At 37.4% G+C, this 57,671-nt stretch carries 55 protein-coding genes and 1 other annotated feature (2 of these 56 only partly in view); of the genes, 37 read left to right on the top strand and 18 right to left on the bottom strand.

All coding sequences use genetic code 11. The features are described from left to right. Positions 1-697, top strand: the 3' portion of a protein-coding gene (locus tag RE409_RS22290; protein WP_201186480.1) for a sulfite exporter TauE/SafE family protein. The gene continues 29 nt to the left of window position 1, outside the view; only the last 697 of its 726 coding nucleotides appear in the window; its start codon lies beyond the left edge, outside the window; it ends in the stop codon at positions 695-697. Positions 698-847: 150 nt separating this feature from the next. Beyond that, the gene (locus tag RE409_RS22285; protein WP_309558069.1) at positions 848-1,525 is read left to right on the top strand and encodes a hypothetical protein; all 678 of its coding nucleotides are present in this window, start codon (positions 848-850) and stop codon (positions 1,523-1,525) included. 279 nt (positions 1,526-1,804) lie between these two features. Here RE409_RS22285 and RE409_RS22280 read toward each other — a convergent pair whose 3' ends face one another. Then, entirely contained in the window at positions 1,805-2,716 is a 912-nt protein-coding gene (locus tag RE409_RS22280) for a TetR/AcrR family transcriptional regulator (RefSeq protein ID WP_309558068.1), read from the bottom strand. A gap of 257 nt (positions 2,717-2,973) precedes the next feature. Between RE409_RS22280 and RE409_RS22275 the strand changes: the two genes are divergently transcribed. Beyond that, positions 2,974-4,422, top strand: coding sequence for a DHA2 family efflux MFS transporter permease subunit (locus tag RE409_RS22275; RefSeq protein ID WP_309559303.1), 1,449 nt, complete (start codon positions 2,974-2,976; stop codon positions 4,420-4,422). Between the two features lie 182 nt (positions 4,423-4,604). Here RE409_RS22275 and RE409_RS22270 read toward each other — a convergent pair whose 3' ends face one another. Beyond that, positions 4,605-6,608: a YhgE/Pip domain-containing protein gene (locus RE409_RS22270; RefSeq protein WP_201223240.1), complete on the bottom strand. Its 2,004-nt coding sequence runs from the start codon at positions 6,606-6,608 to the stop codon at positions 4,605-4,607. A 123-nt stretch (positions 6,609-6,731) separates the two neighbouring features. Here RE409_RS22270 and RE409_RS22265 point away from each other — a divergent pair, with 123 nt between their 5' ends. The 6 genes from RE409_RS22265 (at position 6,732) to RE409_RS22240 (ending at position 12,632) form a co-directional block, all read left to right on the top strand. Further along, positions 6,732-7,634: a LysR family transcriptional regulator gene (locus tag RE409_RS22265; protein ID WP_057219855.1), complete on the top strand. Its 903-nt coding sequence runs from the start codon at positions 6,732-6,734 to the stop codon at positions 7,632-7,634. Positions 7,635-7,986: 352 nt separating this feature from the next. Next, entirely contained in the window at positions 7,987-8,979 is a 993-nt protein-coding gene (locus RE409_RS22260; protein WP_309558067.1) for an ABC transporter substrate-binding protein, read from the top strand. A gap of 22 nt (positions 8,980-9,001) precedes the next feature. After that, positions 9,002-10,009, top strand: a complete 1,008-nt coding sequence (locus tag RE409_RS22255) for a FecCD family ABC transporter permease (RefSeq protein WP_201250485.1) — start codon at positions 9,002-9,004, stop codon at positions 10,007-10,009. After that, positions 10,002-11,033 carry a FecCD family ABC transporter permease gene (locus RE409_RS22250; protein ID WP_201250486.1) on the top strand — a complete coding sequence of 344 codons (1,032 nt, stop codon included), beginning with the start codon at positions 10,002-10,004 and terminating at the stop codon, positions 11,031-11,033. Before RE409_RS22255 ends, RE409_RS22250 begins: the two co-directional genes overlap by 8 nt. 9 nt (positions 11,034-11,042) lie before the next feature. Continuing rightward, positions 11,043-11,840, top strand: a complete 798-nt coding sequence (locus tag RE409_RS22245) for an ABC transporter ATP-binding protein (protein WP_201250487.1) — start codon at positions 11,043-11,045, stop codon at positions 11,838-11,840. 3 nt (positions 11,841-11,843) lie between these two features. Then, complete coding sequence (locus RE409_RS22240) at positions 11,844-12,632, top strand: alpha/beta hydrolase (RefSeq protein ID WP_242485384.1); 789 nt, start codon at positions 11,844-11,846, stop codon at positions 12,630-12,632. Between the two features lie 490 nt (positions 12,633-13,122). Here the strand turns inward: RE409_RS22240 and RE409_RS22235 are convergent, their stop codons facing one another. Then, positions 13,123-13,665 carry an ATP-binding protein gene (locus RE409_RS22235; RefSeq protein ID WP_309558066.1) on the bottom strand — a complete coding sequence of 181 codons (543 nt, stop codon included), beginning with the start codon at positions 13,663-13,665 and terminating at the stop codon, positions 13,123-13,125. 253 nt (positions 13,666-13,918) lie between these two features. Between RE409_RS22235 and RE409_RS22230 the strand changes: the two genes are divergently transcribed. The 4 genes from RE409_RS22230 (at position 13,919) to RE409_RS22215 (ending at position 19,943) form a co-directional block, all read left to right on the top strand. Continuing rightward, positions 13,919-15,265 (top strand): 3' terminal RNA ribose 2'-O-methyltransferase Hen1, encoded by a 1,347-nt coding sequence (locus RE409_RS22230; RefSeq protein WP_201250489.1) that lies wholly within the window; start codon positions 13,919-13,921, stop codon positions 15,263-15,265. A gap of 2 nt (positions 15,266-15,267) precedes the next feature. Further along, positions 15,268-17,859: a polynucleotide kinase-phosphatase gene (locus RE409_RS22225; RefSeq protein ID WP_201223246.1), complete on the top strand. Its 2,592-nt coding sequence runs from the start codon at positions 15,268-15,270 to the stop codon at positions 17,857-17,859. A gap of 196 nt (positions 17,860-18,055) precedes the next feature. Then, positions 18,056-18,754, top strand: coding sequence for a polysaccharide deacetylase family protein (locus RE409_RS22220; RefSeq protein ID WP_201223248.1), 699 nt, complete (start codon positions 18,056-18,058; stop codon positions 18,752-18,754). Between the two features lie 1,057 nt (positions 18,755-19,811). Beyond that, positions 19,812-19,943: a hypothetical protein gene (locus RE409_RS22215; RefSeq protein ID WP_274608350.1), complete on the top strand. Its 132-nt coding sequence runs from the start codon at positions 19,812-19,814 to the stop codon at positions 19,941-19,943. 98 nt (positions 19,944-20,041) lie between these two features. Here RE409_RS22215 and RE409_RS22210 read toward each other — a convergent pair whose 3' ends face one another. Then, the gene (locus RE409_RS22210) at positions 20,042-20,488 is read right to left on the bottom strand and encodes a hypothetical protein (RefSeq protein WP_201223250.1); all 447 of its coding nucleotides are present in this window, start codon (positions 20,486-20,488) and stop codon (positions 20,042-20,044) included. Between the two features lie 268 nt (positions 20,489-20,756). Here RE409_RS22210 and RE409_RS22205 point away from each other — a divergent pair, with 268 nt between their 5' ends. Both RE409_RS22205 and RE409_RS22200 read left to right on the top strand, forming a co-directional pair. Further along, entirely contained in the window at positions 20,757-22,190 is a 1,434-nt protein-coding gene (locus RE409_RS22205; protein WP_201223252.1) for a phospholipase D-like domain-containing protein, read from the top strand. A gap of 453 nt (positions 22,191-22,643) precedes the next feature. After that, positions 22,644-23,495, top strand: a complete 852-nt coding sequence (locus tag RE409_RS22200) for an MBL fold metallo-hydrolase (protein WP_201186456.1) — start codon at positions 22,644-22,646, stop codon at positions 23,493-23,495. A 207-nt stretch (positions 23,496-23,702) separates the two neighbouring features. Here the strand turns inward: RE409_RS22200 and RE409_RS22195 are convergent, their stop codons facing one another. The 5 genes from RE409_RS22195 to kynU all read right to left on the bottom strand — a co-directional run bounded on the left by RE409_RS22195 (position 23,703) and on the right by kynU (position 29,194). Then, positions 23,703-24,335: a LysE family translocator gene (locus tag RE409_RS22195; protein ID WP_201186453.1), complete on the bottom strand. Its 633-nt coding sequence runs from the start codon at positions 24,333-24,335 to the stop codon at positions 23,703-23,705. 376 nt (positions 24,336-24,711) lie between these two features. Further along, entirely contained in the window at positions 24,712-25,338 is a 627-nt protein-coding gene (gene kynB / locus RE409_RS22190; protein ID WP_201186452.1) for an arylformamidase, read from the bottom strand. Positions 25,339-25,414: 76 nt separating this feature from the next. Continuing rightward, positions 25,415-26,260, bottom strand: a complete 846-nt coding sequence (gene kynA, locus RE409_RS22185) for a tryptophan 2,3-dioxygenase (RefSeq protein WP_201188021.1) — start codon at positions 26,258-26,260, stop codon at positions 25,415-25,417. Between the two features lie 75 nt (positions 26,261-26,335). Next, positions 26,336-27,757, bottom strand: coding sequence for an amino acid permease (locus tag RE409_RS22180; protein WP_201186451.1), 1,422 nt, complete (start codon positions 27,755-27,757; stop codon positions 26,336-26,338). A 150-nt stretch (positions 27,758-27,907) separates the two neighbouring features. After that, the gene (kynU, locus tag RE409_RS22175) at positions 27,908-29,194 is read right to left on the bottom strand and encodes a kynureninase (protein ID WP_309558064.1); all 1,287 of its coding nucleotides are present in this window, start codon (positions 29,192-29,194) and stop codon (positions 27,908-27,910) included. A gap of 167 nt (positions 29,195-29,361) precedes the next feature. Between kynU and RE409_RS22170 the strand changes: the two genes are divergently transcribed. The 6 genes from RE409_RS22170 to RE409_RS22145 all read left to right on the top strand — a co-directional run bounded on the left by RE409_RS22170 (position 29,362) and on the right by RE409_RS22145 (position 34,235). After that, complete coding sequence (locus RE409_RS22170) at positions 29,362-29,976, top strand: TetR/AcrR family transcriptional regulator (RefSeq protein ID WP_098175631.1); 615 nt, start codon at positions 29,362-29,364, stop codon at positions 29,974-29,976. Between the two features lie 674 nt (positions 29,977-30,650). Then, positions 30,651-30,995, top strand: a complete 345-nt coding sequence (locus tag RE409_RS22165; RefSeq protein WP_053347522.1) for a lmo0954 family membrane protein — start codon at positions 30,651-30,653, stop codon at positions 30,993-30,995. Between the two features lie 19 nt (positions 30,996-31,014). Further along, the gene (locus RE409_RS22160; RefSeq protein ID WP_201223258.1) at positions 31,015-31,650 is read left to right on the top strand and encodes a PspA/IM30 family protein; all 636 of its coding nucleotides are present in this window, start codon (positions 31,015-31,017) and stop codon (positions 31,648-31,650) included. A gap of 161 nt (positions 31,651-31,811) precedes the next feature. Continuing rightward, positions 31,812-32,558 carry a cell wall-active antibiotics response protein LiaF gene (gene liaF / locus RE409_RS22155; RefSeq protein ID WP_201253887.1) on the top strand — a complete coding sequence of 249 codons (747 nt, stop codon included), beginning with the start codon at positions 31,812-31,814 and terminating at the stop codon, positions 32,556-32,558. Beyond that, positions 32,555-33,601, top strand: a complete 1,047-nt coding sequence (locus tag RE409_RS22150; RefSeq protein ID WP_053347519.1) for a sensor histidine kinase — start codon at positions 32,555-32,557, stop codon at positions 33,599-33,601. The genes liaF and RE409_RS22150 overlap by 4 nt, the downstream gene beginning before the upstream one ends. After that, a complete protein-coding gene (locus tag RE409_RS22145; RefSeq protein WP_098175634.1) occupies positions 33,594-34,235 on the top strand; it encodes a response regulator transcription factor in 642 nt (213 codons plus the stop codon). Before RE409_RS22150 ends, RE409_RS22145 begins: the two co-directional genes overlap by 8 nt. Before the next feature lie 195 nt (positions 34,236-34,430). Here RE409_RS22145 and RE409_RS22140 read toward each other — a convergent pair whose 3' ends face one another. Next, positions 34,431-35,594 (bottom strand): MFS transporter, encoded by a 1,164-nt coding sequence (locus tag RE409_RS22140; protein WP_201223260.1) that lies wholly within the window; start codon positions 35,592-35,594, stop codon positions 34,431-34,433. 595 nt (positions 35,595-36,189) lie between these two features. Then, positions 36,190-37,095 carry a helix-turn-helix domain-containing protein gene (locus tag RE409_RS22135; RefSeq protein WP_201186439.1) on the bottom strand — a complete coding sequence of 302 codons (906 nt, stop codon included), beginning with the start codon at positions 37,093-37,095 and terminating at the stop codon, positions 36,190-36,192. A 168-nt stretch (positions 37,096-37,263) separates the two neighbouring features. Between RE409_RS22135 and RE409_RS22130 the strand changes: the two genes are divergently transcribed. The 14 genes from RE409_RS22130 to RE409_RS22065 all read left to right on the top strand — a co-directional run bounded on the left by RE409_RS22130 (position 37,264) and on the right by RE409_RS22065 (position 49,358). After that, positions 37,264-37,401, top strand: a complete 138-nt coding sequence (locus RE409_RS22130) for a hypothetical protein (RefSeq protein WP_201186437.1) — start codon at positions 37,264-37,266, stop codon at positions 37,399-37,401. 81 nt (positions 37,402-37,482) lie between these two features. Then, entirely contained in the window at positions 37,483-38,874 is a 1,392-nt protein-coding gene (locus RE409_RS22125; protein WP_309558063.1) for an MFS transporter, read from the top strand. Positions 38,875-38,945: 71 nt separating this feature from the next. Beyond that, the gene (locus tag RE409_RS22120) at positions 38,946-39,080 is read left to right on the top strand and encodes a hypothetical protein (RefSeq protein ID WP_274607075.1); all 135 of its coding nucleotides are present in this window, start codon (positions 38,946-38,948) and stop codon (positions 39,078-39,080) included. Positions 39,081-39,135: 55 nt separating this feature from the next. Beyond that, positions 39,136-39,270 (top strand): hypothetical protein, encoded by a 135-nt coding sequence (locus RE409_RS22115; RefSeq protein ID WP_274607075.1) that lies wholly within the window; start codon positions 39,136-39,138, stop codon positions 39,268-39,270. A 55-nt stretch (positions 39,271-39,325) separates the two neighbouring features. Further along, entirely contained in the window at positions 39,326-39,460 is a 135-nt protein-coding gene (locus tag RE409_RS22110) for a hypothetical protein (RefSeq protein WP_274607074.1), read from the top strand. Positions 39,461-39,515: 55 nt separating this feature from the next. Beyond that, a complete protein-coding gene (locus RE409_RS22105; protein WP_274607074.1) occupies positions 39,516-39,650 on the top strand; it encodes a hypothetical protein in 135 nt (44 codons plus the stop codon). 95 nt (positions 39,651-39,745) lie between these two features. After that, entirely contained in the window at positions 39,746-41,632 is a 1,887-nt protein-coding gene (locus RE409_RS22100) for a B12-binding domain-containing radical SAM protein (protein ID WP_201186435.1), read from the top strand. 25 nt (positions 41,633-41,657) lie between these two features. Beyond that, positions 41,658-42,623: a multinuclear nonheme iron-dependent oxidase gene (locus RE409_RS22095; RefSeq protein WP_201186434.1), complete on the top strand. Its 966-nt coding sequence runs from the start codon at positions 41,658-41,660 to the stop codon at positions 42,621-42,623. Then, a complete protein-coding gene (locus RE409_RS22090; protein ID WP_201186433.1) occupies positions 42,608-43,402 on the top strand; it encodes a hypothetical protein in 795 nt (264 codons plus the stop codon). Before RE409_RS22095 ends, RE409_RS22090 begins: the two co-directional genes overlap by 16 nt. Beyond that, entirely contained in the window at positions 43,392-44,630 is a 1,239-nt protein-coding gene (locus RE409_RS22085) for a peptide arginase family protein (protein WP_201186432.1), read from the top strand. Before RE409_RS22090 ends, RE409_RS22085 begins: the two co-directional genes overlap by 11 nt. Continuing rightward, positions 44,627-45,700 (top strand): TldD/PmbA family protein, encoded by a 1,074-nt coding sequence (locus RE409_RS22080; RefSeq protein WP_201223261.1) that lies wholly within the window; start codon positions 44,627-44,629, stop codon positions 45,698-45,700. The genes RE409_RS22085 and RE409_RS22080 overlap by 4 nt, the downstream gene beginning before the upstream one ends. A 13-nt stretch (positions 45,701-45,713) precedes the next feature. Next, a complete protein-coding gene (locus RE409_RS22075; protein WP_309558062.1) occupies positions 45,714-46,409 on the top strand; it encodes a cupin-like domain-containing protein in 696 nt (231 codons plus the stop codon). A gap of 331 nt (positions 46,410-46,740) precedes the next feature. Further along, positions 46,741-46,976, top strand: a binding site (T-box leader). A 58-nt stretch (positions 46,977-47,034) separates the two neighbouring features. Further along, entirely contained in the window at positions 47,035-48,384 is a 1,350-nt protein-coding gene (locus RE409_RS22070; protein ID WP_053347511.1) for an amino acid permease, read from the top strand. Positions 48,385-48,680: 296 nt separating this feature from the next. Further along, the gene (locus tag RE409_RS22065) at positions 48,681-49,358 is read left to right on the top strand and encodes a phosphatase PAP2 family protein (protein ID WP_201186427.1); all 678 of its coding nucleotides are present in this window, start codon (positions 48,681-48,683) and stop codon (positions 49,356-49,358) included. A 177-nt stretch (positions 49,359-49,535) separates the two neighbouring features. Here RE409_RS22065 and RE409_RS22060 read toward each other — a convergent pair whose 3' ends face one another. From RE409_RS22060 to RE409_RS22050, 3 genes are all read right to left on the bottom strand, one after another. Then, complete coding sequence (locus RE409_RS22060; RefSeq protein WP_053347509.1) at positions 49,536-50,924, bottom strand: L-cystine transporter; 1,389 nt, start codon at positions 50,922-50,924, stop codon at positions 49,536-49,538. A gap of 236 nt (positions 50,925-51,160) precedes the next feature. Continuing rightward, positions 51,161-52,300, bottom strand: coding sequence for a DUF4179 domain-containing protein (locus tag RE409_RS22055; RefSeq protein ID WP_309558061.1), 1,140 nt, complete (start codon positions 52,298-52,300; stop codon positions 51,161-51,163). Continuing rightward, positions 52,297-52,863 (bottom strand): sigma-70 family RNA polymerase sigma factor, encoded by a 567-nt coding sequence (locus RE409_RS22050; protein ID WP_201223263.1) that lies wholly within the window; start codon positions 52,861-52,863, stop codon positions 52,297-52,299. Before RE409_RS22050 ends, RE409_RS22055 begins: the two co-directional genes overlap by 4 nt. A gap of 204 nt (positions 52,864-53,067) precedes the next feature. Between RE409_RS22050 and RE409_RS22045 the strand changes: the two genes are divergently transcribed. After that, a complete protein-coding gene (locus RE409_RS22045) occupies positions 53,068-53,574 on the top strand; it encodes a GNAT family N-acetyltransferase (protein ID WP_201186424.1) in 507 nt (168 codons plus the stop codon). A gap of 158 nt (positions 53,575-53,732) precedes the next feature. Then, positions 53,733-54,191 (top strand): VOC family protein, encoded by a 459-nt coding sequence (locus RE409_RS22040; RefSeq protein WP_201253882.1) that lies wholly within the window; start codon positions 53,733-53,735, stop codon positions 54,189-54,191. Positions 54,192-54,270: 79 nt separating this feature from the next. Here RE409_RS22040 and RE409_RS22035 read toward each other — a convergent pair whose 3' ends face one another. From RE409_RS22035 to RE409_RS22020, 4 genes are all read right to left on the bottom strand, one after another. Then, the gene (locus RE409_RS22035; RefSeq protein WP_201186422.1) at positions 54,271-55,143 is read right to left on the bottom strand and encodes a DMT family transporter; all 873 of its coding nucleotides are present in this window, start codon (positions 55,141-55,143) and stop codon (positions 54,271-54,273) included. Positions 55,144-55,524: 381 nt separating this feature from the next. Next, positions 55,525-56,205, bottom strand: coding sequence for a copper homeostasis protein CutC (locus RE409_RS22030; protein WP_309558060.1), 681 nt, complete (start codon positions 56,203-56,205; stop codon positions 55,525-55,527). Positions 56,206-56,474: 269 nt separating this feature from the next. Beyond that, positions 56,475-56,855, bottom strand: coding sequence for a VOC family protein (locus tag RE409_RS22025; protein WP_201186421.1), 381 nt, complete (start codon positions 56,853-56,855; stop codon positions 56,475-56,477). Between the two features lie 118 nt (positions 56,856-56,973). After that, positions 56,974-57,671 carry the 3' portion of an MFS transporter gene (locus tag RE409_RS22020; protein WP_309558059.1) on the bottom strand. The gene runs 535 nt beyond the window's last position, so only the last 698 of its 1,233 coding nucleotides appear in the window; its start codon lies beyond the right edge, outside the window — the gene reads right to left on this strand; its stop codon occupies positions 56,974-56,976.

Here is a 57,671-nt window from a genome sequence, read left to right as displayed (position 1 = left end):
TGTATTGGTGGCTTCTATACTGCAATCAAGTACAGGTTTTGGTTTTTCCATAATGGCGACACCTTTCTTACTAATGTTATTCCAACCGCAAGAAGCCATACAAATAAATATTATTTTATCTTTAGTTATTTCAATATCATTAATTTTGAAGATACGAAATGACATTGATTTTATATTATTAAAAAGATTTATTTTCGGAAGTATAGTTGGCGTACCCTTGGGTGTTCTAATCTTTGTTTCAATTAACATTAATGCTTTAAAATTAGGGGTTAGCATACTACTTTTAATATTAACATTGTTACTGATAGGCAATTTTAGGGTTAAACCAACACAATTTAGGGATTTCATAGTTGGCGGGATATCAGGTGTTTTAACGACAAGTATCGGTATGCCTGGCCCTCCGTTATTGCTTTACTTTACAGGAACTGATACTGAAAAAGGAAAGTTAAGAGCAACTACCTTAGCATTTTATCTCTTTATTTATTTCATCAGTCTCATAACCCAAATAATCTTTACTGGAACCAACAAAGTAATATGGGAATCAAGTCTTTATGCAATTCCAATTGTATTTCTGGGTTTGTATATAGGTCAAATTATTTTCAAACGGCTAAACCAAAGGGTATTTAGAATATTTACATATATCCTTTTAATTTTTACAGGGATTTATCTTTTATTGGAAAGTTTAAAAGCGTTATAGAAGTAGGCGTCCTTATTTTTATTCTAAATTTCATCTGGTAGAGTGATCGACACTTTTTTATACATATGAGTTTGACAGGGGTTTCCGATGTATAACAGCGAATATAATTAAGCGTAGTTTGTTCAGAGGAAGATAAAGAGGAGGGGTAAGTTGACATCAAAACAAGAATTAGCTGTAATGAACAATGTTGTCTGGTGCGGAATTATAAGTAAACTTCATGGATGTCGAATTAGGAGTGGAAATAACCTCTGGGGTTTGGATAAAAAAGCTCCGACCTATTATCCCGATGTCATTACATTGAGTAATGATGTATGTAACGATGAATTCTTTAATTTTATAGAGGACTCACAAGCAGAGTTTATTAAAGACAGTTTTTCATCCTTAAAACTAGGAGATAACTTCGAACTTTTATATGAAGCCAGTTGGATTTACCATAAACCTGCAATTGTTGAAGATATTGAAAAGGCAGCATACAGGAGAATCATCTCAGAAGAGGAACTTCAGTGCTGGACATCGGTTTCCGGTTTAAACGGCATTCTGTTACCGGATATCTTATTTCAGCCTGATGTTGTTGTATATGCAAAAGAAGGAGATGAAATAACTGCTGGTTTTATTGCTAATGTCAGTGGAGACACGATTGGCGTATCAAATGTTTTTTCCTCTGGAAATGCTGCTGCATCCATATGGAGAGATATTGTTCATGTAATCAGTCAAAATCATGTAGGCAAGCATTTAGTCGGTTATGAGCAGGATGAAAATCTTAGTGCAGCAGTGGCAGCGGGGTGGGAAAATGTTGGGTATCTGAGTGTATGGAGAAAACGGAATTAATAGCAAGTGGGTTACAGATGATGAAAACTGGTTTTAGTGATATCCACAACTGACCATTTTCCTTCACATGAATGCACAATTTCTGCACATGCAAAACACCTCCGATTTTTCGACCGTGGCCAGGAATAATTCGACCTTCAGAGAGATAATTCGTCCGTCGTTACAAATAAATCGACTTTCCATCATTTCATAAATTAGAAAAAACAGTATGTGTTCAATAACATACTGTTTTTTCTTTGTCTTTAGTTTTTAGGTTAGCCCATTCATTTTCATCAGACTTTATATTTCTTGTTCTAATTGGCTCAAGCAGAAGTTGATATTTTCTTCGAAATTTTCAACATATTGCTGGGCAATTGTTGCGTATTGGGTTTTTAAGGTGTTCAGCAAACTTTCTATCAAAAATTGGCGTGGTTTGCTGGATTGCGTTATCTCTTCATGGATGAAATCAATCAGTTCAATTGCTTTGGCTCGATCTTCGCTGCAAGGTAGAGCTTTGTTTGTTGCTTTTTTCAATGCCAAGGTGGATTGCAGCAGATCATTGTGGCTGGTATGAAGATTGCACCTGAAATTAGGAATCCATGTATCAATTAGCTCTGGGTCAAGAACCTGCTCTCCGCTTTCAGCTACCTCATTGACTATATGGACGATTCGGTTCATGCAGTAACGGATGACTTTTATTTCCGGAGAACTGATAGTTTTGGCTTTATAATTAAAATGATTCAAGTGGGTCGTCATCCCAAGAAAGAGAATGGCGCTATCTAACAGATACGGTTTTTTGCTTTCCCCAAATATATCGAGGAATCGACTATACACCCAGCGTATGCTTAATAATTGGATTCGGTTGATGAATTGTTTTAATTCATCGTCGTTAGACACACGCACTTCTTCAATCAGGATAAGTAATTTACTTTGTTTGTTTACCATCATATGCAGTTCCAACTGCTTAATAAAAATTTCAATATCGGCTAAATCTTGACCAATTAATAGTTCTTCACGGGCTTGGCGAAGCTTCTTATGGTAGGAACGGAATATAGCTATAAATAATTCACCCTTCGAAGGGAAATAATTATAAAATGTACCCTTAGAAATGCCGCTGCCGTCTAAAATGTCCTGGATGGACGTGGCTTGATATCCTTTTTCAATAAACAGCTTATGAGCTGTTTCGATGACATTCTGTCTTCGATTATTCATCAAATCACCTAATTTCCATTATACTGCCTGTATAAATGTAATCGTACTCTATTTTCTATTACAGTACAAACCCTTATTTAAACAGTAAATTTTTATTGCAAAAATTGAACTAGAGGTATATTATAGATTTTATGCAGATTGGATTATACCAGTCGTACAATAAAATGAACTATTAGTTTGAATGGAGGAATAGATAAAAAGTGAGTACTGCTCAAATTACTGAAAAAAAGGGCTCATATGGTATCCTGATTATTTTAATGGTCGCGGCATTTATATCCATACTGAATTCGACCCTTTTGAATATTGCACTACCATCAATTAAAACAGACCTTGGAATTGAGACGTCTACGGTCCAATGGCTGACAACAGGATACATGCTGGTGAACGGAATCATGATTCCTACAACCGCCTTCTTAATAAGAAAATATTCGGTGCGTAATCTGTTCTTGACAGCCATGCTGTTATTTTCAATCGGGACGATTGTTGCAGGTGTAGCACACGTATTCCCGCTGTTATTAGGCGCGCGGATGGTTCAGGCTGCTGGTTCGGCGATTATGATGCCATTATTAATGAACGTTCTTTTAACTGCCTTCCCTGTTGAAAAACGCGGCTCGGCGATGGGATTGTTTGGTTTAGTCATGATGTTTGCTCCTGCTATCGGGCCGACGCTTTCAGGCTGGATTATCGAACACTATGATTGGAGAATGCTTTTCCACTTTATTACTCCTCTTGCTTTACTTATACTAATTTTTGGTTTCTTTAAACTTAAAGACAAGAAAGAAAAAGTTGATATCAAAATTGATATTCTATCTGTCATTTTATCAAGCTTAGGCTTTGGCGGCCTGTTGTATGGATTTAGCTCAGCAGGCAGCAAGGGCTGGGATAGCCCTTTGGTATACGGAACATTAATTGTTGGTGCCGTTTCACTGGTCCTTTTCATTACACGCCAGCTTAAAATGGAAACACCGATGCTTGAATTCAAGATTTTTAAACATCCAATGTTTGCTTTATCTGCAAGCATTTCGATCGTACTAAATATGGCAATGTTTTCAGCGATGATCTTAATGCCGTTGTACACTCAAACGGTCCGAGGCATTTCCCCGTTCGATTCGGGATTATTGATGCTCCCAGGTGCTCTTTTAATGGCAATTATGTCACCAATAACCGGTAAACTCTTTGATAAGTTCGGAGCACGTATTCTTGCTTCTCTTGGTTTGCTTATCACAGTGATTACGACGTATTTCTTCAGTAAGCTGACAATGGATACATCATATACACACATAGTACTATTGTTTTCAATCCGGTCATTCGGGTTGTCGATGGCAATGATGCCTATCATGACAAATGGTTTAAACTCGCTCCCAGCCCGTATGAACCCACATGGTACAGCGATGAATAATACACTGAACCAAGTTTCCGGAGCAATCGGTACAGCATTGCTTGTTACGGTCATGTCTAACCGGTCAGCTTCGACTGGTGAGGATCTTATGACTAAAGCGATGAGCAAATTAACAGGTCAGCCTACTACTGAGATGATGAATCAAATGCAGGCCCAAATCGGGACGCAGGCCATGTTGGATGGAATTAACTTTTCCTTCTTTGTGTCTACCTTTATCGCAGCTGTGGCGCTGATTTTGGCATTATTCATTAAGCGTGCATGGCCGGCAAAAGATAAGCCAGCTGAAAAAGCTGATCAGACCGCTTAATCACAAGTAATGTCTGAATGACTAAATGGTGCAGTTAATAATTTTAGAATAGGTTATAGATTAAAGCATGGTCATAGCGGTTTTCTTTTCGGAATATGCTTGTGATCATGCTTTTTTTGCAAGTAAAAGCGGAGAGATAAAAAAGCAGTGCCATTTCTAATCGAATGGCACTGCTTTTTAGGTTATGACGCTATATCTTCTGAATTCACCTTTGCATGCTGGATATGACTCGTAATCCAGCCAATTACTGCTGCAGAAACGAGATAGGCGAGTAAAATCCAAATCTGGGTCTGTAAGTTTGACCAGCCGCCTAATGAAATGACTTCTTGTAGCTCCTGAAGGGAATGAGCCATAGGTAAAAATTGACCGATTTGTGTTAATAGCGACATTCCAAGTTCACCCGGGAATGTTCCACCGCAAGTAGCTAATTGAAATACAAGAAGGGTCACGGCTGCGAATTTGCCGACGACTCCGAATACGGTTACCAGCATAAGTATGAAAGTCATGAAGGTAAATGAAACGATGATGCTTGATAGAATAAATACAGGAACGCTAGCTACATGTAAATGGAATCCAAGGAGCACAACTGCATCCACGAGAAGTGCCTGAATCAAGCCGATTACATAAACTAGCCCTAATTTATTCGTAAAATGAACGGTTCCGGTAACCTTGAGATTCTGTCTGCGGCCTAGCGGCAGGATATTGGAAGCCATAATGCCGCCTACATAAAAGGCTAGAGACAGAAAGTAAGGAGCGATTCCGGTTCCATAGTTTGGAACTTCCGAAAGATTGGATTGGACCAATTGTACAGGTTCAGAGAACATCGAAGTGGTAGAATCGCTGTACTGAATGCTTGCTGTTTTATCCGCGGCGTCATTAAGTTTGGAAGATAACTTGTTTGAGCCCGTTTCTAGTGAAGCAAGTCCTTCCTGAAGTTCCGTTGATCCACTGGCTAGTTGACTGCTTCCGCCAGCAAGTGAAGTGATTCCGGTGTTTAGAGTGGAAAAGCCACTTGTCCATTTTGTAAATCCGTTTGTGAATTGGCTTGCTCCCTCGTTTAATTGCTTAGCACCTGAGGTAGCCTGCGCCATTTTATCACCAAACGTTTTCATACCAGCTTGCAGGGCGACTTGACCATCTGCCACTTTTTCCGCTCCTTGTCCCAGTTGTTTTTGCCCAGCGGTTAAAGTAGTGGCCGCATTGGATAATCCATCAGATAAGGCAAGGATTTGCTTGAAGTTTTGATCTTGCTTTGCTTCGGGATGACTTTGGGCATATGCATCCAATTGCTTCTTAAGGGTACTTGCTGTACTTTCCGCCTGTTCCTGTCCTTGAACCAATTTTGAATTGCCAGCTGACAAGTCTTTAACTCCCTTGCTCACCTTGTTCATACCATTTTCTAATGTTTGTTGTCCATCTGTTAGCTGTTTCATGCCGGTATACAAGGTCTGGGAACCTGATGTTAGACCTTCCGCACCAGTAGATAAGTCTTCTTGTCCGTCCGAAAGCTGGGTGCTTCCTGTACGTAACTTCTGGGCACCATCATTTAGTCTCTGAATTCCATCTGTTAATTTCTCACTGCCGCTTTTCGCATCGACAGTTCCTTGATGAAGCTCCTCGGCTCCATTTCCGGCGTCTGCTAAGCCTTTAGAAACATCTTGGAATTTGGAAAGGATGCCTTCTGAATAGCCTTTCGTGATGCTGGCATTGATTTTGGTGGTCATTTTTTCAACTGCAGTTGTACTAATTTGTGAGGCAACAAAGTTTTTACCCGGATTAATTTTATATAAAAGTTTAGCGGCTTCCGGTTTTTCATCCATTAAAGTGGTGACATTTTCAGAAAAATCATCTGGAATCGTGACAACCATATAGTAGGTACCCTCTTTAAGCCCTGTATCTGCCGCCTTTGCCGATACAAAGTGAAAGTCCAATTCTTTCTGCTTCTTCAATTGTTTAACAAAGTCATCTCCTGCCTCGATTGGCTTATCGTCCATTTCGGATCCTGTATCGAGGTTGACCACTGCAACAGGTAGCTGATCCAACTTACCGTAAGGATTCCAATACCCTGCTAAAAAGAAACCTGAGTAAATCAATGGAACGACTAAAAGAAAAATCAAGGCGATTCTTCCGTGTTTATGTTTCCACATTGCTTTTATGTCTTGAAGTACGAGTTGTAATCCTTTCATTAATGAGCCTGCCCTTTCTAACTAAATGAGATTATTTCATCATAAGGGCTTTTTTAAATACTGTATAATACATAATTAGTTATATAATAATAGATTTGAATCTATACGAAACGAGTGATAAAAATGGAAATATTACAGCTGCAGTATTTTCAAACCGTAGCACGCCTAGAACATATGACGAAGGCTGCGGAGCAACTTCAAATTGCTCAGCCGTCTCTCAGTAAAACCATTTCTCGTCTTGAAGAAGATTTGGGAGTGGCGTTGTTCGATCGGGAACATCGGAAAATAAGGTTGAATGCGGCCGGAAGGATATTCTTGAACCGTGTCGAACGAGCTTTTGCAGAATTAAATGAAGGAAGGCGCGAGATTGTGGAATTAGCGGACCAGGATCAAAAGAATATTACGTTGGCTGTTACCATTCCAAGAGTGCTGCCTGATTTGCTGGGGACATTTTTATCAGAATATCCAGATGTTCGTTTTCAACAATTTCTTAAATCTGTATCTTCCATGAAACAATTGCTTATTGAAGGGGAGATTGATTATTGCATTTCGTCCGTTCCGATTGAAGGCCCCGATATTAAGTGGGAACCGCTGATAACGGAAGAAATATTTTTGATTGTGCCTCCCGATCATCGACTAGCAGGGAGGGAGTGCATTCATCTTAATGAAGTGAAAGACGAAGCGTTCATTAGCATGAACACAGGTTTTGGATTCCGCAACTTAACGGATCAATTTTGCCAAGAAGCTGGATTTATTCAGAATATTGCATTTGAAGGTGATGAGCCGGCTGTTATCTCAGACCTTGTCAGAAGGGGCTTAGGTGTCGCTTTTGTATCAGAGTTAACTTGGCTGCACCAAACCGGGTCGCTGTCACATAAAATTCGAATAACAGAACCTGCTTGCCAAAGGACGATTGGATTGGGATGGTCGGAAAAGCGATACTTTACACCAGTTGCTAAGCAATTTCGCTTATTTGTCATGGATTATTTTTCTACTATCTCTAAGGAGCTTAAGGATTCACTGTAGATGAACACTAGCCTCTATATAGTTGATTATTTTTAGAGAAACTACATGTTAAGTGAAAAGAGAAGGTAGAAGGTGGTTTGCAAAGCTAAGTAATTTACACACAAACAAACAAAAAAGAAGTGAAGATGTCATAACCTGATTGCATCTTCACTTCTTTTTGTTGTGACTTTTTATAATTTTATTACATGAAACAACGCCTTTAATACTTTTAGTTAAGTATTAGAATATTTATTTTTTCAAAATATAATTGCGGAACGGTCATCTTTAGATTATCATTGATATTGATAATCATTATCAATAAAAAGTTAGTTAGGCCTAATTCTATCATTTTATTAAGGAGAGAGATTTTACAATGACGAAGAAAAAGTATGGATTGATTGGGGCATCAACACTTTTAGCTTTAAGTTTGGCGGCATGTGGTGAACAAGAAGAGGATGCAGCTACAACTTCGGTTAAAACAGAGGAGACTGCAGGTGCAGAGAAATCAGGACAAGGAGAAGATGCTACTGAACAAACAATTACATATCTTGGGGAAGATTATGTTTTACCAGCAGAAGTAAATAATATCGTTGCAGCAAGTCTTGAATCGATGGAGGATGCAGCGATTTTAGGTGTGAAGCCTGCCGGGGTATTAGCTATTGCAGATGCAATTCCAACTTATTTAGCAACTGACTTAGATGGTGCAGCATTAGTAGGGGATAAATTTGCCCCGAATAATGAAGCAATTTTAGCATTAGATCCGGATGTTATTTTAGGCTCATCTAAATTCACTGAGGATGTTTCGGAACAATTAAACAAAATAGAGACGATGATTCCATACTCTCATATTTCTACTAATTGGAAGGAGAATTTGCAGTTATTAGGTCAATTAACAGGGAAAGAATCAGAAGCGGATACCATCATTGCCGACTATGATACAAAGGCTGCTGAGGCGAAAGAGAAGATTGGGGAATCATTGAAAGATAAAACGATCTTAGTGCTGCGTATTCGTGCAGGAAGTGTTTGTGTATACCCAGCAGATGTATATTTAAATCCAGTTATTTATGAAGACTTAGGTGCAACAGTTCCAGAAATTATTACGCAAACAAAGGCACAGGCAGAGCTATCATTAGAAGCTTTAGCCGATATTAATCCAGATTATGTTTTCGTACAGTTTGATAAAAGTGAAAATACTGACAATCTAACTGCTCTTGATGATTTATTAGATAATCCAATTTTCAAAAACATCGAAGCAGTTAAAAACGATCAAGTATTTGTGAATGCAATTGACCCATTAGCACAAGGTGGAACAGCTTGGTCAAAAGTGAAATTCTTAGACGCTGCAATTGAAAACTTACTGAATTAAAAATAAGGTGCGATGAATTGAAATGAACAAAACAAATTGGATAGCTTCTATTATTCTTATAACTTCTCCACTGTTCATCGTACTGGCAATTGTTTTATCCGTCTTATATGGTGCAAAGGATATTGATGCATTAACTGTTTGGCATGCGATTACACAATTCGATAAGGGTAATGTTGACCACAATATTATCATAACATCGCGATTACCACGTGTAATCGCTGCTTTATGTGTTGGAGCATTTTTAGCTATTTCGGGTGCTGTGATGCAAGGTGTTACACGCAATTATCTTGCTGACCCATCGATAATGGGTGTAAATGACGGATCGGCATTTGTTATTACGCTGGCAATGGTATTTTTTCCTGGTCTACCGAATTATCAAATGATTTTATTATCAATGGTTGGTTCTGCTATTGGAGCAGGTTTAGTTTTCGGATTTGCTTCCCTTTTAAAAGACGGTTTCTCACCAGTTAGGCTAGCGATTATTGGAACAATTATTGGGACATTTTTAAGTAGTGTTGCCACAGCTGTTGCGATGTATTTTCAAGTTTCGCAAAGCGTCAGCGTCTGGTATAACGCGAAAATACATACTGTGAATCCTGAAATGTTATGGCTTTCCATTCCTTTTGGTATATTGGGGCTTTTACTTGCTCTATGCATTGCTAAGTCAGTGACGATTTCCTCGTTAGGTGATGATATTGCAGTTGGTTTAGGGCAGCGAACAAAATGGGTGAAAATAATCAGTATGTTATCTGTTGTATGTTTGACTGGAACGGCGGTTGCACTAGTCGGGAAAATTGCTTTTGTTGGTTTAGTCATTCCACATCTTACACGTTTTATCGTCGGTATGGACTACCGTTTTGTTATCCCATGTTCGGCAGTAATAGGTGCCACCTTTCTAGCATTATGTGATGTAATCAGTCGATTTATTAATTTCCCGTTTGAAACGCCTATTGGTGTAGTAACAGTTATTATTGGTGTCCCTTTCTTTCTTTATTTAATTCGAACAAGAGGGGGAGAACGTCATGGGTAAAGGGGAATTAGGTCGTTTCATCACAACGATGTTCGTTTTTATAGGATTAACATGTATTGCCTTTTACTTTCATATTACCAACGGAGCATTTGATATGTCCGTAATGGATATTATAAAAACAATTCTTCGGATAGATATAAATGAAAAATATGATTTAGTTATTTTCGAATTTCGTTTGCCTCGTATTGTCATTGCAGCATTGGTAGGGATTGGACTAGGTATAGCAGGTACTGTAATGCAAGGCGTAACGAGAAATGACTTAGCAGATCCAGGTATTTTAGGGATTAATGCAGGTGCTGGGGCAGCGATCGTTATTTTTATGTTCTTCTTTCAAATATCTTATAGTAATGGATTAGGAGATAGCTGGTTTTCTATTTTGATAATGCCACTTTTTGGCTTTGTTGGCGGGGCTGCAGCGGCGGGATTAATTTATCTTTTTTCATGGAGAAATGGCGTTTTAGATATGCAAAGACTCATTTTAACAGGGATTGCTATAAGCAGTGGTTTTGGTGCATTGTCACTATATATTTCACTGAAAATGAAAGCTCAGGATTATGAAATGGCGGCAGTTTGGAGCGCAGGTAGTATTTATAGTGCCAACTGGTCATTTGTTATTTCTATCATACCGTGGATTGCGATTTTGGGATTTGTAATATATAAAAAAAGTCACTTGCTCAATTATTTTCAATTAGAGGAATCTAGTGTAAAAAGCTTAGGGATAAGAGTCGAAAAAGAAAAATCCATTTTGCTGTTAAGCAGTATTGGAATTGTAAGTGCTTGTGTATCGGTATCAGGAAGTATTGGTTTTATCGGATTAATAGCACCGCATATTGCCAAAAGATTAGTCGGAATTAACCACCGCTATGTAGTTCCGACAAGTGCAGCTGTTGGCATGTTTTTACTTGTTTTTTCAGATTTTTTTGCAAAAACATTATTTGAGCCATCAGAGCTGCCTGTTGGAATTGTTGTATCCATTATTGGTATTCCGTACTTTTTATATTTATTAGCGAGATCTAGAGTATAGGAGGTCCCAATGACAAACGCTGTATTACGTGTAGAACAATTATGTTCTGGTTATGAGAAGCAAACCGTTTTCAAGAATTTGAGTACATCGATACAAGAAGGTAAAATTACTACCATTATCGGGCCAAATGGATGTGGGAAATCTACGCTATTAAAAACGGTGGGAAGAATCCTAAAACAAAAAAGTGGTAAAGTATTTTTGCAGGAACAAGATATGCAAGCAATCTCAACAAAAGAAATTGCCAAGCAGTTAGCACTGCTATCACAAAACCCTGAAGCTCCACCGCAATTAAAAGTGGAAGAGCTTATATCATATGGCCGTTTTCCGCACCGAAAAAGAGCAGGCACTCTTTCGAAAAGAGATTTAGAAGTCATTGAATGGGCGATGAAGATAACGAAGACGAGTGAATTTCGGTCAAGAGAAATCAATCAATTGTCAGGTGGACAACGACAGAAAGTTTGGCTTGCGATGGCTTTAGCACAAGAAACAGACATTTTGCTACTCGATGAGCCAACAACTTATTTAGATATGTCCCATCAGCTTGAAGTGCTGAAAATTGTGGATAAACTTAATAAAAAACATCATTGTACAGTCGTGATGGTTCTTCATGACATAAATCATGCAGCTCGGTTTTCAGATGAGCTTATTGCCATGAAGGATGGGGAAATTATTACTGTTGGAACACCGAAAGAGATTTTAACACAAGAAGTAATGAAACAAGTATTCCAGATTGATGCGAAAATTATGATCGATGAGGAAAATGGCTCACCAGTTTGCTATGGATATGAAACATTAATGGAGGAATGAGAGTTGGCTGATAAAATTCAGTTAGACGAAACAGAACTTTGGCAAATAGAATCAAAAATAATGGAATATACGTATGACGTGAAAGTATCTCTACCGAAAGTAGCCCCACCAGAAAAAGGATTTCCTGTTTATTATCTGTTGGATGGTCATGCGTATTTTCAATTTGGACGTGATGTTGTAAAGCTACAATCGAGAAATGCACCGAAAACATTTATTTCACCGGCCATCGTTATAGGGATTGGCCATCATGGAGTAAATGAAGAGGTAAACGAGCGAAGATTTTATGAATTCACTCCTCCAGCAGCACAATATATTTACCCAGAGCGACTAAAAGGAAGAGATATTGGGATACATGGTGGTGCTGAAAGATTTCTTGCTTTTTTGGAACAAGAATTAATGCCAGTAGTTACACAAAAATACCAAGTGGACGTAGAAAAACAGGCGTTATTTGGCCATTCGTTAGGAGGCTTGTTTGTACTTTGGACCTTATTTAAACGTCCAGACCTTTTTCAATATTATTTAGCATCGAGCCCTTCGATCTGGTGGAATGACCACGAGCTATTCACGTATGCAGAGCAATATTATAAGAACGCTGTAACACATGAGAATAGGAAGCTGTTAATCACTGTTGGAAGTGAAGAGACATTTATGGTGGATGATGCAAATCAATTATTTATTAGTTTGCAATCGATGGAACAATTAGAAGTAAAACTGTATATAGCACCGGAGGAAAATCACGCTTCAGTAGTGCCAACGATAATGAGTAGAGCATTTCGATATATCAATACGTAAGGAGGGGGCTATGGATACTATTAAGAGTTTATATGTATATCGGTGACGGATCCATTCGTTATAGGATTCTTTCTTCCTTACATATTTTCATATAGTATCAAATTTTTAGTCTCAGCCACAGTAAAGTGAATAAAGGCATTATGAAAAATAAAAATCCCCCTCTGTTAAGTAGATGGGGATTATTTGTTCAATTACAAGGATGATAGGCCGAATTATCCTGCTCAACGGTCGAATTATCTTTCTGAAGGACGAATAAATGGCGCAAAGGCCGAATTATCCTGCAACGGTCGGATTATCTTTCTGAAGGACGAATAAATGGCGCAAAGGCCGAATTATCCTGCCCAACGGTCGAATTATCTTTCTGAAGGACGAATAAATGGCGCAAAGGCCGAATTATCCTCAACGGTCGAATTATCTTTCTGAAGGACGAATAAATGGCGCAAAGGCCGAATTATCCTGCAACGGTCGGATTATCTTTCTGAAGGACGAATTAATTCATTCGCAGATTTTGCACATACTCTAAAACAATTTCCACCCGTTCTTGAACTGTATAATCTCCTTCAATCCTTAATAAAGGACAAGTTAAGCCTGACATCCATTGTTCATGTGAATGCTTGCTCCTTACTTCCATTCCAGCCTCGTCATATAGGGAGGCCCACTCTAAAAAGTTATTATATTGATCGAAATGGCTGCCTCCAACTAAAATTTCCTTGCCATACCTTTGTGCCTCTCTTTTCTGCAGCATTTCTATTCTTATATTTTTTGGAATCCATAAAAATATAACTAAATCAAAATAACCTATAAATTCATCACCCCACCCGCATAACGAACCCGATAGTATCCAATCATCATAAGTTAATAAATCTTTTCGGAGTATTTGTTTTCTTTCTTTTACTTCTCTTTTTTCACTAAACTTATGCAGCCAGTAATAATCATCTGTATCAAAATGAACTGTCGATATGGAGTTTGATAATGCTTTTCCGAGAGTTGTAGTTCCTGAACCTGAAGCACCGATAATATGTATTTTTTTCATTCTTTTCTCTTCAACTCCGAATCTTTTTTATGATAGGTAATAAATATTCCATTATATAATAAAAGATTCCTTCCTCATGACCAGAGCCTATTTTTACATGCTTCTAAAAGATGCTCCCTATCAGAGTATAATGTCGTAGTTGAAGCTGATAAGTCTTCATTATGTGGTAATATTAGTTGTTATAATAGGAAATTAAGAAAGACTTTTACTTTAGCTTTTTTAATGAATGAAGTGTTTGAAAGGAGTGTTCCAAATGCAGTTAACGATTCAGGCTTCAGGCGACAATGTACAAGCTATATCTTATTTATTGTCTAAGAACCCGAGTAATTTATATGAGAGAAATCATAAAGGCCATTTAGTGCGCCTTTTTTATAGCAAGTTTACAGAAACAGAACTGGAAGCGACGATTTTTGTTACACCTGACCCGATCGAATTGGTAAAAGGCAATTCCAATTCCTATGACATTACTCATTACATAAATGATCGGGAGTTTGCGGTAAGCAGCATTTTTTGTTCATTGATTAGGTCTGCACTGGGGACAGCTTTGAACGGTCAGCCGAAGGAAGAGCATACAGAGTGGGTGAATCATCCGTTTTCGTTTCAGTTCGAGTTTGGCCCTGTGGTTTCTTCTCTTTCTGATAACCAATTAAAGGATTTATTTGAGCCGATTGGTTATGAAGTGATGATTACCCGTCCGGAAATTGAGTACTCTTTCCAAATTAAAGATAAAAGCTCGGCAAGATCCATTTCTTTAAAAGGAATGAAAACACTACAAGACGGGTTAAGGCATTTGTTTGTATTGATTCCGGTCATCGATAACTATAAGCACTACTACATTGATGAAAAAGAAATTGAAAAGCTTGAGAGATATGGAGACGGGTGGCTGAAGGATCATCCGATGCGAGATTATATCTATCGCCAATCACTTAGATTTAAGGAAGTATACAGCATCGTCGAGAACAGGAAACCTGAAGAGAAGAAGGAAGAAAAAGAAAGCAAGGTTCGGCTGAATGATCTTCGCTATGAAAAAATCGTTGATACAGTCAGTCAAATGAATCCAAGAAGCATCGTGGACTTCGGCTCTGGTGAAGGGAAACTTTCAGTACGCCTTGGTTTTGTAGAAGGGATAAAAGAAATCCTGGCTGTTGAGCCGTCCCAAACTGCTGCCATTAAAGCCTTAGGACGATTCGAGAAAGTGAAAAATAAAGAGAAATTTGTGGTTCCTGAAACACTATGGGGCTCACTCTTCTACTATGATGAAAGATTAAAGAACAAGGATGTCATTATCTTGTGCGAAGTCATCGAGCATATCGACGAGTACCGTCTGCCTAAGGTGCTGGATACGATATTACATGACTATCAACCGAATGCCCTGATTATTACAACGCCAAACCGTGAATATAACGAGGTATACGATATGGAGGATGTTCTTCGACACAACGATCATCGTTTTGAGTGGACAAGAGCTGAATTTCGTCAGTGGTGTACAGAGCGAAATCACTCTGATATCTATAGCCTTAAATTTGAAGGAATTGGTGAAGAGCATGATACATATGGTTATCCGACACAAATGTGTGTGTTCGAAAGAAAGGAGGACTAACTATGCAAATCGTATTGCCCCATGCAGGAATTGTCTTGCTGATTGGACCATCCAATAGCGGTAAGTCAACATGGTTAAAAAGCATGATTGAAAAAGAAGAGATTCTGCCTTCAGAGGTCGTTAGTTCAGATGCCTTTCGGGTATTGGTGAGTGATATTGAATTTATTGATTGGCGGGGCAGACCAAAGGATGAAGCGGACAATCTGATGGATGAATACCAGTCCATTTCAGGCGAAGCATTTTCCATGATGGATTCCGTCATTGAAGCAAGATGCCGATTAAATAAATTAACCTTTATTGATGCGACCAATCTTCACCCAGATGATCGGAAAAGATATATCTCTTTAGCTCAAAAAAATAATGTCCCAATCCTATCGATTGTTCTGGATATACCTGAAGAGGATCTGCTTGTCAGAGATGAACAAAGAGAACATCCACGCGGAAAAAGACGTATTAAACAGCAATACCAGACGTTCAAAAGGGAAAAGCGCGTCCTAAAAAAAGAAGGGTATTCGTCTCTTTACACGTTAAAGGGAACAGAAGATATTCAGGTAAGCAGACGTACAAATCCAATTGAAAAAGACATCCAGAATGGGATCGACATCATTGGGGATATTCATGGCTGCTATAAGGAAATGATCCTCGTCCTTGAAAAACTAGGCTATCAAAAAAATGAGGAAGGCCTCTATCTTCACCCCGAAGGTCGGAAGTTTGTTTCCATTGGGGATGTCATGAGCAGAGGACCAGAGTCACTTAAAACGATGCTCTTTTTCTATGAACATGTTCAAAAGGACGTTGCCTATATGATTGACAGCAATCACGGCTGGAAAATTGCTAGATGGCTAGATGGAAGAGACGTAACATTAAATCATGGCGATGAAAAAGTGGAAGAAGAATTTAAAGCGTACGAAGAGGAGTTTGGAAGCGAAAAAGCAGAGGAAACGAAACAGACACTTAAAGAATTCCTCCTTCAAGCTCCTTCCCATTATGTATTTACCAAGAATGATGTACAGTCTTTAGTTTGTGTTCATGCCGGAATCAAAGATGCTTTCATCGGAAAGCAGTCTGAAGCTGTTCGTGACTTCTGCCGTTACGGTGATACGAATGGATTTGATGAAAAAGGAAAGCCAGTGCGTAAAGATTGGTATATTTCTCATAAGCAAAGCTCGCTGATTGTCTGGGGACATGATCCGAAGCCACAACCGCTGCTAATTAACAATACCATCAACATCGATCAAGGTGTTGTCTTTGGCGGAGCATTAACAGCTTTACGCTATCCGGAGGGAGAATTCATTTCGGTACAAGCGAGTCAAGATTTTTCAGGAGCCGATGACAATCCCCTAAGAGAATGGGAGAAAAACCGTTTGAATCCGCCGAATATTGGCAAGTTCATCAATGGGTATTCAGTATTGACAGAAAAAATGGGTGAGATTAAAATTCATCAGGATATTGTAAAGCCTGCGATTGATACGGTATCACATTTCACGATACCGATTGAACAATTAATCTATATCCCGCCTACAATGAGTCCAACACCAAGTCCCTCCTCTTTGGAAAATTATTTAGAGCATCCCAAAGAGGCAATCGATTATTACAGAAGCCATGGGATTCAAACCATGATTGCTGAAAAGAAACATATGGGGAGCCGGGCGATTCTTTTTCTATTTAAAGATACTGAAGCCGCTAAGAAGCATACAGGTATCGAATCTTTGGGAGTTATTTATACCAGAACGGGCAGACGTTTCTTTGACGTCGCGACGGAGGAAGAACTGGTCTTGAAAATCAATCAAGATTTGCATGAAAGCGGCTATTTTGAAAAGTACGATACGGACTATGTGCTCCTGGACGCTGAAATCATGCCCTGGAACCTGAAGGCAAAAGAGCTCATCAGCAGCCAATATGCCCACGTTTCTGAAAATGCGATTCTTGATCGAACGATGCTGAAGGAAAAAATAGCGGAAGCAGCTCGTGAGAATATGGAGTTAAAAGGATGGTTGGAAGAGTATGAGCAAAAACTTGAAAATGCCTATACTTTTAAAGAAGTCTTTCAAAAGTATTGCTGGGAGATTGAAGATATAAATTCTATACAAATCGCTCCATTCCACGTGCTTGCTCATAGCAATGAAACCTTTTTTGATCAGCCACATACATGGCATATGGAGATGAACAGGGAGTTTGCAATCCGTTCTAGTTTATTTATAGAAACGGAATACAAACTAATCACGAGTGAAGCAAGTGAAGAAGATGTCATTAAATGGTGGCAGGATATCACAAGCGAAGGCCATGAAGGCATTGTAATCAAGCCGGAATTCTACATTTCAAGAAATAAAGGCAAGCTATTGCAGCCCGCAATTAAAGTAAGGGGAAGAAAGTACCTTAACATTATTTATGGAATGGACTACTTGCTACCGAAAAATCTTGAGCGGCTGAAAAGCAGGAATACAGGCAAAAAGCAAAAACTAGCGCTGAGAGAATTTTCGCTGGGAATCGAAGGCATTCAAAGATATGTAAAAGGTGAATCGATAGAGAGAGTCCATGAATGTGTTCTAGGAACATTGGCCATGGAATCGGATCCTGTGGATCCCAGATTGTGATAGGTAAGTGGAAGTATGTTTTTCAGGTTCTTCGTTACTTAAGGAGTACTTGAGTTTAAAAAGAGGGGTTGCTGCGGCAACCTTTTTCTTTTTGAACTAAAGAAGGTTAGATATTAAAAATAGCTGTTTAAGTGGGGGGAACGGTTTTTGTTATAATAAATAATTAAAAAAACTTTTAGAAAGAAAGGTTGTATTTATGAAAAAGAAATTAATATTTATTGGAATCGGAATACTGTTAGTTTTTATTCTATTATTTAGTACATATAAATTAATGAATTCTAGAACACACCAATTATTCGGAGGGTTAACAGCAAAAGTCGAGACAAATCAAAAAGTGGTTGCTCTAACTTTTGATGATGGTCCATCGAAGAATGTAAATCAGATTCTACCACTATTAGATAAATACAATGTAAAGGCTACATTCTTCCTAATCGGTAACGAAATAGAAAGATACCCAGAGGAAGCTAAAAAAATTGTAGAAGCAGGACATCAAATTGGAAATCATACCTATTCTCACAAGCGAATGGTTTTTAAATCGTCCTCCTATATCAAAGAGGAAATCGAGAAAACGGATAAATTAATTCAAAACTTCGGATATAAGGGTGAAATTGACGTTCGACCACCCAACGGAAAAAAACTTGTAGGCTTGCCTTATTACTTAAATAAAAATGATAGGGACACTATAACCTGGAATATTGAGCCAGATAGCTATTACAATTCTGCTTCTGACAAAGTAAATTATGTGAAGGATCATATTAAACCAGGTTCGATTATATTAATGCATCCCATGTATGATGATACGGGTAAAGAACTTCAAGCGATTGAAGGTGTATTAAAATTGTTATCAAACGAAGGATATACATTTGTAACTGTTAATGAGCTTCAGAGTTTTTAAGTTATATAGCTAATAGTGTATTTTTTACCACCTGAATGAACCACTTCAAAAATCAGGGTTGCTGCGGCAACCTTTTTATTATGGTTTCTGGGCAAGTTATATTTCAATATTCACAGAATAGTACAAAATGTGGGTGGCATATTGTTTCTTAACGGAATGAATCTGTATTGTTTATTCTAATTATTACTAATATCTACTATGGTTTGATTTTCCTATTCTTTAGTATAAATAAAGATTTGAAAATGGGGCTGGTTACTTTGTATCGGAATAAAAATGCCGCTCTAATCATTATTTTGTGTATCCTGTTACTCTTATTTCTTGTTGTGATCGTTTTCCGCCACATTACTATATACTTCGTGTATAGTTCAGGCATCGGACCTTTATTACTTAGGTAATAATTTTGACTATTGTTATTCTTTTTTTAAAAGGTTATAAGTAACCAGGATTTAATGGAGAAGAAGGTACTATCCATCAATAAGTGAGGTTGCTGCGGCAACCTTTTTGTTGTGTAACGAAAGAACCAGGTTAGTTACATTAAGACATCGACAAAAAGACACTTTATAAAGATGGCCGTGTAGTAGAAGAATAAGGGGTAAATCAGGTGAAATTTGTTCTTTAGTGGGATTTTTAAAAAAACATACTGAAATTAAATATATCTATATTTTTCTATAAATAACAAGTAAATACAGATATAATAGTAAATGGACAGCAATTTGGTATAGTGGGCAGCGGTGACTCCTTTAAGAAAGGGGGTGTCGCTGGTGATTTCTATAATGGACGGTTTGATGCTTATGATCTCATTCGCCTCTTTAATCGTCGCAGTAATCGCGGTTACATTAAAAAAGTAACCCCCTCCATACCATCCGGCCAGATGTATGTAGGAAAAGGGTTACTTTCTTGATCGAGTAGCTACTGACTTACCACAGAAAGCCGCTGCTCTTTATGCAGTTTGCTGTTCATTAAGACGCTGGTTTTTACCAGTGTCTTTTTTTATATATGATAGTTATCTTTATTATATCCTCATTTTACCTATACATTCAACTAAAAAACATGGCAAATGGAGTTAGGCCTAACTGTAACGGACATGAAGTTCAATTCATTTTCATTAAATCTTGAAGTTATTTCAAAGCAGATCTTGCGGAAAACGAAAGGCTTTGCCGCCGGTGCCCGTTATCCAAGCCGTATCTAGGAACTTGAAGGCTTGGTAAAATGACTGAAGTGAAATAAAAAAAGCACTAAAGCTTTCGGATTTCAAGAGGATCCACTTTAGGGCCATGTATAACCAGATTAGATTTTTGTTAAGTTCTTGTCAGATTCCAGTTTGTATAATTTCATTCCCTTGTACGAGGTAATCGAAGGAATCAAACAAAATAGCGCCATGGGTAAACAATAAAGTATATAGACATGTCCTCCGTTTTGCAGCAAGGGGATATACGCTAAAGCAACAAAGAGCAAAACGAAAAAAATGATTGTGAAGATCCCGAAAGATTGATGATAGAAAGCATAAATTTCACTTCTTCGTTCTTCTTGATTGTGTGAAGTCTTTGCAGCTTTGTTTGTTCGAAGGAATAGGTATAAGGAGACTAATAGAAATAAAGCGGAAAATGGTAAAGCTAAAGCAAATAATGAAACGTCTAGAATGGAAAGATAAAAGCTAGATAAAAAGAACACTTCGGAAACACCTAATGCAAAACAATAATTGAAAATACTTATCTTATCAGGTCGTTTAAGCATGAAATCCCTCCTTCTATATATATATTATGCAACTGCTTTCATGTTCACGACTCTGTCACATTTAAAAGAAAAATAAATGTTCCAAGTTCCACCCAGGATCATGCTTTCGGTCCTAAGACAGGTAAATGGTCACTATACGAAATGAAATAAACCCTCTGGCTAACTAGTCAGAGGGTTTATTCTTAGGAGGATTTATTTAAGCTTGAAGATGTTGAATAGAGTCCGTACTTATTACGAATAGTAATAAAATGTAAAGGGGGAGAGCGCTATGACTGCACAAACGATGATTAAAGGATTTCTGCTCGTTCTTCTATTATATTTCCTGTATATAGTGGTGACGGCAGTGGTCCTTTTCTACTTCCTCAAGGAAAAAGAAGAAGATAGGCCGATTAAACATATAAGTGAATATATGGGGGAGAAGGAATCCACCGTGGATCGTGTCCTGCTTCTTGAAGATGGTTATGAATCGGGACTAGCCCGAATGCGAATGATCCAGGAAGCCCAGCATTCAATCGATATTGCCTACTACGCTTTTGGAAAAGGAAAATCTACTGAACTTATTCTTGGAGCCTTGTTCGAAGCTGCTGACCGGGGTGTCAAAGTTAGAATCCTTCTGGATGGAATTTCTCATGGACTCAGAGGTCAATTAAGCAGTGTCCGTTATGCACTGGCATCACATGAAAACATTGAATTAAGGTACTACGAAACCTTTAAGCCATTTAAGCCCTGGACCTGGCATAACCGCCTCCATGACAAGATAATCACTGCAGATGGAAAGTTAGGCATCATCGGAGGAAGGAATATCGCCGATAAGTATTTAGCAAGCAATCCGCCGCCCAAGAATTATGTCTATGACCGGGATGTACTCATTTTCAATGCTGAACAGGAGAAAGATAGTGTTATTGTTGAAATGAAGGACTATATACATGAATTATGGACTCATCCGTATACGAGCGAAGTCTTTGCGGACCTTTCGAAAAGGCAAAAGGAAAAAGGAAAACGCGTCAGAGATACATTATTAAATCAATACAGTAAAGCTAATCAAAATAATGCCGATTTCGTTAATCCGGCCATCGATTGGAGCAAGTCTACAACACCTACTAAAAAAGTGTCCTTCATTCATAATCCAATCGAACGTTTCAATAAACACCCTTTTGTGTGGAGATCTCTAGTGGATATTGCTGCGAACGCCAATAAGTCGGTACTTATCCAGAGTCCCTATATTGTTCCTGCGGATGCCATGAAGGAATATGTACCAAAGAATATGGATTCAAAAGCTGATTGGACCATACTTACCAACTCGGTGACATCAACCCCGAATGTGATAGCTTTTTCCAGTTACTTGGCACTTAGGGATAGTATCGTTGAGACAGGGGCAAGGCTTTATGAATATTCAAAGCTTTATTCATTGCACGGTAAATCGGCTGTTTATGATCAGCGATTAAGTGCAGTTGGTTCCTTCAATCTGGATTCGCGATCTGCCTTTTTAAATACAGAATCGATAGTGATAATCGATGGTGAAGAATTTGCAGCGCAATTGATAGGGGCCATCGAGTCGAAAATCTCAGATAGTACACTCGTCGCGGATAATAAAAGATATATAGAACCACCTGAAGATCAGAAAAAGGAAGAATCTTTCTTTAAAGCGACCTTTTTAAATGCCCTTTCGAAAATAACGGTATATTGGAAAAGGTTCGTTTGAATGATGACGAAAAGACAGCAATCCAGTGATTGTTGTCTTTTAGTTTGGAGAAATAGTATACCAAGCTTGATGGAACGAAAGAAAATTATGTAAAATTCAACATATTGGAAACCTTAATTATTATAATGATAGAAATAAAGCTAACGCTATAAAATGAGTTTCTGAAAATATATGTATAGGAGGAGATTTATGAGTCAAAATGAATGTGATAGAAAGATTGAACAATTGATTCAGAAGTTTAATCCACAAATCAAGTTGCTTAGAACATGGAAGTTACAAGGTGGTGTGCCTGCTAATTAAAGGGGATGATTTCAACGCTTATCATCGTAACAGAATAGGTATATTTTTTATGGGGATAATTAGCTAATCAACAGATGTGTAATTTTGCTATACTTAAGCAAGCTGATTGATGTTTTGGTCAGATAATTAAACTATCCTAAGGAGAACAGAAACATGCAAACTTTACAGCATCTATCGAAACATATTGTCTACCTGACTCCAGTGGGAGAAACTGATCGGCCCATTCTCGCCGCCGTTTCTGGAGCTAAGAAAACTATCATCATTGATGCCGGTAACTCTGTCCAGCATGCACAGCTTTTTCAGGACGAATTACTACAGGCTAATATAAGCGGGAATTTTCTTGTTCTTACCCATTCCCACTGGGACCATGTATTTGGTCTGGAGAATGTGAGAATACCGGTAATTTGTCAGGAGAAAACTTACAACAATATTAAGGATATGCAGCAGCTTTCATGGGAAGATCACGATCTTGATCAACGGGTCGAAGCAGGGATTGAGATTCCATTTTGTGCCGATGCAATCAAATTGGAACTCGGGACAAAGAGAAATATTGACCTGCCGTTGCCCGATATTATCTTTGAAACAGCGATTACCATTGATCTTGGCGATATAACCTGTGTAATTGAACACGTTGGCGGTGATCATGCAGCAGACTCTTGTATCATTTATGTTCCGGAGGAAAAAACATTATTTCTAGGAGATTGTCTTTATGCCAATCTTTATGCAGAAAAATGGAATTATACGGCTGAACAAGCTTTGCTGCTCATTAAGAAGATTGAAGCCTATGATGCCGATACATATATACTCTCCCATCACGAAAAGCCCAGCACGAAGCAGGAAATGGAGACCGAGCTAAAGCTAATGAAAGATTGTGCAAGGCTTGTCGTCAACTATCAGGGAAATCGTGATTTAATGGAGCAGGAATTGGCCAAGCAGCTAAACCGGAAATTAACCGAAAGTGAACTCGAAACAGTTGGTTTTTTTGTAAACGGATATGCTGAATAATTACGAGGACTAAAAGCGGCTATATATGGTGCTGAGTATGCCAAGGGCCAGACAATCACTTTTGTCCGACGTTACGGCCGATTGCTTTTTGTAATGATTAGATGGGAGATTTCATAGAGAACTTGAAGTCAGTGTATCTCTAAGTCATCTAATTATCCTTCAATAAAAGCCCCTTCGTTTTATCAACGAAGGGGCTTAAACAGCCAATTAATTATGAGCTTTTTCTAGAGCTAGTTTTATCCCAAAACCTATCAGTATCGCACCCGTTATTCCTTCAAAAATCGCTTGTGTTCTAGGCTTTTTCATAAAAGCACTAATCTGATTCAATAAATAGATATAAAATACAAACCACACTAAGGTTAATACGGTATACGTTAAACCCATTATAAGAAACGGTAAAAATGTATTGGTTCCATGGTCAACAAACTGTGGCAAGAAAGTTAAGAAGAAAACTGCCACTTTAGGATTCAGCAGGTTGGTAAGGAACCCTTGCTTAAAGTAAGACTGGTTTTCATACTTATTTTTGACAGCCGTTTCAGTGGTTGCTGCCACTTCCTTGTTTTTTAATCCCCATAACGTCTTGATGCCTAGATATACCAAGTAAACGGCACCGACGTATTTGAAAATAGAAAATAATAAAGCGGATTTTACAATGATTGCTGAAAGGCCAAACACTGCAGCTGATGTATGAATAAGAAGTGCGCAACACGTACCAAACATCGTCTTGAAACCTCCCGTTGTCCCAACGGTAACGGTATTCCTTGTTGTTATTGCTGTATCTGGACCAGGTAGAATAATGAGAAGAATACACGTAATCACAAACAAATAAAAGTTTTCCATTTATGGACCTCCATTCAAAGATGAAAATTCTAAAAATTGTTACATTTAATTTAACATAAATGAACGTAGTTTGGGGAGGTAAATAAGTAAGCCGAATTCCTGTAAGTAGTAGTTGTGATCATGTGAAAAAACTATGAAACACAGCATTAATAACCTCTTAAATAAAGAATGGACTGAAATCTATCTATGATTTTGATTTTTTTTTATCGAACTAAGGGAGGAGATAAAAATGTTATGGGAAATTTTCTATACGTAGGGGATGAATAGCAATTCTCCATGGGCAGCTTAATTAAAAAAGATAAAAAACAAGCCGAATCATTTTTGTGACTCGGCTTGTTTTTTTATTTAAATCTAGTGAAAATCTATCTATTTCTTTTTAGGGTAATTTTTTCAACACCGCACGTACCGGACTTCCATCTGCTTCAACTAATGGAAGTGGGAGGGCTGCCAATTCATAATCCCCCGGTAACACATCATCTAATACAAGCCCCTCCAAAATGTGAATTCCATGCTCAGCAAGTTCATGATGGGCAGACAGTTCTTTACTATCTAATGGATCTACTGATGGTAAATCAAGACCAATAAGACGAACACCGAGTTCTGAAAGATAAGCCGCTAATTCTGGTTGGATATGAGGAATAGTTTGTGGAAACACACGACGATCCTTCCAGGCATCTGTGCGAATTAACAGACGGGTCACTCCTTCTAAATCTATACTGGATAATTCATGGACTCCTATGCTTGTCTTGTTTGGTAAATGGATGACTCGGGCACTTCCAATATATAAATCGAGATCCAGTTCAATCACTCTTTTTCCATCATTATCAAAATGAAAAGGTGCATCAATATGAGTACCAGTGTGTATACTCATATTGATTTGACCTACGTTGACAGATCCACTCTCTTCTTTACTCCAATTGACCTTGTATGAGAAAGGTGTATCTCCAGGCCAGACTGCGACATTTTCATCCAGACGTTGTGAAATATCAATCCATGTACCCATGTATCTTACCTCCATCTCTTCTGGCTATTGCTTTCTTTGCCACTTTTTCAAAAAGAATAACGTACTTAATTTCTTCTTAAAGCTTCGTTCTTAGACTCCATAGTTCTGGGAAAAAGTGTTGGTCTAGAGCTCTTTTTAAATACGTAACACCTGATGATCCACCAGTTCCTTGTTTATGACCAATAATTCTTTCCACAGTACTCATATGATTAAAACGCCATAATTGCTGTTGATTGCCAATGTCCACTAACTTCTCGGCCAACTCATATAAGTCCCAATATTGCTCGACATCGCGGTAAACTGTCAGCCACGCTTCTTCTACACTGGTATTTGGTTCATATCTTTGTGACCAATCCCTATTAATAGCTTCTTGATCAACAGGTAGTCCACGGGCCACAAGAGCATTAATCGCCGCGTCATAAATACTTGGCTTATGAAGAGCCTGCTGCATTTGCTCGTATAGATCTGTCTGATGTTGATAGACTGATAGCGTATGAACATTTTTGTTACCTAGTGCAAATTCAATCAAACGATTCTGATAAGATTGGAATCCAGAAGATTGTCCTAGTTTATCCCTAAACTCCATGTATTCAGCCGGTGTCAAAGTTGAAAGGACACTCCATGACTGAATCAATTGCTGCTGAATTCTCGAAACGCGTGACAACATTTTAAACGAGGGTTCCAAATTGTTTTGGCGTATACACTGAGTAGCAGCTGTCAACTCATGTAAAATGAGCTTCATCCATAATTCACTCGCTTGATGGATAACGATAAATAGCATTTCATCATGATGATCGGAACATCTATGTTGACTAGTTAAAATCTTATCAAGGTGGAGATAATCTCCGTAAGACATCGATTTTTGAAAATCGGTTTGAATTTCTTTCTCTAGACCAGTTATTGTTTGTTCATTGGTATCCATATTCTTCATTCCGCAATCCCCTCACTTTTCATATTCAAAAAACTGTGATTTCTCCATACTAGTTATTCCGTCATTCTATTCTATCTTCTCTTCCAGAGATTCCTCCACTACATTATGATTACTATTTCTTCTTTTCGAAACAAAATAAGCGACAGATAAAAATAGTAACCAAGGAATCCCGAATTGAAGCATAATTTTGAAATCTGTAAACCATGTCGTAATCATTAAGCTAAATAGAAGAACGGCTCCTAGTATCGTTAAATAGGGAAAACCGATCATCCTTACCGGTAATTTGCGTCCGCCTGTTTTCTCCCATTTCACCCTGAAAAACAAATGAGAAATGAAGATGATAAGCCATGTGAACATAGCACCGAACATGGAAATTCCCATCATGAATGCATAGGAGGAACCAGGAAGTAACGCATGAACGCCTGCAGCAATAAGAATCCCGGTTGTAGAGACAGCAAGTGCTTTTGCCGGAACACCCCTTTTGTTTAGGTTTCCTAAAAAGCTGGGTGCATGTTTTCCACGCGCCAATGAAAACATCATACGAGTTGAAGCATAGAGCTGAGCATTCATGGCAGATAAAGCAGCCGTTAAAATAATAAAGTTCATGATCCCGGATGCACCTGGAATGTTCAAGATTTCCATCACTTTTACGAATGGACTCTCCTCGATCCCAGCCGTTTTCCACGGAACGATCATCAACATGATTCCAATTGTCAACACATAGAAGGTGGATAAACGGAAGACAGTCGCTTTCAATGCTTTTGGAACAGCTGCATCTGGATCTTTTGCTTCTCCTGATGTAACCGCTATCATTTCAGTTCCAAGAAAGCTGAATAAAGAAATAAATACGGCTATCCACATTCCCTTTAAACCAAATGGGAAAAAACCTCCTTCATTCACAAAGTTTTCCGGCCCTATATGTGGCTGTTCGGATGAACCGAATAGTACATAGGCTCCAAGGAGAATAAAACCAACAATGGCACTTATTTTAATAAAGGAGAACCAATACTCAAAAGTAGCGAATGTATTCACGCTGGTAGCATTTACATAAATCAGGACACCTGCAAACAACAAAATCCATACGATTCCCGGCACGGTCGGAAACCAATAATTCATATACACGCTGACTGCACTTACTTCAACCCCAACTGCCAGAACATTGCCAATCCAATAGGAATAGCGGACAAGATAGCCTGCCATAGGAGTCATGTACTTTTCAGCAATAGCTCCAAAAGAACCGGAAGTAGGATGGGCAACCGTCATTTCGGCTAAACAGCCCATCAACAGCAAAACAATGAACGCCCCGAGTGCATAGCTGAGCAATACACTTGGCCCTGCCGCTTGAATTGCAAGCCCGCTGCCAAGGAATAGCCCTGTCCCGATGGCACAGCCCATCGCGATCATGGAAAGCTGATTTGTTTCTAAATCACGTTTTAACCCTTTCTCTGGCCCATCTTTAAAGTTCAATTGAGTATTTTTGTTCTCCATAGTTCATCCCCTTTTTATCCAAAAAGATTTTATCCTACCCTAATAGGCAGTGAGTTTCCACCTCTTTAAGCGTAGGCTAACCGAATATAATAACCGACTGATTCGACACTAACCATTAGAGGGATGAGCCTCATCTGGTGGAATTCCATGTTATGCGACCACTTCACGCTCATTCTTGAATTTTTCATATTGTTTTTCTGTCATGATTTTTTTGAGAATTTGTACAACTTCCCAAACTTCTGCATAGGAAGTATAGAGTGCAACTGGAGCAAGACGAATGATGTTTGGTGCTCGGAAATCCGGAATCACACCGTTTTCTTTCAATGCCTTACAAATGCGTGCAGCTTCTTTATGCTCGAGGCTCACATGACCTCCGCGACGTACGTCTTCTCTAGGAGTTCCAATGAAAAACCCCAGGTCTTTCAACTCGAGTTCAATTAAGTCTATTAAATATTGATTAATTTTAAGAGATTTTCCCCTAATATTCTCTATACCAGCTTCTATAAACATTTCTAATGACCCAATCAAAGGTGCACAACTTAATACATGTGGCGTTCCAATTTGATAAGCGCCTGCTGATTCAGCTGGTGTTAATGTATGTTCCATATCGAATTGTTTATCTTTTCTAGACCCGAACCATCCAGCCAATCCAGGCATCGTTCCAAAATGTTTTCGATTTACATATAAGCCGCCAACACCGCCAGGACCGCCATTTAAATGTTTATAATTGCACCAATATGCAAAGTCAACATCCCATTCACTGAATGAATGCGGGATCGCTCCAATAGAATGACATCCGTCAAATCCAATTAATATTCCTCTTTTATGAGCTTCATCAGTTAATCGTTTCATATCCAATATTTGACCGCTGCGGTACAGTACTGTTGGCAAGATGATTAAAGCAATATCATCGGTCATTGCTTCGATAATATCATCCTCTTCTAAAAATCGGCCATCCCGACTTTTCACGCGGATGAGATCGGTTTCCGGATCGTTTCCATGTGTACGAAGCTGACTTTGAAGAGCATAAATATCAGTCGGAAAGGTTAATTCATCTGCTAAAATTTTTGTACGCATTCCTTCAGGCTTATAAAAAGTAGCTACAAGTTGATGCAGGTTTACAGTTGTCGAGCCTGTTACAATAACTTCCTCAGGAGAAGCTCCCACTAATTGGGCAATCTTCGCGCCCAATTTCTCTGCCATGAAAAACCATGGGTGATTCCCTTGTGTCCATCCATCAATCCCATGTTCTTTCCAATCTTCTAAGGATTCCAAAAGAGTACGTTCAGCTCTTTTCGAAAGAAGCCCCAATGAGTTTCCATCCATATAGATCGAATTTGGCTTTAAATAAAACTCTTCACGATAACAACGAAGGGTATCTTCTTTATCCATTTGTTTTGCGTAATCTAATGTGTGTTGAAAGCCGTTTGAAAGCATAATTATCCTCCCTTATTCTATTTTTCTTATAATTCTAGGAGAATCGTACCAAAGAATATGACACGATGTCAATAAGTTAATTCAGAAAATTTTAAACATTAAATTATTCAAATGTTTTTTATTTTTATTGAAATCCTTTATGCTAGAAGATAAGGGGAGGAATAGGAATGGATAATGGTAAAGTAGGGGATAAACGACATTTGCGCTCAATTATGACACGTCAAAAGTTATTAGAAGCTGCAAAGGAAATATTTCTTGAAGAAGGTTTTCAAGCTGCGGTTATTTCCCAAATGATCAAAAAGGCAAACATCGGGTATGGAACGGCCTATGTTCATTTTAAAGGAAAAGAGGATCTTTTAATTGTATTAATGGAGAATGTTATGGAGCAATTTTATGAAATTGCCGAGACCTCTTTCTTTCCAAAATCGAAGGACGAAGCAGAACGTATTATAAATAAACAAGCTAATGCTTTTTTAAAAATGGCAGAGGCTGAACGCAATATGATGCAAGTTTTCGAGCAGGCTATTGGGATTTCAACTGTTATCTCAGATAAATGGAAGGCAATCCGTGTAAAGTTTATACAGCGAATTTCAAAGGACGTTGCCTATGCACAGCAAAATGGGCTAGCTAGAGCTGAATTAAACCATGAGCTTGTTGCAAGGGGTTGGTTTTTCGCAAATGAAATGTATCTTTGGGAAATTGTCCGAAACGAACATCAGAGTTCTGTCGAAGAAATTGCTAAAACCATCACGTCTGTTTACGTCGAAGGTCTTTATCTATAACTTTATTTTTAGACAATAAGCAATGAATATATATTTTACTAAAAGCATGCATGTCAAGTAATCTTCCGGTTTTACAGTCGGAAGATTTTATTTAATCAAGGTTTTACAGCTACTTTAAAGGCTTTCCCACTACACACCTCTTATCGGAAAACTTCTTATACAAGCACTTATAACCAAAACCAGCTGAATTCACGAGTAAAGCAGCCAAACTCACGAGTAAACCTCTCAAATTCAATAAAGCAGCCAAACTCACGAGTAAAACTCTCAACTCATGAGTAAAACTCCAAACTCACGAGTAAACCTCCCAAATTCACGAGTAAAGCAGCCAAATTCACGAGTAAACCTCCCAAATTCACGAGTAAACCTCCCAAATTCACGAGTAAAACGCCAAACTCACGAGTAAAACTCTCAACTCATGAGTAAAACTCCAAACTCACGAGTAAACCTCCCAAATTTACGAGTAAAACGCCCAACTCACGAGTAAACATCTCAAACTCACGAGTAAAACAACCCAACTCACGAGTAAACCTCTCAAATTCAGGAACAAAACGCCCTCATTAGTGTGAGGCTTAGTACCACTACGCCTTAAGTCTTACTTAAAAATATAGCTAAGGCTCATTATACGAACTTGCAAAACTAGATAAGATAGAAACAAGGAAAGGAGGACGAAAACAATGAAGAAATTTGGTTTATTTATTGTAGGGCTGATCGCATTATTTATCTTGCTAGCGAATGTGGGTCCATTAATCAGCTTGGCGATTTGCTTGGCTATTCTATATTTTGGATTCAAACAGTTCATGAAGTCCGAATCGACAGGAGCCAAAATTGCCTGGGGATCAATCTCCCTTATCGTGCTAATAGTTGCTGTTTCTCATATCCCAGCGATATTAGGACTAGTAGCAGCTTACGTTCTTTACCTCGTCTATAAAAAATGGAATGAAAATGATGAAATTGTATCGAAAGAAACAGACCCATTCTCGAATTTTGAAAGAGAGTGGAAAGAGTTAAATAAAAACTAGGAGAAGGGATGGAATTGGAATGAGTAATCTATTTTCAAGAATGAAACAAACGATTTCAGCGGATTTTCACGACTTGTTGGATAAAAAGGAGCAAAAAAATCCAATTGGAATGTTAAATCAATATCTGCGTCAATGTGAGCAGGAGGCAGAGAAGGTCGGAAAGCTGGTTGAACGTCAATATCTACTGAAAGAAGAGTTTACTCGTGAATATAGTCAAGCGCAAAATCTAGCCGAAAAGCGTAAACATCAGGCTGAAATTGCTAAGCAGGCTGGAGAAATTGATTTAATGGAATTCGCCTTAAAGGAAAACCTGCACTATGAAGATCGGGTGCTAAGTTTGAAGGAAGCGCAAAAAAGTGCAGAAGTTCAGTTAGATGAACTGGAGCGGAAATATGAAGAAATGAAGCATAAGCTCAAGGATATGCATCTTAAGAGAATGGAACTGATGGGCAGGGAGAATATTGCCCGGGCAAACCACCGGATCAATCGGGTTTTGAATGCTGGTAGCTCCGATGCCAAACCGATAGCGAAGTTTGATGAAATGGAGCAATATATCGATCGTATTGAGAATCAAGTCCATTCAGATTATAATCGACATACTATCGATGCCAGGATTGTCCAGCTTGAAAAGGAAATGGAACAGAAAGAAGCTTAGTCGATTTTTTATTAAAGCTTTGCTGTTATCCCCCAACTGCTTGGAATCGAAGGTGGGGGAAAACAGTCTGTTAGAACGTGATATATTCATGGTATTCTTAAAAGGCACGGGTTCCTGTGCCTTTTAAGAATATCATGACAATTTACAGAGGAGGCGAACCGATGTTGAACAAAATGAAAACGGATTATATGGGCTGGATCTTTCTCATCGGAATCGTCCTGCTTATTTTAGAGATTTCATTTAAGGGTGGAGGTCTCCTTTTTTCCCTAGCATTTTCAATTGGACTTATCTATTTAGGAAGGAAATTTTCAAAACGGACAATCGGGAAAATCCTTTTTTTTATAGGAATAATATCTCTTATTATTACTGTCCTGAATATGTTCGTCTTTAGATTTTTCCTAATAGCAATTCTTATTTATCTATTACTTCTTTATTATCAATCGAAAAAAAATCCTGATTGGATCAATCCCGTTTTAATCAATGAGGGGTTTGACGAAGAGCGGATCAATAAAGAGCGATTATTGAAAACCAATTATCTATTTCAAAATAGGTTGTTCGGTCATCAACAAACGTCCGAACATGTATATGAATGGAATTCCGTAAATGTTCAGGGTGGGGTCGGTGATACAGTTATTGATTTAAGCCGGACGATTTTACCGAAAGACGACGCTGTCATTTCCATCAGAAATATAGTTGGTAATATCACAATTCTAGTACCGTATGGTATTGAAATCAGAGTCCATCATTCGGTCATTGCAGGTAGAGCACGGATTTTTGAAAATAAGCCTGAATCCAGGGTATTTAATCAAATCTATTCCTATCAAACGGAAGGGTTCAATGAAACGGATCAAAAGGTTCATATCATCACTTCTATCTTAGTTGGGGATTTAGAGGTGAAGCGGGTATGAGTATACTGACACGTCAGATATTGAGTGCCCTTTGTGTTTCTTTCGTCCTTTCCCTTGCCTTGCCGGCAGCGGTTTTCTTTGTTTTTCCTTTATCTGACTGGAGATTATTGTGGGATAAAGTGGTCATGGGGTTACCCTTCGTCATATTCCTGCCAAGTCTGGTCATTACGGTAGGGCTGATCTATGGAGTCGTTTCAGGGATGTTTTGGAAGAGGCAGCTGCAAAGGATGGATGAAGGGCTTTATTTACTTGAACAAGGCCGCTTACCTTCGCAGCAGGAAATGTATCCAGTCCAAGAGATGGCTAAAATGGTTGAACGGATGAATCAGATCCAAAAGCATATCAATGAGCAGACAAAATTATCTCAAAAAATGGCGAATGAAAAGGCCATTGATCAGGAGAAACAGATCCAGGAAATTGTTTCACAGGAACGAAACCGTTTGGCGCGGGAACTGCATGATTCAGTGAGCCAGCAATTGTTTGCCGCTTCGATGTTCATGTCGGCCATTACAGAGTCACAATCTAATATGGAAAAAACGGAAATGAAACAATTCAAGGTAGTGGAAGAGATGATCCATCAATCTCAGCTCGAGATGAGGGCTTTATTGCTGCACCTGAGACCCGTTGCGTTAAAGGGAAAATCATTGCAGGAAGGAATGAAGGAGCTCCTCGAGGAATTGGCCCAAAAAGTGACGATGGATATAAATTGGAAGATGGAGCCCGTTACTCTGGATAAGGGGATTGAGGACCATCTGTTTCGGATTTTACAAGAATCGATTTCCAATACACTAAGACATGCAAAAGCGAGCTCGCTTGAAGTGCTATTGATCGTTCGTGATGAGTTGATCATTTTACGGATTACGGATGATGGCATCGGCTTTAACGTCGAGGAGTCGAAAACCGGATCATATGGTCTGCAAAACATGCATGAACGGGCTGTTGAATTAGGCGGAACGATGAAACTGGTAAGTGTTCCGAATAAAGGAACACAACTTGAAGTGAAAATCCCATTATTAAATACAGGAGGTGATCATGATGATTAAAGTATTATTTGTCGATGATCATGAAATGGTAAGAATAGGGGTATCTGCCTATTTATCCGCACAGGCAGATATCGAAGTGATTGGTGAAGCGGACAATGGTTTGAAAGCTGTTGAACTAGCGATGGAGTTGCGTCCAGATATCATTTTGATGGATTTGGTTATGCCAGAAATGGACGGCATAGAAGCGACTAAGCGAATTATTGAAAAATGGCCTGAAGCAAAAATCATCATTGTGACAAGCTTCCTAGATGACGAAAAAGTGTATCCGGCATTGGAAGCCGGGGCGACAAGCTATATGTTGAAAACATCAAAGGCGAGCGAGATTGCGAGAGCCGTCCGTTCCACCTTTCAAGGGCAAAGTGTACTTGAACCTGAAGTGACCGGGAAAATGATGGAAAAGTTACGTCGCCCTCAGAAAACCCAGCTTCATGAACAATTGACAAATCGTGAAATGGAAATTTTATTGTTGATGACACAAGGGAAAACGAATCAGGAAATTGCGGATGAACTATACATAGCCCTGAAAACAGCCAAAGTACATGTTAGCAATATATTAAGTAAGCTTGCGGTGCAGGACCGCACCCAAGCAGTGATTTACGCATTTAAACATTCGCTCGTTCAAGAAGAAGAGTGATATTGAAAAACCGGCTTCAATTTTCAGGGATTTATAAAAATGATAGACAAGACGAACAAAACAAGTACTCCCTAATTTGTTTCTCCATGCTAATGTTAACGGCTGCCCCTTATTTCGCTAACGGAATGCAAAAAGAGCATGTTTTGATTAAGTTTAATCAAAACATGCTCTTTTTTATACAGTTATGTTTTCAGATTATACAGCTTCCTCTGCAGTATCGAGCCTCTTGCCATATATCCGATAAAGAACCAAGGCAAATACCATTCCTATAAAGGAGATGGAGGAGATGAACAGGTAAAGAGTCTTGCCTCCGAAAGCCCCATATATTGCTCCGCCTATATAAGAAGCAATGATTCCCGAAACTCCAAAGAACAATAGCGCCAGTACGGTCTGGCCTGTGGCACGCCACTCCACCGGAACAATCCGATACAGGTACTGAATGGCAGCAGAGTAGAAGATCGGGAAAGTCAATAGCTGCATGACTTGCAAATAAGCTAATAGATGTGGATCGGTAATCCAGGCAGAGACGAAGTAACGAATAAAGAAAAACGCAGCTGCAAACGAAATAATAATGATTTCCTTACCTTTACGCAACCACCAGAAGCTTAAGGCGAAAACAACAATTTCACTTCCTGCTGCTAAGAACCAGGTCAAGCCTACAAGCTTGGCACTTCCTCCAAGTTCACGGATATATACTCCGAGGAAAGTATCATTCATCCTTGCTGGAACAGCACAGATAAAGACCAATAACAGGAAAAGAAGAGTCTCTTTATTGCTGAAAAAATGCTTAAGGCTCTTTAAGGTGACAGGTTTCCCTGAAACGGGTGCATCAGGCATCATCCAGCTGACAATGAAACTGATCAAACCTATGACGGCAAAAAGGAAGGCCAGGCTGTTTGCTCCGAAAGATGACATAACATAGCCAGTGATCAGCGAGATGACCGCATAACCCAATGCACCATATGTCCGGATGGAACCATAACTGATCCCAGATTTTTCCGCAATCGTAAAGTTGAGGCTTTCCGTCAGGGGATCAATCGGCATCAGAAAGAAATATAGCAGCATGGCAAACAGGATGAGTTGAAGATAACTGCTTGAGTCATATAGAAAATATCCGATTACGCTCGAGAAAAAGATAAGTAACAACAGGACTTTACGTATAGTCCTCGTTTTGTCGCTGATCATTCCCCATAAAGGCTGGGTAATGAGGGTGACAAAACCTCCTGTACCAATGATGAATCCGATTTGGGCTGGACGCAAACCTTGATCAGCCAGATAGACTGGGAGAAACGGAATGAAAATGGCAAGCAGTCCAAAATATAAAAAGTTAAAACTTTTTAATAATCGTAGTGCTTTCATAAAAAGTATGATACCTCACGTGTTCTATAGATTGGTTTAATTTCAACTTTGTTATTGTAACATTGATGACAGTTTTTGAAAAAATAGATTTTATTTTTATGGATGGAAATAGACAGATAGAGTTGGTTTCGAGAGGTTCTGGACCCATGAGGGTAAGATGCCTTTCAAAATGACATCGAGGAATTCCCCTATGCTATCCTTTGCTTTCCAGCTTGAATGAGCTAGGTTTCTTTTGTTAGTCCTGTTCATGACGTCTAGTTGAATGGTTTGAAAAAGGTGGTTTCTTGGGATTTTTTTAGTACGGGTTATTGATTTTTGTGTACCTCGATAAATCTTGGCTATTTTTGATTGAAAATATAAAAGTCTTTTTTTAGATGGAAATTTCCAGTTTGAATTGAATGCTTTCCTTTTGATATGCCATAACCGTTTTCCCTTAACTCTCGTGCTTGATTATCGGTAATAATGATATGCAGTCTTTTTACGTTCCAAGAAGGACACATTCTCTAAAAAAATTATTGTAAAGGACTTAACTAGAATATATCAGTGACATTATACTAACCAAAAAAGTACAGCATTGTGTTGCTATGTGAATTCTTCAATCTTTATACACTTTAAGAGATTTCTTTATCTCATAGAGTCTTTCCTGAACGACTTTCTCAAATTCGTAATTCTGCTGCAATAAGAATATATTCCTTGCCTCTTCATACCCTTTTGTGGCACTTTCCATGTTGTTCATTGACTGCAAGGATTGGGCACGTTGATATAAAACTTCTCCCAATAGGTACATAGATTCTTCCCGGGTTAAAATTTGAATAGCGTCAGAGCAAATTTTTATAGATTCATAATATTGTGCGTCCTTATGTAAGGATTTTGTCAATCCGTAATGAATCCGGACTTTAATTCTATAATTCATTGAAGTTTTTGGAAGTTGTTGAAATTGCTTAAGGGCATCTTCGTAAGTGGCAATTGACTTTTTATATTCAGTAATTTCGTTATAAATAATGGCTTTGCTATTCAAAATTTCTATTTTTTGAGCAGAAAAAATATGAAAATGAGTAGATAAGTCTAAGGCTCGATCTAAAAAATCTAGGGATTTCAATATATCACTATCACAATAATATGCTACGATCCCCAAATGCCAGAGGATGAATTGTTTATTGATAGATGACTGGAAATCTGCATGGTATTGTTCTGCTTCGAGAATCCGTTTTACCTGCCGATACTCTCTATTTCTAATTGAAACCCTTACTTGAGATTTCACTTCCTCACTATATTCCATTCGGTCTGAATAAGTTTCTAAAAGTATATCTTCAATGCTGATACCTAAACGTAATGAGAGCTCATATAAAGTAGTCGCTAATGGAATGACTTTCCCCTTCTCTATGTTGCTTAGTTGTGCTTGAGTAATGATTCCCTCTGCCATAACTTTTTGTGTTATACCTGACCTTTTTCTTAAAGTGTAGAGAACATTTCCAAGCTTAAAAGGAATACTTGCATCCATTTTATCAACTCCTAAAAATATAAATACTTTTATATTTTTTTATGTATTTCATTGGAAACACCAAAAATATATCGAAAAAAATACCCTGTAGCAGTCACGCAAGAAAAATGTACCATATTTGGATGGTTTATACTAGTTGTATCAATCAATATCGGGAGGTTAAGGTATATGAAAAAAATATTAGTATCTGGGTTCTCCATTCTATTAATGCTAGCAATGGTTTTACAATTCGATTCAAGCGTCAAATTGGCTGTAGATGATCGGCCTACAATAAATGATCTGCCGAATCAGCATGAAAAGATTTAAATACCAATATGAACCTATGTTAAAAAAGGAAGATGCCTAAAGGGTAATTTAAATAAAATAAATAAAAAAAGGATTATATATATGAAAATAAATAAGGATCAATTATTGATTATAACCATTTCTTCATGTGTTATAGCTAGTGTGATGTCTACGTCCATGTTGACGATTGCATTCCCTAATCTTGTAGACTATTTTAATATTTCTTATTCCACGCTTCAAATTAGAAATATTCTATTCTTTTCTTTTTTCGCATTTCTCATTCCGCTTTTTGGTAAAGTGGCGGATGTATTAGGCGCAAGAAAATTGTTGATATTTGGCCTATCGCTATTCATCACATCAACCATTCTTAGTGGGACCACAAATAATTGGAATTTGTTCTTGCTCTACCAGACGCTTCAGGCAATTGCAGATGCAATGGTAGTACCTGCACAGGTATTATTAATCAGGCAAAGTTTTAAGGATAATAAATTAGGGTGGGCTTTTGGATGGTTTTCCGGAGTTTTAGCGACTGCCACACTTATTGGACCAGCTGTTGGTGGTTTGGTAATAAAATATTACTCTTGGCAAATGATATTTGGAGTATTGATTATCATAAGTTGCATATCCTTAATTCTTGTATTAATGGTAACTCCCAAATCAAAAAAAAGAATCACGGCAAACCTTCATTTACCTTTAAAAAACAGTTTGGCTTTACTAGTTATGGTAATCAGTTTTCAATTCATATTCAATGATGATATTAGTGTAGTGGCACGGTCGCTTTCTATTGTTGTTACGATATTGAGTTTAATTTTATTTATATTTTATGAACGGGCAAACCACGGAAATACTTCTTTGCTTCCAAGAAAGGCAATAAAAAACACCATTTTTATCTCTTCAATCATAAGAATATTCGTTCTTTTTCTCATCACAAATGTAATAGTGCTTTACATTCCAAGTTACATGCGGGATGTACACAATATTCAACCAGATATTGTTGGCTATATCATTATGGCAGATTCGATACTGGCGGTTTTGTTATCTGGGTATGCCGGTAAACTTGCAGATTTAAAAGACAATAGAAACCTTTTACTTTTATCTATTTCGATTTCCATAATTGGAATGGTAAACCTTACTTTGACAATGTTTAATGGCAGCTTAATTTTCTTTATATTTGCATTTCTCCTTTTTGGATTGGCCGGTGTCATTTCCATGCCCACACAAAATAAAATTGCTATGTTGTCCGTTCCTGAGGAAGAAACAGGGGTTTATATGGGTTTGTTCCAGATGGTACAGTTTGGAACTGGGGCTTTCGCTGCGGGGGTATTCAACACTTTTCTGGACTATGGTACTGACCAAGGTGAATTTTCCCAAGTTGGTTTTTCATACGTGTTAATCATTTGTATAGGATTATATTTGGTGGCTATAGGAACAGTCGTTTATGATAAAAGGCTTCTAAAGAGCAATATAAAATTGTCTTTGAAAGAAGAAGTATAATTCTCGTTTATCTGAAAGTGAAATATACCAAGAAGAGACAGATTTGAAGTGATTTTAAGGAGGTGAAACATATGACTAAGCAAGTGGAAAAAACACAAGCGGAAAAGCTAGTGGAAAACCTTGAAGTAATCGAAGCTAAAGAGCTAGAAGTAGGGAGTGCATTTCATGCGTTCCGTTTCAGTGCAGTGACGGACGCAGAAAAATAGATTAAAGCCTAGGAGTTACAGGCAATCCATTACAAATGTTAAGGAGGTGAAACATATGACTAAGCAAGTGGAAAAAACACAAGCGGAAAAGCTAGTGGAAAACCTTGAAGTAATCGAAGCTAAAGAGCTAGAAGTAGGGAGTGCATTTCATGCGTTCCGTTTCAGTGCAGTGACGGACGCAGAAAAATAGATTAAAGCCTAGGAGTTACAGGCAATCCATTACAAATGTTAAGGAGGTGAAACATATGACTAAGCAGGTGGAAAAAACACAAGCGGAAAAGCTAGTGGAAAACCTTGAAGTAATTGAAGCTAAAGAGCTAGAAGTAGGGAGTGCATTTCATGCGTTCCGTTTCAGTACAGTGACGGACGCAGAAAAATAGATTAGAGCCTAGGAGTTACAGGCAATCCATTACAAATGTTAAGGAGGTGAAACATATGACTAAGCAAGTGGAAAAAACACAAGCGGAAAAGCTAGTGGAAAACCTTGAAGTAATCGAAGCTAAAGAGCTAGAAGTAGGGAGTGCATTTCATGCGTTCCGTTTCAGTACAGTGACGGACGCAGAAAAATAAGTTAGATCCTAAATCCATAAAGGTGATTCAAAGAGAGTGTTAGCTTTTTAAAAACTAGCACTCTCTTTGGATAAATAAAAGGAGAATTTCTTTAGATGAAAAATTCAGATGCTATGGTAGTTTTTCCTCCTCTAACTGAAGCCAGGCTCTTTCCTTATTTAAGTTTACCTATGATTACTAGTTTTTTGAGAAACAAGGGAATGAGTGTAAGTCAAATTGATTTAAATATTGAATTATGCCATACCCTATTTAGTGAAGATTGTTTAGCTGAATATGTGAGTATCAATGAAAATGGAAGTAAAGACTTAAAATTGATATATAAAGTCGAAATGGCTAAATACTTATTCAAAGAACAAAAGCAACTTTACAATAATGTATTTATTGAGAAAAGATCGTCTGATTCATTGAAGTATGACGTTCGGTTGGTGAGACAAGGCATAGAGCTACTACTAGTAAATTCATTTTTAAAACTTGAGATTACCTCATTGGAAGAAATCCTTGAATCGGTAAGGAATTTTAGTTGGAAAAAAAGTGATATAGCAACAAAGGTTTTATACGAAAATATCAAAGAAAAAATTCTTAACGATAAGCCCAAAATCTTCGCGCTTTCTATCGCTTACTATAGCCAAATATTACCTTCCCTTTTAATATGCAAGTGGATTAGAGAACTTTCCCCTAATACCCACATTATTATGGGTGGGCAACAAATCATGATTCGTCAATCATCTTTCTTTAGCCTAAATGGATTAAATCAATTTGTGGATTCATTAGGAATATCAGCCGGTGAAGAAACATTATTCATGTTAAACAGGTATTTGAAAAACGATTGCCAAATCGGGGAGGTGCCGGATATTGTTTGGCTTAATGAAAAAAATGTTGAAAATGTCCCATCTAAGTCTGCATATAGGATCACCGATGCCTTACCACCTGATTTTTCTGATTTACCGTACAAAAACTATTTAGATGAAGAAGTGCATATGTCTTTGATTACATGTGTGGGGTGTTACTGGGGACGATGTACTTTTTGTTCATATGGTAATAGATCAAGAAAAGAAAAAAGTTATCAGCAGAAAACGGCAAGGCAAGTAGCAAGCGAGTGCGAGGATATCATTAACAATTATGGGGTTAATAGAATTAATTTCATAGATGAGAATACTAATTTGCGGCTTGTCGTCAATGCAGTCAAAATACTTAAATCTAGAGGTTATGAAATTAAATTCAGTACACGAAACCGTCTTGAGAATGTGTTGTTAGACGCTGAATTTTGTTTTGAACTAAGTAATTTAGGTTGTATTTTAATGTCTGTTGGCTATGAAACCAATTCTCAAAGGATTTTAGACTCCTTGGATAAAGGAGTGCATTCTAGTAACTATCAACAGATAATAGATAATTTACATAATGCCAACATTACGCTGCGAATGTCTATCATTGGTGGCTTACCTGGTGAAACCGAGGATGAAATTGAATGTTCTGAGGAATTTTTACTTAAAAATCAAGATAAAATTGGCATCGACGTCATGCAAATGCTTGTTTTAGAACCCGGTACTTATATTTATGAAGATACAAATAATCCTGATATCCATATTCAATCAAGCAAAAATCTAAGAGGGAACAAATTACTCAATTATGGGATGGGTAGAATGGGCGCTACATTTCAATACTCTGACGGAATAACGTTTGAAGAAAAGCTGAATAGATTCTTGCAACTGCATAAAAATGTCAACCCACAAAAGAATGATGAGCTTCCTCCTGATAAATACAAAAAGGAAGGACCGGATATCACTTCAAATACCTTATTGATAAACCCATGGACTAAAATCATTAAGTTAGATAAAACGTATATCATGGATTTTGTATGGCAAAGAATCTTCTTAGTGCCAGAATCCTTAGAAGTATTCGGAAACACACTGATAATGAGCAAAGCAGACGATAAAAAGTACCTAGAGTATTTTGTCGAAAAAGGTGTGATTAGCCTTAAATAAAATAACTTATGGGGAGGAAAGACTAATGAGCACAGTCTATCAGAAAATAAAATTTCCAAATGTAAAGGAAAAGCTTGGACTTGGTTTAGGCATGGATTTACCTTGGGGGGAAGATATAGGTTTTTCCAGCAAAGGGGACCATGACGACATCACGCCTAAGATGAAAGGCTTTTTTCAAAATTATAAAGACGAGTTTAACTATATTTTCTTTGCTTTTCAACCGAAAAATAGAAGTGTGTTAAAAGCCGAGGATTACTTTGATGCCTATGATAGATTATTCGAAGCCAATCCACATCTTAAGGCGAGAGCATTCCATCAAACGATTTTAAATATGGGGGCTACCGAATATTACAAAAAATCTGAAATCATAGAATTTACTAATAAGATTATAGAAAGATATAACATAAGATGGATTGTAGAAGATCTTGGCCTGTGGTCAATAAAAGGGAAAACCGTCCCTTTCCCCTTACCACCATATATGACACCAGCAGGATTGGAAGCTTGTATAAAGAACATCAACGAATACCAATCTGAACTGGCTGTTCCAGTTTCAGTTGAGTTTCCTGGATTCACTGAAGGTACTAACTTCTTTATTGGAGAAATAAATGGCTTTGATTATTTCAGAACATTGGTCGAGGAGACAAACTCCCCTATCACTATAGACATTGGTCATATCCTTAGTTATCAATGGTTGTTAGGGAATACAAATGAAAAGATGTTCAATGGTTTAGAAAAATTGCCTTTTGAAAACTGTTTTGAATTGCATCTTTCAGGTTGTCAAATTATCAAAGGGAAATTCAGAGATCTGCATCATGGAATTTTAATGGATGAACAAATCCAGCTTTTAGATTACTTGCTTCCTTTATGCCCTAATTTAAAAGCCATTACATATGAAGACCCTAAATATACAGATGAAGGAATATTAATTCCGAAGTCACAGAAAAATTATCAAAGGATGAAGGAGGCAGTTGAAAAATGGCAAATGGTTTAAAACCAAAGAATTATTCACTAGACGAGTTACTTTACAATTTATTATATGATTACCAGTATAGAAATAACTTTTTAAATGATGAATTTAATGAATTGAATTTATCAGCTGATAATTTAAATCACATAAAAACAATAGATAAAGAAGAGCTTGTAGCGACGGCTACAACGATTGTAAGAAATTTAATGAGTGGAAATATTGAACATAAAGGTGGTTTAAGAACTTCTTTTCCCGGTGTTTTTCAGGCTTTAGAATTCCGTGAAACCGATATAACGATGCTAATGCATAAGTTCCTGGCGTCCAAACATTTCGAGTGTTACATGGAATTGCCCTATGCAGGGGAAGGGACATGTATCGAGGAAGCGTTTTACAATTATTTGTCTGAAAACGAAGAGTTTATCCTTGCGGCTGATAATAATCATTTACTATTAAAACACGAATTTTTAAATGCCATTTTATCTATACTAACAGTCAATAAACACCCATTTTTTAGAATAGATAGTGACCTTGTTAAAAATAATGGTCATATTTACTATGCGTATCAAACATATTCTAAAGAAATATCCGAGGCACTAAGTGGAAAAAAAGTAGCTAGTGATTCCGAAAAGGTTATATGGCTATATGCAGCGACCGAAAAAAATTTAATTAGGGGCCCCATTCACCCAAGTATATTAGAAATGGTAGAAATAGGAGGTTCAAGGGAAATAAACCGCCAACAAAAGTTCAATCAAGACCAGATAAATTGGATTCTAAACTTAGGATTAATCAAGAATGATGGATAAAATATATGTATATGAGGAACATAGTGAAGTATTTTCATATTGGGTCAATGAAATTCCTAGGAATAGTACCTTGGTTTATTTAGATCAACACTTAGATTTAAAGTTCATAGAAAATTCAAAAATGAACAGAATTAGTCAGTTCATTAAAGAGGGTCTGTGTATTGATGAATTAAAAAAAGATATTCCTTGTCGGGAAGATGGAAGATATTCTTATGGAATTGATGACTTTTTGTACGCCGCAATACAAGAGGGTCTTTTTCGGAAAATTATATGGGTATACCCTCATATGTTAGGAGAAAAAGGATTTAGTGAATTACTTTGGGGGCTTTTATCTCTTGTGCCAAATCATGGGAAAGAATTCATATCAAGCTTTAGAAATGGGAAAAATTCTGCTTCTGTACAATTAAATAATATTGAGTTACATGTCACGACTATTGAATATCTGGGAGAATTCATAATTAATGAACAGGTTATTGTAGATATTGATTTGGATTATTTTTATGATCCCAAGACTAATGATTTATCCAATGATATAGACGAAACCTTAAATGTATTGAACAATCTAGGCCTCATTAATCAAGTGAAAACAATGACCTATTCAATCAAAAGTGGGTTTCTACCTGAAAGTTTCAGGTGGATAGGGGAATATATAGCCGGGCAAATGGGGAGGGAAATTGTATATTCCAAGGAAGATAAGATTTCCCCTAAGGTAACGATGGAGAAAATTTCATCAAATAAAAAGTTGAGTCTAGCAGAAATAGATGATTTAAACTTTGAATTGAAACCATTAGGAGCAATAGGGTGGAAATTGAAATCCATTCTCTATACCCAATCTGGTGAAATTGAGCTTGCTAAGAATTGCTATCAAATAGCGACTAAAACAGGTGATGATTCATATTGGGCTGCCTATGTTTTAGGAATTCACTTTTTCAAGGATAGTAATTATGAAGAGGCTTTAAATTGGTTTAGTAAAACTGGAAATATAGTGGATACCATCGAGGCACATGGCCTAATATTAAGTTTAATTTGTTGCCTTCGTTTGGAGCTGTATCAAAAAGGATATTATTTATCAAAAGAGTGCATCGAATTATTACCCATGAGAATAGAGGGTTATATATTGGGTGAAGTATTCGCATCAAAACTAGGAATGAAATTACTGGATTTTGATGGCAAGATCCATTACGATCCTTCGCAATTAATAATTAGTCGAGCTGATACGAAACCATGAACAATGAATATTTAATATCATATGATTCAACTGTTGAAGGGGTTGTTTCACCAAGGTGCGATAATGAAAAGAATAAGTTTCTTCAAGAAGAATTAAATCATTGTTTAAAATTCATTGAACGTGATAGCTATGATCACTTAAGACATTGGAAGTCTTTTAAACTTCGTATTGGATTGAGCAGTAATGAATTAAAGTATTCCATCCTTATAATGATTTTAATAGAGACTTCAACATCTATTATTCCAGTATTATGGCAAACAAGAACTAATAAGTCACCATGTACTGAATTAATGGATCATTTTGAAGTTATTTTAGCGGAAATAGAAGCTGCTTTATATGGTCAGCAACTTGAACGCAAGATTGAAACACAAATTGTGCTTGAGCCATGGACTGGATCTCATTATGTACACGAATGTTTTGGTCATACTTTAGAAGCAGATAATTACCTAGAGTATTTAAAGCCAAATGGAATAACGATGGGATACAAATGGTCAGAATATAAAATTAACGTATTCGATGATCCGACCATTCCTAGGCAAAATGGTAGTTATTTATTGGATGCGGAACAGAATGAAACATTTAGGACTCACTTAATAAAGGACGGGATAAACGTAGGTTTGCTGCATAATGCAAAAACCTGTAAGCTCCTAGGTTTACAATCTTCCTGTAATGCAAGAAGCGTTGACAAATCTTCAATTGTGATGCCCAGAATGTCAACAACTTATTTGGATTCTGGCAATATGGAAGTACAGGAGATAATTTCAGGAATCGAAAATGGTATTTATTGCAGAGGTGCCTGGGGTGGGGGATCACTTGGTTTGAATTTTGTAATCAGGCCATCATATGGTTTGGTCATTAAAAATGGGAAATTAACCAATAAAATACTTAGAAGATTTGATATTAAAGGAAACAAACTTGATTCAGCTAAAGCTATTAAGTCCCTTAGCAAGGAACTGCTTTTTTTTAATCCGGTTTTCGGTTGTAATAAAAATGGTGAAAATAATCTTAGCGTCACCCAAGGTTCACCTCATATTCATTTTGAAAATCTAACATTGTATCCCGTACTCTGAAAGGATGAGCGAATTGATAGAAAAGATACACTATAAAGAATTATCACTAATGAATTTTGAAGAAAATTATGCGGGTAAAAAGCCACTGATAATAACTGGATTAGTAGATTTATGGCCTTCTAGGGATTGGGATACAGACTACCTACAGTCAAATTATGGAGAAAGGGAAATAATCATAAGGAAATCAGGATACGAACAAGAAAAAAAATTTTACAAATCAAAACTTGGTAAATTCATTGGTATATTAAATGATAACCCCGAAAAATTGTATTGTGACTGGCCTTTTTCCATAATGGGCAATGAGGATTTAGAGAGTTATTTTGAAACCCCATCTCTATTCAACCATAATACAATCAAGACAAAAAACAACAAGAAATTAAAATGGATCTTCCTTGGTTCGGTTGGAACAGGAACCCCACTACACCAGGATTTTGAGAAATCACATAATTGGAACGCAGTAGTATTTGGCCAAAAAAAGTGGATTTTCTTCAGTCCTGATGATACTGAGTATGTGAAAGAATTTAAGCATGATTTATTCGATTTGGATTTAAAGGAGGATTCAAATTTCAAATATACCAAGCCCTACATTGTGGAACAGTTTTCAGGAGAATTAATGTACACACCTAAAAATTGGTGGCATGCCGTTCGAAACATCAAAACTTCTTTATCAGTTAGTGAGAATTTTTGGTATAAAGATGAAAAGGAATAATTCTTCATTCCTTTTTAAGTGTACAGGATGAAAACTCGTATTTACTAAAGACTATAAGCCTTTGATAATACCACAATAAAGAGGTATAGAAGGGGATCCATCGGGCGGTTTTTCCTCTTACCTTCTGAATCCTTGTTGCCACTCGTAAGTTCTCCAGAGGACATACATCATACTTAATTTTAAATAGTATTTTACTGATTTTATATAGCTATTTCACCACAATTCACTAAGATTTGTTTCTTTTAAAATGTTATTTTAAAAAAGTTATTGACAAATTTACATCGAATCCGTATAGTATTGGATATTATTAAAAATATTCAGATATAATTTTCAAAACGCAAAGATCAGGAGTAGTAAAAGCAAATTATTCGGTAAAGAGAGCTGCGGGGTGGTGTAACGCAGTCCAATAATACTTTGAACTTGCCTGGGAGTGGTAAAGCAAAAGAATAGATCAAACCTATTCTCTTTGTTTTAACGATTAACCTTCGTTACAAGGTTTTTAAAGCAGGGTTCAAAAGAACCAATAAGAGTGGTACCGCGGTAAGCATAAGGCATATCGTCTCTTTCTTCATTTGATTATGAAGGAAGAGACGATATGCCTTTTTTGATTTTGGGAGGTAATGATATGGAAACGGACAAACGAAATTTACAGAGGACAATGACTTCACGGCATATTACGATGATGGCATTAGGCGGTGCTATTGGAGCAGGTTTATTCAAAGGAAGCAGTTCAGCCATTGATATGGCAGGCCCATCCGTAATTATTGCGTACTTAATTGGTGGAATCATCTTATTATTCATTATGCAAGGTTTAGCTGAAATGGCGGTCCGCAATAGCGGTGCAAGAACATTCAGGGACTTAGTTCAATCGATCCTAGGAAAGTATCCTGCCTATTTTCTAGATTGGATTTATTGGAAAATGTGGGTATTGAACATAACGGCAGAATCCGTCGTTGCAGCGATTTTCATTCAATATTGGCTGCCTGGATATCCAATTTGGATACTGGCATTAGCTGTTTCTGTGTTAGTTACAGCGATTAACTTGCTGTCGGTAAAGGTTTTTGCTGAAACGGAGTACTGGCTTGCGTTAATTAAAATTACCGTCATTATTGTGTTCATCATGGCTGGATTATTGTTACTGCTCGTAACTTTTGGTGATCATACAGCCGTCGGTTTCTCTAACTTGACTGACCATGGTGGTTTCTTTCCGAATGGATCAACAGGTTTAATCACTGCGATGCTTGTTGTGATCTATTCATATGGTGGTACTGAAATTATTGGGGTCACGTTAGCTGAAACGAAAAATCCCGAAAAAGTGGTTCCAAAAGCCGTTCGCAGTACATTGGTCAGGATCATTTCTTTCTATATCATTCCATTTTTCATCATCGTTAGTTTAATTCCTTGGAACGAAGTAAACGGGGTGCCTGAAAGTCCGTTTGTGATGGTCTTTCAAATGATAGGGATTCCAGGTGCCGACCATATTATGAACGCAGTTGTTCTACTAGCAATCATTTCATCGATGAACTCTGGACTGTATGGTTCATCTCGCGTATTGTATACACAAGCCGTGGACGGTCGCATTCCGAAAATCTTTTCACGTTTATCCAAGAAGAAAGTTCCTGTTTACGCAATATTAATGTGTACTTCAGCTTTATATGGCGGTGTACTGATTTCCTTATTTGCTGGGAGCAAGACCTTCGATTTCCTAATGGGATCGCTGGGATATACCGTATTATTTATCTGGTTAATCATAGCTATAGCTCATCTGAAATCACGTAAAAAACATCCTGAAAAAACAAGTGCCTATTCGGTTAAATGGTTCCCTTATACAACTTGGGCTGCGATCATCGCTTTAATAACGATCCTGATTGGAATCATTTTCACGACATCCATCATCGTAACGATTATTACACTTAGCATCTACTTCTTTATTACCTTAACTTATGTATGGAAAAGACGCTTTAATAAAATCTAGAAGGAAGAGGGGCTACCCTTTTTCTCTTATAGTGTAGTTCCAGTTTCATATGGTCAAGAAAAGTATTATCGAACGAATGAGAGAGTTGGATAAAGCAACTTATTTAAGCCATGGTATATATTAACATACCATGGCTTTTTTTATCATGAGAAGGTCTATTATTAGAAAGAGTCAAAGATATCATTTAATAGTTCCTGGGAATCATTAAATCTAGCATGTTATGAGTCCAATTGAGTGCTAAATGTTGTATAATAATCTTTGGAAAATAACCATTATATTGAAAGCCGGAGCGAACTATGAAAAACAATACTCTTTTCTCTTTTCACCCAGTATGTTATTTATTACTTTTGGTACTTACTAGTTCTATTTACTCGATCATCAATCAATCAACAGGTCATGCTGTCGATGTTACGACTCTAATAGATGGGGAGATTCCCTTCATTAAAGAATTTGTCGTTCCTTATTTACTTTGGTATCCGTATATATATGGATTGATGATTTATTACTGTTTTGTTGACCGCAAGCATTATTTTGTTGCATTAGGTAGTTTGGTTAGCGGAAAACTTCTCTGTTTTATTGTATATTGTTTTTGGCAAACGACCGTACCACGTCCAGAAGTGGTGGGGAACGATATCTTTGCCAATTTAGTTCGACTTGTTTATAGTCATGATCAACCTGTTAACTGTTTACCTAGTATTCATGTACTGACAACATTTATTATGATGATCGTTGTGTATAAACGGAAAGACCAGCATAAATGGGAGTTTGCTAGTGTCACTGCATTTGGAACACTGATTATTTTATCCACGCTATTTACGAAACAGCATGCTGTTTTAGATGTACTAGCAGGAATACTCCTTGCATGTGGGGTGTATGTTTCGATACAGTATATGTTCCAAGCACTATCAGCCTATCGGACCAATCATTATGCAGGGAGACAAATAAAAAAAGAAATAAAAAATACGGATCTATAGGTATTTTGAGAAAATGCCTTGATCCGTTTACAAGAAAAATGCCACTGTAAGATACCAGCTCTTAGGAGCGTATATCTTACAGTGGCATTTTATATAGGCTTCTTAAGTAAAATACATTTTACAATCAATGAGAAAAGCACCAATCTTCAAGAAATAAGAAGATTGGTGCTTTTGCTTTTACATTTCAGCTTCTATTTTCAATGATGATTCTTCGCTGAATTTTTCCTTATCCAGGTCACCCGTTATTTTACTTGTTAGAATACCTGAAGTCATGCTTCCGCTGACATTCACAGCCGTTCTTCCCATATCGATCAATGGCTCAACGGAAATCAAAAGTCCCGCCAAGGCAATTGGCAAGTTCATTGCTGACAATACTAGAATAGCAGCAAAAGTTGCTCCTCCACCTACGCCAGCAACCCCGAAAGAGCTAATGGCTACAATGGCAATTAACATGGCAATAAATGATGGTGTTAGAGGGTCAATACCCACTGTTGGAGCGATCATGACGGCTAACATGGCCGGATAGATGCCGGCACAGCCGTTTTGACCAATCGACAAACCGAAGGATCCAGCAAAGTTGGCAATTCCTTCAGACACTCCTAATTGTTTCTGTGTTTGGATGTTCAATGGCAGAGCACCCGCACTTGTTCTTGAAGTGAAGGCAAACGATAATACTGGGAAAGCTTTTCTCAAATATACCACTGGATTCAATCCGGCAAGCGTCAACAATAACAAATGAATCAAGAACATGACAATTAGGGCGACATAAGAGGCTCCCACGAATTTTCCTAATTTCAGGATAGCGTCCAGATCACTTGTCGCTACCGTTTTAGTCATGATCGCCAAGATTCCATAAGGCGTTAAACGTAGAATTAACGTTACCACGCGCATGATGATGCTGTGCAATGTATCTACTATTTTAGCAAAAAACTCAGCATGTTCAGGCTGCTTCCTTTTGACCCCTAAATAGGCAATCCCAAGAAATGCAGCAAAAATCACAACAGAAATAGTTGAAGTCGGACGGGCTCCCGTTAAATCCTGAAACGGATTTGACGGAATCAATTCAAGGATTTGTTGCGGCATCGTTTTATCTTGAATGGTACCGTATGTTTCCGTTATTTGATCCCCACGGCTTAACTCTGCATCTCCTTGCTCAATTTGAACGGCTTCTAAATTGAACACAGTTGCGGATGTAATCCCCACGGCTGCTGCAATCGCAGTCGTTCCAAGCAAGATCCCGATAATCAGGACACTGATCTTTCCGATATTGCTAGTTAGTTTCAACCTTGTAAAGGCGGACAAGATAGAGATGAAGACAAGCGGCATAACAATCATTTGCAGAAACTTAACATAGCCTGAACCTACAATGTTAAACCAATCGACTGATTTAACAATCGCTTCTGACTGAGGTTCATAGAAATACTGCAAAAGAAGACCGAATACAATCCCTAATCCAAGTCCAGTAAAGACCCTTTTTGTAAAAGAAACATGTTTCTTATTCATATAAAATAAAACGCCTAAAAGTACGAGCATAATAGCAAGATTTAAAAATACATAACCAATCATATATTTCCCTCCTCAATTCCGATTAACCAAATAAGATTAATTAATATCTGAAATTATAATACATCATTTTTTATTTATTTACCAGAAGAAAATTATTTATTTTTGACTTGGAGAGGAATTCATGTATTTATCCATATTCAAGAACTGAATAAGAAGGAACAATAAAAGAGAGGTATACATGAACCTTTCTCCACTCACGGATCAGGGTTTCAGTATACCTCTCATAGATACAATTATTACTTCTTCAAATCAATCACGATATCATCCAATACCAACTCTTTGGGAGCACTACTCGGTTTTGTTGGGAAGGATGACACCTTTTCTTTACCATCTTCCGTTATGGTTACTTCCCCATGGTTCTCTGAAGTGAAATTACGTAAGGACAAATGAGGAGTTACAATCAGTTTCGTAGCGTTCTGATCAATTTTTTGGAAGGTCTTACTCCAGCTCATATTATAAGAACCGAAACCTTTTCCTCCGTTGCCTTGTCCAGCGTACACATTTCCTAAGTCATCTTTAATGGTCAATTCAACATAGACCTCATCCCACTTGTTTTTAACCAAGTCGGAAACTTCTTGATTGTAATGAACGACAAAGGACATCGGTGATATCGCGATTTTTTCAACGGACACCTTTACTCCATATTGATCTACACTTTTATTGATAACCCTTTCGTTGCTTTCCGTTGCTTTTAGAGAGAATGCAAAGTTCCAATTTCCTTTTATCTCTTTATTCGTATCGGTAATACTAATGCTGTTTATATCCCAGTCTATATTTACCGTATCTTCTTTAAGTTCATCTAAGTTAGTAGCCGTTAGTAAGCCTACATATTTTTTATCAGCTACTTTTGTAAATCCATCTGATCCTGCTTGGGCTTTCATTTCTTTTATTTGTGGGCCGGGAATATAGAATGATCCGTCACCCAAATCTTCTTCACTTTCAATGGTATAAGTGATGGTTACTGTTTTTCCATCATAAATGGCATCATTTATCGTGAAAGTAAGGCCATTGCTTTCTTCGGTAAGGCCAATTTCGTTGGAGTAGTTCTTATAATCACTATAAAGACCCTTTCCATCATTCTTGATATCATCATAGAGACCAGTATTTCCATTACCAAAAAAGCTAAAAATATCTCCAATCGAAGGAATGCTTTTAGCAGAAGCTGTGAATGATAATCCAATGGTTGCGGTGGATAATCCTAATATAATGGAAGCAGCCAGAACTTTCTTTTGCCAACCCTTCATTTTTTTCTTCTTGCTTATTGATTTTTTAAGAGTTCTTTTGACTTTAGCTTTTTCTAGTTCAGTAACTTCCATTTCCTCAAATTCAGTTTCGTCTATGTCTATATCATTTAATAATTCATAAATATCCTTCATACTACGCTGCCTCCTAACTTAAGATTCGTAGCTTTTTGATTTAGTTTCTTTTTTCCTCTATAAATTCGATTGTCAATCGAAGCTTTGGTTAACCCGAGTTTTATCGAAATATCCTCATTCTTAAAACCTAGAAAGAACTTCAAGATAAAAATATCTCGATCAACAGGCTCTAAAAGCTCGATTAACTGAAGTAGTTCCGTTCTATCTTCCATCATAATCAGTTCGTCTTCTGCTGATTTTTCTAGATTCACATCGGTATAACTTGAAGTAAATTCCACTTTCTTAGTAGCTTTTCTGTAGGAATCAATCGATTTAAACTTAGCGATCGCACAAATCCATTTTCTGAAATCTGTTGAATCGCCATGGAACTTTTTCGAATTGTTCCAGATGGAGAGAAAAATATCATTGATACATTCTTCAATAATTCCTTCGTTCTTAAGGGGGGAAAGAATTTTAAATGTGATCCCCTTAATCAATGGCAAGTAATTATCAACTATAAATTCTAATGCGTCTTCTTCTTGTCGCTGCAGCCGTTGTATAAAATTTTCATCAGTAGACTTCATGTAATGATTCCCCTTATTTTTTTGTAAAAGCTTTTACACCTTATACAACGTATGGAAAAATATTTATTCTCAAAAAGATTTGGGAACTTGATATGGCAGGTATTATCAGGAAGGATATGTAAATAGGTTTCTTGAATTATAGGGTATTGAAGTTATCAAACTTTGTAAAGATGAGCCAAGTGTTTTGGAAAGGGATGAGTAGTGATGGAAATATTTATTGATAGGCTAAATGAACGAGATGCGGAAGAGTTATTTACATTTGAATGCAATAATAGAAGGTTTTTTGAACAAACGGTCCCAAGTCGTGGAGATGATTATTATACCTTCGAAACGTTTAAAAATAGACATAGGGAATTATTAAAAGAACAAGAAGAAAATATCTCATATTTTTATCTCATTAAGAATGACTCAGGCTCTATTGTCGGAAGAATTAACTTGGTGGATATTGATAATACCAATGGCTCGGCACATGTGGGTTATAGAATTGGAGAGAAGTATACGCAAAGGGGAATAGCCAATAAAGCATTAAAGCTATTAGTAAACACAGCGGCAGAATTAAGTGTAAACCAGATACATGCGAAAACAACAAGTAACAATATTGCCTCTCAAAAAGTTTTAGAAAGAAACGGATTTATACGGATTTCTATTAATGAGGAAAAAAATGAACACGGTCAAAAGGAAACGTTTATCTATTATTGTAGGACAATATAAAAATTCGGACTGAAAAATAGGCGATTGAGATATTTAGGAGATGAACCAATGAAAAAAATGATAGAACATACAACATTCCCAAAATATTTTACCGGCATGAATGTTTCGCAAGAATAGTAAAAGCTTTCATTACTTTGAACGAGAACGGAGAATCTACTATGATAGAAGGTTTATATGAAGCCCATTTACCTGTTAAAGACTTAGCCATTTCAATGGAATTTTATAAGAAAATAGGCTTGAAAATGGCATGGAAGGATGAAGATACTGCCTTCTTTTGGATCGAGGAAAACAAAAGTTGGGTAGGTCTGTGGGAAGGGGAAGAATATCAAACTCCATATCACCCTTCACTACGGCATATCGCTTTTCGAGTATCTTATGAAAATATGAAAAATGCTTTGACTTGGCTTCAATCCCTGCAAATTCAAGTTGTCCCTTTTGGAAAAAGAACGTCCATTGAACCTTTTGTTCGTCCCCATCAAGGGAACGCTTCCGTTTATTTTAATGATCCAGATGGTAATAGTTTGGAGCTTATGTGTTCAATAGAAGTACCTGATGCATATAAGCATATGACCAATAAACTTTCACTTGAAAAATGGGAAGAATTACTTACTAAGTGACTAATTAACTATTAATAAAAATGCCAAAGTTATATAAAAAGCTGATCGGCAATAACACCAATCAGCTTTTTCCTGATGCTTATTCTTCTCGAATAACAAATATAACACCAATAAAGATTAATATAGTACCTATCCAAAAAGGCAGGCCAATTTGCTCACCTAGCAATAACCACCCTAAAAAGGTACCGACTATAGGCTGGAAAAAGAAAAATAATCCGCCACTTGAAGCATTAAGCATTTGCAATCCGCGATTCCATAGTAAAAAGGCACATGCTGTCGAAATGACTCCCAAGTATAAAAGGCCGCCCCAAATAGTTGGATGCATCATGGCTTGGAAGTCGAGTTTATCTAATCTATTAATTGTAAAAGGCGTAAGTAAGATAATTGAAACAAGAATAGCATAGGTTGTTACCACAATTTGTGAATATTGCCCGGGGACACGCTTAATAAGAACAGACATAAGCGACCATGTTAGTGCTGCAATAAGTAACGATACCGCACCAAGTTGATTAGATGAATTGATATGCGCATTTCCGACTATAATACAGACACCAATTGTAGCTAGAATAATTGAAAGTGCTTTTTTAAACGTAATTTTTTCTTTTAAAATAATTCGCGCAAATAGCACCATGAATGCAGGTGTGGTTGAAGTAATGATAGCACCCATTTGTGCGGTAGAAAGCATCGTACCAATTTCTTGGGTTACAATGGAAATTGTATTTCCAGTAAGCCCAATCATGAAAATTAGCAGCCAGTCTCGTTTTTCAATACGCCATGATTGTTTTGTTACAACGCCAATAATTAGCAATGCAACAATAGCAATTACATAGCGGAACCATACTAATTCAAGTGGTGGAACAGAGTCTACCACAACCTTTACCACAACATACATCCCGCCCCAAATACTAGCAGCGAGTGATAAATATAAAGAACCTAATAAGGTGTTTTTCATTTTGTGCCCTCCGTTTTCTCTAGACAAATAATACTGTCCTTAACGGAGTTGTAGTTTTCTACCGTTAAGGGAGAATAACTACAGGTACATCATTTTCAAATAGTGGTGAATACATCATCAGATTTCAGCTCACTTTCATAATGTTTTCTTAATCATACAATAATTGGTGGAATTAAGTATATTAACTGTTCAGCGATTTGGCTATTCGTACTAATCAATATAGAGGAGTATGAAGAAAAATAAATATGAGTAACGAACCAAGATGAGCTGTTACGATCAGCCCTTTTTTATGCAACAAACGTGTACTTTACTTCAATAAGGGACAGAAAAGGGACCAAAGAAATGGTCCCATTCCTATTGTTTTTTAACAGAATCTTTTCATTAAATCTTTAGCATGTTTACAATTTCTTTCGCTTTATCTAATTGAACTCCTTCAATTAAGCTGCTATTTTTTCTAACAGCTGTACCAAAATGATAGTAACCGGTATTTAGTTCGGAATGGATAGAAAGGATATTATCTTTATTTAAGCCGCTGCCGACTAAAATCGAGATGTCGCCGCAGGCTTTTTTCATTTGGTGAATGGTTTGCATGCGGGTTGGGAAATCACCATGTCCACCGGAGGTCAATATCGTTGTAATTTCCGGATACTGTGCTAGCATTTCAGCAGCTCGTACTGGGTCAGGAGTATCATCGATGGCTCGGTGGAATGTAATCTCCAAACCTTCACATGCTGTTAATAGTTCTTCCAGGTATATTTGATTGATTTCATTTTTTTCATTTAATACACCCAATACGACGCCGTTTGCCCCCAATGAGGAAATAATCTTTATATCATTCTTCATAATACTCAGATCATCAGGAGAATACTGAAATGATTGGCTATGAGGCCTTACCATCACGTTGACTGGAATGCTTACCGAACTGACGACAGCTTCTATCAGGGCGTAACTGGGAGTTAAACCGCCCTCAGTTAAAGCACAAACGAGCTCGATACGGTCTGCACCCGATTTTTCAATTAAAAGGGCATCTTCTATGGTTGTGGCAATAAATTCAATGTACATTAGATTTTCCTTTCTTGACAAGTTCTTTGGTATCCTTCATAGGAATCACAATAATAAAAGTATATCATTTTGTTGCTGTTGATTAATTTTTGGATAAAACAATTTAAGTGTCAGAAGAACAGTGACAATAAACTGGTTTATAAAAGAAAGTTTCATTACAAAAGAATAAGCATTTCATTTTCAAAAAAAGGGGAGGTTTTTTAGAAACGAAATCAGCTTTCTATGTAACTACAGTCACAATCGATTTTATCATGAGGTCTGATTTTCTGTTAGATTGTTATCTCTACCTGATTTCCTTCAGGGTCACTTACTACGCTTTCATAATAACCATCCCCAGTGATACGTGGGCCGTTCAACACAGGGTATCCTGCTGCTTTTAACGTTTCTGTTAATTGATCGACATTCTCTTTGCTTCCCACAGAAAAAGCGATATGAGCATATCCTGTTATTGGGGTAGTCATTTTATCTTGTATTCCTTTCTGTCGCATAACTTCTAGACGTGCTCCAGTTTCAAAAGTTATAAAATAGGATTCAAATTGCTTTTCCGTATTACGGTATAAACGATTGGCTGTGCCCTTGAAGTACTGCGCGTAGAAGGCACACATTGATTCCAGATCATTCACCCAAATAGCTACATGTTCAATTTTCATCATCTTCACCTTATTCGTTTATTTTCTCTTTATCAGCTTTCATACTAAACAACTACTAATCTTTATTCTCATTAATATAAAAATAAGCAACGTAGTTATCAATGCAAACTCTATATCACTAAAGTACTTTAGAATTCGTATTTTTCCCCTTTAAAAAATCCTTTTTTTTCAATAAGAAATTTAATTTTTCTGAACCAAATATCATTGCTACAACAAAAACAACAATAAAAAACGGGAAGATTCCTATTGTTGATTGAGATGCAATGAAACCAAGAAGAGGAGGCATGAACGTACTACCTGTATAGGCAACAGCCATTTGATAGCCCATAATTGTCTGAGAATGCTCCTTTCCAAAGCGTGCTGGTGTTTCATGTAACATGCACGGAAATATCGGTGCTAATCCTAATCCAATCATGATAAAGCCTACAAGTGAGAAACTAGACGGCAATGGTAAGAATAGAAGTACCGCACCAGCTAATGCTGTTATTTGGCCTACCCGAATGAGAGTACGGTTACTGACCTTTAAAGTAATAAAGCCTGTAATAAATCTGCCAATTGTTATTCCTGCGTAATATAGGGAAACCCATTGTGCAGCTACCGCTACGGGTAACTCCTTAACATTTACCAGAAAGCTACTTCCCCATAGGCCCATTGTTGCTTCAACACCACAATAAAACAAGAAAGATATCAGAGCTAGCTTAACTCCCCTAATCTTCAAAGGTTTTATATCTTTAGCATCTTCATCATTAAATACACTTTTTGAATCTTCCGGCTCTTCACTTAAAGTAACATTGCTGTTTCTTGCGACCCTATTCC

Origin of the sequence: Peribacillus sp. R9-11, from assembly GCF_031345095.1 — a bacterium.
In the GTDB taxonomy this organism is placed as follows: Bacteria; Bacillota; Bacilli; order Bacillales; family DSM-1321; genus Peribacillus; species Peribacillus butanolivorans.
Note: the sequence above shows the minus strand (reverse complement) of the source record. Positions and strands in the feature narration are given on the sequence as shown.

Excerpts from the sequence above, each read along its gene's own strand:
- RE409_RS22085 (WP_201186432.1), top strand. The coding sequence starts at position 43,392 with ATGATGGATAAAATATATGTATATGAGGAACATAGTGAAGTATTTTCA.
- RE409_RS22120 (WP_274607075.1), top strand. The coding sequence starts at position 38,946 with ATGACTAAGCAAGTGGAAAAAACACAAGCGGAAAAGCTAGTGGAAAAC.
- RE409_RS22100 (WP_201186435.1), top strand. The coding sequence starts at position 39,746 with ATGAAAAATTCAGATGCTATGGTAGTTTTTCCTCCTCTAACTGAAGCC.
- RE409_RS22140 (WP_201223260.1), bottom strand. The coding sequence starts at position 35,594 with ATGAAAGCACTACGATTATTAAAAAGTTTTAACTTTTTATATTTTGGA.
- RE409_RS22135 (WP_201186439.1), bottom strand. The coding sequence starts at position 37,095 with ATGGATGCAAGTATTCCTTTTAAGCTTGGAAATGTTCTCTACACTTTA.
- kynB (WP_201186452.1), bottom strand. The coding sequence starts at position 25,338 with ATGGGTACATGGATTGATATTTCACAACGTCTGGATGAAAATGTCGCA.
- RE409_RS22105 (WP_274607074.1), top strand. The coding sequence starts at position 39,516 with ATGACTAAGCAAGTGGAAAAAACACAAGCGGAAAAGCTAGTGGAAAAC.
- RE409_RS22205 (WP_201223252.1), top strand. The coding sequence starts at position 20,757 with ATGACTGCACAAACGATGATTAAAGGATTTCTGCTCGTTCTTCTATTA.
- RE409_RS22060 (WP_053347509.1), bottom strand. The coding sequence starts at position 50,924 with ATGATTGGTTATGTATTTTTAAATCTTGCTATTATGCTCGTACTTTTA.
- RE409_RS22030 (WP_309558060.1), bottom strand. The coding sequence starts at position 56,205 with ATGTACATTGAATTTATTGCCACAACCATAGAAGATGCCCTTTTAATT.
- RE409_RS22145 (WP_098175634.1), top strand. The coding sequence starts at position 33,594 with ATGATTAAAGTATTATTTGTCGATGATCATGAAATGGTAAGAATAGGG.
- RE409_RS22150 (WP_053347519.1), top strand. The coding sequence starts at position 32,555 with ATGAGTATACTGACACGTCAGATATTGAGTGCCCTTTGTGTTTCTTTC.
- RE409_RS22215 (WP_274608350.1), top strand. The coding sequence starts at position 19,812 with ATGGAGTTAGGCCTAACTGTAACGGACATGAAGTTCAATTCATTTTCA.
- kynU (WP_309558064.1), bottom strand. The coding sequence starts at position 29,194 with ATGCTTTCAAACGGCTTTCAACACACATTAGATTACGCAAAACAAATG.
- RE409_RS22130 (WP_201186437.1), top strand. The coding sequence starts at position 37,264 with ATGAAAAAAATATTAGTATCTGGGTTCTCCATTCTATTAATGCTAGCA.
- RE409_RS22110 (WP_274607074.1), top strand. The coding sequence starts at position 39,326 with ATGACTAAGCAGGTGGAAAAAACACAAGCGGAAAAGCTAGTGGAAAAC.
- RE409_RS22125 (WP_309558063.1), top strand. The coding sequence starts at position 37,483 with ATGAAAATAAATAAGGATCAATTATTGATTATAACCATTTCTTCATGT.
- RE409_RS22070 (WP_053347511.1), top strand. The coding sequence starts at position 47,035 with ATGGAAACGGACAAACGAAATTTACAGAGGACAATGACTTCACGGCAT.
- RE409_RS22050 (WP_201223263.1), bottom strand. The coding sequence starts at position 52,863 with ATGAAGTCTACTGATGAAAATTTTATACAACGGCTGCAGCGACAAGAA.
- kynA (WP_201188021.1), bottom strand. The coding sequence starts at position 26,260 with ATGGATACCAATGAACAAACAATAACTGGTCTAGAGAAAGAAATTCAA.
- RE409_RS22245 (WP_201250487.1), top strand. The coding sequence starts at position 11,043 with ATGACAAACGCTGTATTACGTGTAGAACAATTATGTTCTGGTTATGAG.
- RE409_RS22180 (WP_201186451.1), bottom strand. The coding sequence starts at position 27,757 with ATGGAGAACAAAAATACTCAATTGAACTTTAAAGATGGGCCAGAGAAA.
- RE409_RS22255 (WP_201250485.1), top strand. The coding sequence starts at position 9,002 with ATGAACAAAACAAATTGGATAGCTTCTATTATTCTTATAACTTCTCCA.
- RE409_RS22250 (WP_201250486.1), top strand. The coding sequence starts at position 10,002 with ATGGGTAAAGGGGAATTAGGTCGTTTCATCACAACGATGTTCGTTTTT.
- RE409_RS22040 (WP_201253882.1), top strand. The coding sequence starts at position 53,733 with ATGATAGAAGGTTTATATGAAGCCCATTTACCTGTTAAAGACTTAGCC.
- RE409_RS22235 (WP_309558066.1), bottom strand. The coding sequence starts at position 13,665 with ATGAAAAAAATACATATTATCGGTGCTTCAGGTTCAGGAACTACAACT.
- RE409_RS22095 (WP_201186434.1), top strand. The coding sequence starts at position 41,658 with ATGAGCACAGTCTATCAGAAAATAAAATTTCCAAATGTAAAGGAAAAG.
- RE409_RS22195 (WP_201186453.1), bottom strand. The coding sequence starts at position 24,335 with ATGGAAAACTTTTATTTGTTTGTGATTACGTGTATTCTTCTCATTATT.
- RE409_RS22260 (WP_309558067.1), top strand. The coding sequence starts at position 7,987 with ATGACGAAGAAAAAGTATGGATTGATTGGGGCATCAACACTTTTAGCT.
- RE409_RS22165 (WP_053347522.1), top strand. The coding sequence starts at position 30,651 with ATGAAGAAATTTGGTTTATTTATTGTAGGGCTGATCGCATTATTTATC.
- RE409_RS22220 (WP_201223248.1), top strand. The coding sequence starts at position 18,056 with ATGAAAAAGAAATTAATATTTATTGGAATCGGAATACTGTTAGTTTTT.
- RE409_RS22115 (WP_274607075.1), top strand. The coding sequence starts at position 39,136 with ATGACTAAGCAAGTGGAAAAAACACAAGCGGAAAAGCTAGTGGAAAAC.
- RE409_RS22080 (WP_201223261.1), top strand. The coding sequence starts at position 44,627 with ATGAACAATGAATATTTAATATCATATGATTCAACTGTTGAAGGGGTT.
- RE409_RS22045 (WP_201186424.1), top strand. The coding sequence starts at position 53,068 with ATGGAAATATTTATTGATAGGCTAAATGAACGAGATGCGGAAGAGTTA.
- RE409_RS22225 (WP_201223246.1), top strand. The coding sequence starts at position 15,268 with ATGCAAATCGTATTGCCCCATGCAGGAATTGTCTTGCTGATTGGACCA.
- RE409_RS22055 (WP_309558061.1), bottom strand. The coding sequence starts at position 52,300 with ATGAAGGATATTTATGAATTATTAAATGATATAGACATAGACGAAACT.
- RE409_RS22265 (WP_057219855.1), top strand. The coding sequence starts at position 6,732 with ATGGAAATATTACAGCTGCAGTATTTTCAAACCGTAGCACGCCTAGAA.
- RE409_RS22065 (WP_201186427.1), top strand. The coding sequence starts at position 48,681 with ATGAAAAACAATACTCTTTTCTCTTTTCACCCAGTATGTTATTTATTA.
- RE409_RS22275 (WP_309559303.1), top strand. The coding sequence starts at position 2,974 with ATGGTCGCGGCATTTATATCCATACTGAATTCGACCCTTTTGAATATT.
- RE409_RS22230 (WP_201250489.1), top strand. The coding sequence starts at position 13,919 with ATGCAGTTAACGATTCAGGCTTCAGGCGACAATGTACAAGCTATATCT.
- RE409_RS22270 (WP_201223240.1), bottom strand. The coding sequence starts at position 6,608 with ATGAAAGGATTACAACTCGTACTTCAAGACATAAAAGCAATGTGGAAA.
- RE409_RS22210 (WP_201223250.1), bottom strand. The coding sequence starts at position 20,488 with ATGCTTAAACGACCTGATAAGATAAGTATTTTCAATTATTGTTTTGCA.
- RE409_RS22280 (WP_309558068.1), bottom strand. The coding sequence starts at position 2,716 with ATGAATAATCGAAGACAGAATGTCATCGAAACAGCTCATAAGCTGTTT.
- RE409_RS22200 (WP_201186456.1), top strand. The coding sequence starts at position 22,644 with ATGCAAACTTTACAGCATCTATCGAAACATATTGTCTACCTGACTCCA.
- liaF (WP_201253887.1), top strand. The coding sequence starts at position 31,812 with ATGTTGAACAAAATGAAAACGGATTATATGGGCTGGATCTTTCTCATC.
- RE409_RS22025 (WP_201186421.1), bottom strand. The coding sequence starts at position 56,855 with ATGAAAATTGAACATGTAGCTATTTGGGTGAATGATCTGGAATCAATG.
- RE409_RS22170 (WP_098175631.1), top strand. The coding sequence starts at position 29,362 with ATGGATAATGGTAAAGTAGGGGATAAACGACATTTGCGCTCAATTATG.
- RE409_RS22160 (WP_201223258.1), top strand. The coding sequence starts at position 31,015 with ATGAGTAATCTATTTTCAAGAATGAAACAAACGATTTCAGCGGATTTT.
- RE409_RS22035 (WP_201186422.1), bottom strand. The coding sequence starts at position 55,143 with ATGAAAAACACCTTATTAGGTTCTTTATATTTATCACTCGCTGCTAGT.
- RE409_RS22090 (WP_201186433.1), top strand. The coding sequence starts at position 42,608 with ATGGCAAATGGTTTAAAACCAAAGAATTATTCACTAGACGAGTTACTT.